Here is a 54,457-nt window from a genome sequence, read left to right on the forward strand (position 1 = left end):
ATCAGCTGAGCGCTGTCAGGGGCCCGTCGCCACCGGCAGGTCCGCGCGTTGGGACCACTGGGACCAGGACCCCGGGTAGAGCGCAGCCCGGAATCCGGCCAGCTCAAGTGCGGCGATCTCGTGGGCAGCGGTGATACCGGACCCGCAGTACACCGCGACGTCAGCCGTTTCGGTGATTCCGAGGGCAGCGAACCGCCGTCGCAGCTCGGCTGCTGGCAGGAAGGTTTTCTGCGCCGTCAGGTTACCGGCGGTGGGCGAGTTCAACGCACCGGGAATGTGTCCCGCCTTCGGATCAACGGGCTCGCTCTCCCCACTGAAACGCTCCGGCGCCCGGGCATCCAGCAGGACACCGCTCCGGGTGAGGGCGAGGACGTCCTCGGTCCGCACCACGGGCATATGCCCGAAGTCCAGGGTTACGTCGCCCAGGCAGTGCTGCTCCTCACCGCGCTCGGTCCCGTAACCCGCCGCCAGCCATGCCGCCAGTCCGCCGTCGAGCAGGTGGACACTGGTCAGGCCGGCGTTGCGGAGCAGCCACCATAGCCGCGCGGCCGCAAGATTGCCGGTGTCGTCATAGGCGACCACCACGTCGCCGTCGTTGATGCCCCACTGACGGGCCGCTTCCTCCAGCGCCGCCGGCTCGGGCAGCGGATGCCGGCCCTCGGCGGCGGAGGGGGGCGAACACAGTTGCGTCTCGAGGTCAACGTAGACGGCGCCGGGAATGTGAGCTGATCGGTACTGTTCGTGACCGTGGGGGTTACCCAGCGCCCAGCGAACATCCAGCAGGACGGTCTGCCGCCCGGAGGTCATCCGGTTCCGCAGTGCCTGCACGTCCATCAGAGTCTCCATGAAGATCTCCTTGTGAAAGTGTGACCGGTGGCACACCGGTCAGGGTGTGAGCCAAGTTCACCACAGCTTTGTTCCACCCTCCAACCCGGCCCGGCACGCGGTATTGCGGTCCTCTGGCCCTGCAGGCCGACAAGGGGTACAACAGGGTCATGACAGCTTCACTGGTGCTCGGTCCGATGCTCCGGTACGTTGACGAAACCTCGGCTGCCCTATGGGTGGAAACCAGCGAGGCCTGCACTGTGGAACTGCGCGCAGGACCGGACGCGTGGACCGCTTCCACTTTCGGCGCCCACGGTCATCACTACGCCCTGGTGGAGGCCGCCGGCCTCACGCCGGGCACCACCTCGGAGTACACCGTAACCATCGACGGGGAGCGCTGCTGGCCGGAGCCGGACTCGCCCTTTCCTGCCCCGTCCATCCGGACGCTGCACCCCGAACGGCGCCTGAGGCTCGCGTTCGGTTCCTGCCGGACCAGCGTTCCCCACGACACCATGGGCAACGCCACCCACGGCGTCGATGCCCTGCGCGCCTATGCGATGCACCGGGCACACACCGACGACGACGCCCGCCCGGACCTCGTCGCGTTCCTGGGCGATCAGGTCTATGCGGATTCCACGAGCAAGGAGATGAAGGAGTTCATCTCCTCCCGCCGGTCGCTGCATGAACCGCCGGGTGAGGAGCTGAAGGACTACGAGGAGTACGCCCACCTCTATAAGCTCGCCTGGTCCGACCCCGCGAACCGCTGGCTGCTGTCCACCCTTCCCAGCGCGATGATCTTTGATGACCACGACATCCGCGACGACTGGAACGCCTCGCTGTCCTGGCGGAAAAAGATGCACGGCACCACGTGGTGGCACGGCCGGATTGTCGCCGGGCTGGCCTCCTACTGGGTGTACCAGCATCTCGGCAATCTCTCCTCCGCGGCCCGCGCCGAGGACCCGCTGTGGCAGAAGATCGCCTCGCACCACGGGCCGGAGGAACTGGACCTCACCGCTGACCTTGACTCCTTCGCCGAGCGCGCGGACGCCGATCCCCTCAGCTACCGCTGGAGCTACTGCCGGGACGTCGGTGACGTAAGGATCATCACCGTGGATTCGAGGGCAGCCCGGGTCCTTGAACCCGCGCGGCGGTCTCTCCTGGACGAAACTGAACTCACCTGGCTGGATGAGCATTTCCGCGGCGGGGTGCGGCACCTGCTGATTGCGACTTCCCTGCCCTTCCTGCTCCCCCGGGGTCTTCACCATATTGAGTCGTGGGACGAGGCGCTTGCGGAAGGCGCCTGGGGCAGGCTGGGGTCGAGGATGGGCGAAGTGCTGCGGCAGGGCCTGGACCTTGAGCACTGGGGCGCGTTCCAGCGCAGCTTCAGGGCCGTTGCGGCGCTCGCCTGCGAGGTGGCGGACGGAAAACGCGGACCGGCACCTCAGACCGTCACCTTCCTCTCCGGCGATGTCCACTTCTCCTACATCGCCGAAGTCGACCGGTCCTCCGGCAGCCGGATCCTCCAGGCGGTCTGCTCACCCATCCGGAACCCCCTGCCGCGTGCCCTGAGGTTCGCGACGGTGGTGATGTCCTACGGCGTCGCCAGCCCGCTGGGGGCGCTGGTGGCCCGCTCCGCCAGGGTCCCGAAGCCGCCGTTCTCCTGGACGAGCATCAAGGGGCCGTGGTTCGACAACAACCTCGCGCTGCTCGAGGACACCGACAGCGGGCTGCAGCTGCGGTGGGCTACCGGCGTGGTCAATGACAACCCCGACTCGCCCGAGCTCCAGGAGGTGGCGCGCCATACCATTGCGCCCCGGAGAGCCGGTGCGCCCCGCAAGGAGCCGGTCTAGAGGGACACGCTCTCCCCGGGCGCCAGATGGCGGAAATCTGTCCCGTAGTGCTTCCCCAGCCGCGAAACGTGGCCCTCCACCATGGCCAGGCCCGTCTCATTCAGCAGCGCGTCATGGATCTGGTGAGCCCGCGGTGCCCGTATGGCGGTGACGAAATCAATCACCTCGGCGGTCTTGGACCAGGGTGCATGGACGGGCACCAGAAGCGTTTGCACCTGAACACCGTGCGGAACGATGAACGAATCCCCCGGATGGTAGAGGGTTCCTTCGATCAGGTAGCCGATGTTCTTCACCAGCGGGATGTGCGGATGGATGAGGGCGTGCTGGCCGCCGAAAGTTTGCACAGCAAATCCTGCGATGGTGTAGCTGCGCTCAGGTTCGACGGAGTGCACACGGACCGCTGCGCCGTCGTCCAGTTCCTCCCTCAGTTGCGCAGCCACACCCTCCGGGGCATGAACCGCCATTTCCGGGGCCGCCCGCAGCGCCGCTGCGATCCGGTCCTTGTCGAAGTGGTCCGCATGCTCATGGGTGATGAGGATGGCGGCTGCTCCGGAAACCGCCTCCTCAACCTCGGAAAAATTCCCCGGGTCCAGGACCAGGGCGGTTCCGTCCTTCTCCAGACGGACACAGGCATGGGTGAACTTGGTCAACAGCATGCGCCCACACTATCGCCGTGCTGCGTCCCTGTCTGCGGCACCCCGCCGGAGATTGGCGGGGGTGCCGGTGCTACCCTTGACGCGAGGTTCAACCCGGAACACCACCGGACTATCGAGAGCGAGGTGACCAGCCAGGCATGTCAGCTGGAGCAGGGCAGCCCACCCGCAAGGGGTCGGAGCAGCGTGTTACACGGCAACGCCGGGCGGTCAGTGCCACGCTTGATGAGCTGGACGACTTCGTGAGCACGCAGGAGCTGTACCGCACCATGCACGAGCGCGGCGAGTCTGTTTCACTGGCCACCGCGTACCGCATCCTGCAGTCAATGGCCGATGACGGCCTTGTCGATGTGCTGCGGAACGGCGAGGGGGAGGCGGTCTACCGCCGGTGCGCCGTCGAACACCACCATCATCACCTGCTCTGCCGCAAGTGCGGACGGGCTGTGGAGATCGAGGCGCCGGCAGTCGAGCAGTGGGCGGCCCGCATCGCCCGGGAACACGGGTACACCGAGGTGGCCCATACCGTGGAGATCTACGGGCTGTGCCCGGAGTGCAGCGCGCCTGGGGCCTAGATCGGCTGCACCGCGCGTGCTTCGGACCTGGTGGACCGCGTGGAACGGTGCCAGCTGATGATCCTGCACACCAGGTAGATCACAAAGGAGATGGTTGTCACGTAGGGGCTGATGGGGATCCGGCCGCCCAGTGCCAGGAGGATGCCGCCCACCACCGACGTGCAGGCGAACGCCACGCTGAGCAGGACCACCAGCCGCGGCGACGAAGTGACCTTGAGCGCAGCAGCAGCAGGCGTGATGAGCAGCGCAAGCACCAGGAGCGCACCGACCACCTGGATGGACAGCGCCACCGATACACCCAGCAGGAACATGAATACCAGCGACAGCCCACGCACCGGGACACCGCGCGCCTCCGCCAGCTCCGGGTCCACGCTGGCAAAGGTCAGCGGGCGCCAGATGGCGCCGAGGGCGGCCATGACGACGACGGCGCAGCCCGCCAAAAGCGTCAGCTGCACCTGGTCAACGGAGACAATCTGCCCGGTCAGCAGTCCGAACTTGTTGGCTGCCCTGCCCTCATAGAGCGCCAGGAACAGAATCCCAAGCCCCAGCCCGAACGGCATGATGACACCGATGATCGAGTTGCGGTCACGGGCCCGGATGCCCATCAAGCCCAGCAGGAGCGCGGCGATCACGGAGCCGACCAGCGAGCCGAACACCACGTTCGCCCCGATGAGCAGCGCAAACGCCGCACCGGCGAAGGACAGCTCGGCGATGCCATGCACCGCGAAGGCGAGATCCCGCATCATCACGAAGGTACCGATCAGGCCGCCCAGCAGCCCCAGCACCGCGCCGGCCCAGATGGAGTTCTGCACCAGCGGCAGCAGCTCGCTGTAGTTGTCGAACGTGAAGATCGCCCGGAGCATTTCGTCGAGGGTCATGGCTGCGCTGCCTCTGCATGATGATGGTGCGTGGTGGCGTCCGGTAGTCCCACCACAACAATGCGGCCGTTGTTGTGGATGACGTCCACCCGGCTGTTGTAGAGCTCGGACAGAACGTCGCTGGTCATCACGTCCTGCGGCCGGCCCACCCGGAACTGCCCGCCGGCCAGGTACAGGACGCGGTCAACGTAGTCGATGATCGGGTTGATTTCATGGGTCACGAAGACCACGGCGGTGTTGTGGTCACGGCACTGGTCATTGATCAGCCGGCTCACCGCCTGCTGGTGGTGCAGGTCCAGCGAAAGCAGCGGCTCATCGCACAGCAGCACCTGCGGGTCCGTGGCGAGGGCCTGCGCCGCACGGAGCCGCTGCTGCTCGCCGCCGGACAGCCGCCCCACCGGCGCATCCGCGTACGACGACGCGCCCACCTTCTCCAGGAGGGCATCCACAGTCCGGCGGTAGGTTGCTCCGCCGCCGCGGAACCCCCAGCGGTGGCCGTCCACGCCCAGGCCCACGAGGTCGCGTGCGCGCAGAGGCGTCTCAGCTGCAAATGACTTCTGCTGCGGGATATAGCCGAACGCGCGGCTGCCGCGGTGCAGTGCATGACCGTTGACGGTGGCCCGTCCCGAATCCAGCTCCTGCAGGCCGAGAAGCACCCTGAGCAGGCTCGTCTTGCCCGAGCCGTTAGGGCCGAGGACGGCCAGGAATTCTCCCGGCCGGATGTCCAGGTCAAGATCGTGCCAGAGCGTCCGGCGCCCAAACGAGAGGGAGGCAGAGCGAAGGCTCACCACAGGGCGAGCGGCAGCACCGCCGTCGTTGGCCACGCGGTCTCCTAGCTGAAGGGATGGGAGTGTCATGGCCAATTCTGTCAGGACTTCAGGGCTTCGGCGATGTTGTCGACGTTGGTGCTCATCCAGGACAGGTAGTCCGCACCGTCGGGAAGCGTTTCGGTGAAGTTGACGACGGGCACCGAGGCGGACTCCGCCGAACTGCGTACAGCCTGGGTCTGTGGACCCTCGGTTTGTTCGTTATACGCGAGGAACGCGACCGAGCCGTTCTTCACCAGCTCCTGCATCTCGTTCAGGGCGGCCACCGGAACGTCTGCGTCTTCCTCAATTGCCTCGGTGTAGTCGGCGGGGGTGACGTCCTCCAGGCCGACGGTTTCCAGCAGGTACGCGGGCACAGGTTCGGTGGCGGCGACGGCCTTGCCTGCGGCCTCCGGTGCAAGCGCCGCTGCCCGCTCCTCGATCGCGGCCAGTTCCTCGGCGAAGCCGGCGGCGTTCGCCTCATAGGTGTCCGCGTTGTCGGGGTCGAGCGCCCCGAGTTTATCCCCTATGGCGCCGGCGAGCTCCGCCATGGCCGCCAGGTTGTACCAGACGTGTTCGTTGAAGGAACCGTGCGCGTGTTCGTCCTCGGCGTGAGGCTCCTCCTCCGCGTGAGTGTCCTCGGCGTGAGGTTCCTCCTCCGCGTGAGTGTCCTCGGCGTGAGTGTCCTCGGCGTGGGGTCCCTCCTCCGCGTGAGTGTCCTCGGCGTGGGGTTCCTCCCCCGCGTCCAGCCCTGCGATGTCGACCGCACTGAGTACGTACTCGTGATCCATCTCGACGGAATCGGCAAGGGTATGGAGGAACGGGTCATAGCCGCCCCCGTTCTCCACCAGGAGGTCTGCCTTGGAGACTGCAAGCTTGTCCTGCACCGTAGCCTCGTAGGAGTGCGGATCCTGGCTCAGGCTGTCGACAATCGCGGTCACCTCGACATGTTCCCCGCCGACTGCCTCGACGATGTCCCCATAGACGTTGGTGGACGTCACCACCTGCAGCGCGCCTGATGCTGCGTCCCGTTCCGAACTGCCGCCCTCGGGGCCGCAGCCGGCTACCAGCAGTGGAAGAAGTGCCGAAGCGGCGAGTACCGTCGTCGTTCGCGCGGAAATACTGCGCATGAATGTTCCCTCGATCTGTGTACGCAAGTGGTGTGGTGCCCCGTGGACTTGTCTAACTCTAACCTAAACGCGAATCATTCGCATTTCTGTGCCTCGCAGCGGGACCAGCCAGAGCGCCTTGCAGCGGGACCAGCCAGAGCACAGATCAGGGCCCTCCGCCGACCGGCGAAGGACCCTGAAGCTGCGGCCCGGCGGGCTAGCGCGTCTCGAACCTGCCGAGTTCCGCGTCGCGCTGGAGCGACTCTCCGGTGCGCCGGTGCCCCTGGTTCTGGGTGGCATCCCGGATCTCGCCGATCAGCTGCTCAATGACGTCCTCGAGGAACAGGACACCGCGCGCCCGCCCGTCGCTGGTCATCACGCGGGCCAGGTGGGACCCGGTGCGCTGCATGATGGCAAGCGCGTCCTCGATCTCATCATCGACACTCAGATTGGCGAGAGCCCTCACCTTGTTCTCCGTGATGGGCCGCAGGTACCCCTCGACCGGCATCGACATGACGTCCTTGAGGTGCATGTAACCGGTGAGGTTGTCGTGCTCATCCACGAGTACGAAGCGGGAGAAACCGGTCCGTCCGACCGTCTTTTCGAACTCCTCGGGAGTGGAGTCTGTACGGAGCGTGACCAGTTCCTCCAGCGGCACCATGATGGTCCCCGCCGTCTGCCCCGAGAATTCGAGCGCGCTGCTGATCAGCCCGGCGTCGTCGTCCACCAGCCCGTGCCTCGTGGACTCCTGAACGATCGACTGCACCTCCTCCAGGGTGAAGGAAGACGTCACCTCGTCCTTCGGCTCGATCCGCATGGCCCTCAGAATGTGGTTGGCGGTCCAGTTCAGGCTGGAAATGACGGGATGCACCAGCTTGGCCACCATTACCAGCGGAGGCGCGAGAAACAGGGCGGCCTTGTCCGCCACGGATACCGAAATGTTCTTCGGCACCATTTCGCCGAAGGTCACGTGGAGGAAGGTGACCAGCGCAAGCGCGATACCGAACGCAATGCCGTCTGCCAGGCCTCCAGGGAGGCCGGCCGCTTCAAGCGGTACGACCATCAGGTGGTGAATGGCGGGCTCGGCCACCTGCAGAATCAGCAGGGAACATACCGTGATGCCCAACTGTGCGCAGGCCAGCATGAGGGACACGTGTTCCATGGCCCAGAGGGTGGTGCGCGCACGTTTCATGCCCTGGTCCGCGAGCGGCTCGATCTGGCTGCGGCGCGCGCTCATGATCGCGAACTCGGCGCCCACAAAGAACGCGTTGCCGATCAGCAGAATGACCAGCCAGAGGATCCCTGCCCAGTCGCTCATCGGGCACCGCCCGCGGCGGAGGAAGCTGCATCGGACTGTCCTGCTTCCGCAGGCTCCACGGGCAGGAAGCTGACGCGGTCGATCCGGCGTCCGTCCATGCGTTCCACCTCAAGGATCCCGCCGGGGACGTCCACCCGGTCGCCTGTTTCGGCAATCCTGCCCAAAACGGACATGATGTAGCCGCCCACTGTCTCGTAGCCCGGTTCGTCCGGCACAACCAGGTTGGGGATCTGTTCACTGACCTCGTCCGGGCGCATGATGCCCGGGAAGAACCAGTTGCCTGCAGCGCTTTGCAGGACGCCCGGCTTGAGCTTGTCATGTTCATCAGCCACCTCGCCCACAATCTCCTCGACGAGGTCCTCGAGTGTGACCACGCCGGCAGTTCCGCCGTACTCATCGAGCACCACAGCGAGCTGCAGGTTGGCCTCCTTCAGTTCGCTGAGCAGCGAGTCGAGGTGCACCGTCTCGGGGATCCGCAGGACCTCCGTCATGATGGTCCCGGCCGGGAGCTCCGCACGCCTGGACCGCGGCACTGCAACGGCCTTCTTCACGTGCACCACTCCACGGATGTCATCGGGCGAGTCCCCGAGGAGGGGAAAGCGTGAGTATCCGGTCTGCCGCGCGAGATCGACGACGTCGGCAACCGTCTGGTCGGATTCGATCGTTGCCATCCTGATTCGCGGCGTCATGACGTCTGCCGCCGTGCGCTCGGAGAAACTGAACGTCCTCGCAAGAAAGTTTGCGGTCCCCTGGTCAAGGGTTCCCAGCTCCGCGGACCGCCGCACCAGGGATGACAGCTCGGAGGGAGTCCGGGCCCCCGAGATTTCCTCTTTGGCTTCCAGCCCGAACAGATGCAGCACCCGGTTGGAGAAGCCGTTGAGAAGGACGATCGCCGGCTTGAAGATTGCGGTGAAGATGAGCTGCGGACGGGCCAGGGTCCTGCCGACTTTGAAGGGGAGGGCGATGGCCATGTTCTTGGGCACCAACTCCCCGATCAGCATGGAGAGAAGGGTGGCCAGCGTCATCGCAAGAATCAGGGAGACCGATGCCCGCAGTGTGTCCGGCACGCCCAGCGCCCCCAGCGGCGTCTCAAGCAGCCGCCCCACGGAAGGCTCCATGACGTAACCGGTCAGCAGCGTTGTCAGGGTGATGCCGAGCTGGCAGCTGGAGAGCTGCGTGGACAGGGACTTGAGACAGCGCAGCAGCGGTTCGGCGCGCTTGTCTCCCTCGTCCACCGCACGCTGGACATAGGTCTGGTCGAGTGCAACGAGGGAAAACTCGACAGCAACAAAGAACCCGGTGCCGAGAATCAGCAGCAGGCCGGCGATCAGGTAGAGCCACTCCATTACCGGACCACCGCCGCGGGTGCGCAGGAATTACCCCGCGCGGCGGGTTTCGGAGGTTCCCCAGGTTGAGACGGCTCGTCCGGCTGGGAAGGCTCCGTCGACGCGGAGTTTCCCAAGGCGCTGTCTCCCGAGGCGTCACCGTCGGCGCGCTGATCCGGCATGGATGAGCTGCCGGAAGCGTCGGAACGCGCGGAAGTCAGTGGGTGATGGGCATGTGAACGGGGATTGCCGGCACTGGATGGCTGCGCTGCACATCGGATCGATGCTGCCTGTCGCTGCGTGCGCGCCATGGGCCGGCCCCTAGAGGAACTGTCCATAAGGTCTCCAGTTTACAGCAAGGGCGCCGTCCACGGCGCGGACCGATGCCGTGGGCATCCTCTGCCACCGGGAGGTCCGCTGCCTCCAGGACGTTCGCGCGCTGGACCCCGTGGCACCGGACTCCGGACCACGGACTCCGGACTCCGGACTCCGTCGAACCGGAACCGCACCGCAGGTCTGCTACCAGCTCTGCTGGAGAGGACGGCCTTCCTCGTACCCGGCCGCGGACTGCACCCCGACAATTGCGCGCTCGCGGAATTCGGCGAGCGAGCGTGCACCCGCATAGGTCATCGAACTGCGCACACCGGCCGTGATCATGTCCAGCAGGTCCTCGACCCCCGGCCGGGCAGGGTCCAGGTACATCGTGGACGTTGAGATGCCTTCCTCGAACAGTCCCTTGCGTGCGCGCGCAAACACGTCATCGCGCTGCGTCCGGTTCTGGACGGCGCGCGCCGATGCCATGCCGAAGCTCTCCTTGTACAAGCGCCCCTGCCCATCAGTCTGGAGGTCCCCGGGGCTTTCGTAGGTACCCGCGAACCAGGACCCGATCATCACCTGGCTTGCTCCGGCCGCGAGCGCAAGGGCAACGTCCCGTGGGTATCGGACGCCGCCGTCTGCCCAGACATGGGCGCCGAGCTCCGCCGCCGCCTGGGCGCACTCGTGGACTGCAGAAAACTGCGGGCGACCCACTGCGGTCATCATTCGCGTGGTGCACATGGCACCGGGTCCCACGCCGACCTTGATGATCGAGGCGCCCGCCTCAACCAGGTCCCGTACCCCGTCGGCGCTGACAACGTTCCCGGCGACCACAGGAACGGACGGATCAAGCGCCGTGACGGCCTTGAGCGCGTCAAGCATTTTGCGCTGGTGCCCGTGGGCCGTGTCCACCACGAGGACGTCCACCCCGGCCTCAAGCAGCCCGGCCGCCTTGGCTGCTACGTCGCCATTGATGCCGACGGCGGCAGCAACCCGCAACCGGCCCCTGCCGTCAGTGGCCGGCTGGTAGATGGTGGAGCGCAGCGCGCCCTTGCGGGTGATGACGCCGGCGAGCTCACCATTCCGGGACACTGCTGCAAGCGAGGCACCCGCCGCATCGAGCTCCTCGAAGGCCTGCTGAAGCGCGGCATCGTGGTCCGCCGAGAATCGCTCCGCGTCCAGGGTAAGAGGCCGCGTTCGCATGACGGACTCGAGGGAGGCGAACCGGTCGACACCCTCGCAGTCTTCCGCCCGGACCACACCCACGCAGCGGTTGGCATCGTCGACCACCATCACGGCACCGTGCGCGCGCTTGTTGATCAGGTGCAGCGCATCAATCACGGTATTTCCGGGCTGAAGCTTCAGCGGCGTCTCAAAGATCAGGTCGCGCTGCTTGACCCACTGCGTCACCTCGCTGATGACGTGCACGGGAATGTCCTGCGGCAGTACGGCCAGTCCGCCCCGCCGCGCCACGGTCTCCACCATGCGGCGCCCGGTGACGGCAGTCATGTTGGCGACCACCAGCGGGATCGTTGTGCCGGTGCCGTCGTCGCTGGCAAGGTCGACGTCGAATCGGGAGATCACCTCGGATGCTGACGGCACGAGGAAAACGTCAGAGTAGGTGAGGTCGGTTGAGGGCGTGTTGATCAAACGCACGGGTGCTCCTGCAGTCGGTTACATATGGGAGTCTATGTCGAATCGACGCCCTGCCCGGGCACGCGTGGAGTGATCGGTTGTGCTACGCCGGGCACTGTGCCGAGATTGGCTTGTTGCCTGAAACTGTCATTAGACTGATGGGCAGGTCAACAGGGTCAGGCGAGCGCTGATGTGAACCTTTTTGGGCCAAGGGCAACTCATGGAAGAGGGCGTATAACAAGTGCCACAACAACCCAACCACCGTCTACCGGAAGAATTCGGCGGGAATGAATGGCTTGTGGATGAGCTCTACGAGCAATTCCGCCAGGACAGGAATTCGGTAGACAAGAAGTGGTGGAGCCTTTTCGAATCCTTTGAAGCAGAGAGCAGCGGCTCGGACAACGGGCGGCACGCTGCTTCGAGGCCTGCCGGCTCCGGGGACCCGAATCCCCCCACCCGGGAGCTGCCCGTCGTCTCGGCGGAGCAGAATGCTCCCAAGGCGTCCGGGGAATCACCCGCTGCAACGCAGGAGTCCGGCAAGCCGCCGGTCGCCAAGGAAGAGCCCGGGCAAGGCCGTGAGAAAGCAGCGGCGTCGAAGCCGGCGGCGGCCAAGGCCGAGCCCAAGCCGGAGCAGAAAACCGAAAAGGCTCCCATCCCGGCCCAGCTCCCGAAGTCGGATCTGAACCCGGAAATGGATGAAGACACCGTCACCGTCCTGCGCGGACCTGCCAAGGCCATCGCCACCAACATGGACGCGAGCCTCACGGTCCCGACGGCCACCAGCGTCCGGGCCATCCCGGCCAAGCTCCTGATCGACAACCGTGTGGTCATCAACAACCACCTGGAGCGGGCCCGTGGCGGCAAGGTTTCCTTCACCCACATCATTGGCTACGCGATCATCCGGGCACTCGCCCAGTTCCCTTCGCAGAACGTCTACTACGACGTCGTGGACGGCAAGCCCGCGGCGGTCCAGCCTGCCCATGTGAACTTCGGATTGGCGATCGACATGCCGCGGCCCGACGGTTCACGCCTGCTGGTGGTCCCCAACATCAAGAAGGCGGAAACGCTCAACTTCTCGGAGTTCTGGAACGCCTACGAGGACCTCGTCAAGCGTGCGCGTGCAGGCAAGCTCGGGGCGGACGACTACGCCGGCACCACCGTCTCGCTCACCAACCCCGGCGGCATCGGCACGGTCCACTCGGTTCCGAGGCTCTCCAAGGGTCAGGCCTGCATCATAGGGGCGGGCGCACTGGAGTACCCGGCCGCTTTCCAGGGCGCAAGCGAGAAGACGCTTGCCCAGCACGCAATCAGCAAGACCATCACCCTGACCTCCACGTATGACCACCGGGTCATCCAGGGCGCCGGAAGCGGCGAGTTCCTCAGGATTGTGCATCAGCTCCTGCTGGGCGAGCAGAACTTCTATGACGAGATCTTCGAGGCCCTGCGCATCCCGTATGAGCCGGTCCGGTGGAGCGCTGACATCCAGGTTGATCCCATGGATGAGATCAACAAGGTTGCCCGCATCCAGCAACTGATCCACGCCTACCGCGTCCGCGGCCACCTCATGGCGGATACCAACCCGCTCGAGTACGTCCAGCGCAAGCACGCGGACCTCGACGTCCGTACCCATGGCCTGACGCTGTGGGACCTCGACCGCGAGTGGCCGACCGGCGGATTCGGCGGGAAGCCCACCCTGAAGTTCCGCACTATCCTCGGTGTATTGCGGGACGCCTACTGCAGGACCACCGGCATCGAGTACATGCATATCCAGGACCCTGAGGAACGCCAGTGGTTCCAGGATGAGCTAGAGCACGCCTACTCGAAGCCGAGCCGTGAGGAGCAGTTCCGCATCCTGCACCGGCTCAATGCCGCTGAAGCGTTCGAGACCTTCCTGCAAACCAAGTTTGTGGGCCAGAAGCGGTTCTCGCTGGAAGGCGGCGAATCCCTGATTCCGCTGCTCGACTCGATCCTGTCCGACTCCGCCGACGACGGCCTGGACGAGGTGGCGATCGGCATGGCCCACCGCGGCCGCCTCAACGTCCTCACCAACATTGCCGGCAAGACCTACGCCCAGGTCTTCCGCGAGTTCGAGGGCACCCAGGATCCGCGTTCGGTGCAGGGCTCCGGTGACGTGAAGTACCACCTCGGTACCGAAGGCACCTACACCTCGGACAGCGGCAATGAAACCAAGGTGTACCTCGCGGCAAACCCCTCGCACCTTGAGGCCGTGGACTCTGTCCTTGAGGGAATCGTCCGGGCCAAGCAGGACCGCCTGGACCAGGGAGACACCTTCCCGGTCCTGCCGATCCTCGTCCACGGTGACGCCGCCTTCGCAGGTCAGGGCGTGGTCGCGGAAACCCTGAACCTCTCACAGCTGCGCGGATACCGCACAGGTGGAACCATCCACATCATCGTGAACAACCAGGTGGGCTTCACCACGTCGCCCACTGCGTCGCGGTCATCGGTGTACTCGACGGACGTCGCCAAGATGGTCCAGGCCCCTATCTTCCATGTGAACGGCGACGACCCGGAAGCCGTGGTCCGGGTGGCCCAGCTGGCGTACCAGTTCCGCCAGCGGTTCAACAAGGACGTCGTCATCGACATGGTGTGCTACCGCCGGCGCGGTCACAATGAGGGCGACGACCCGTCGATGACGCAGCCCATGATGTACAACCTCATCGAGGCCAAGCGCTCGGTGCGCAAGCTCTACACCGAGGCCCTGATCGGCCGGGGCGACATCAGCCAGGAGGAGGCCGAGCAGGCGCTGCGGGACTACCAGGAACGGCTGGAGCGCGTCTTCGCGGAGACGCATGCAGCGCAGACCTCCCCTATCCCGGTGGTCACCAAGGACGCCGCGGCTGTCTCCGACATCGAGCGCCCCATTGCACAGCGCACCGACAACGGTGTGGGAGCTCCGGCGAGCACGGCTATCACCGCCGAGACCCTCGCCCACATCGGCAAGGCGCACCTGGCGTTCCCCGAGGGCTTCACGGTTCACCCGAAGCTCAAGGCCCTGCTCGAGAAGCGCGAGCAGATGTCCCGGGAAGGCGGCATCGACTGGGGCTTCGGCGAAATCGCAGCATTCGGTTCGCTGCTGATGGAAGGCGTGCCCGTACGTCTTGCCGGCCAGGACTCCCGTCGTGGTACTTTCGTGCAGCGGCACGCAGTGTTCCACGACCGCGCAAACGGCACCGAGTGGGTTCCGCTGGGAGAGCTCAGCGAGGGCCAGGCCAAGTTCTGGATCTACGACTCGCTTCTCTCGGAATACGCCGCCATGGGCTTCGAGTACGGCTACTCGGTGGAACGCCCGGACGCCCTGGTGCTCTGGGAGGCCCAGTTCGGTGACTTCGTCAACGGCGCACAGACCATCATTGACGAGTTCATTTCCTCAGCGGAGCAGAAGTGGGGCCAGCGGTCCTCGCTGGTACTCATGCTCCCGCACGGCTATGAAGGTCAGGGACCGGACCACTCGTCCGCCCGCATTGAACGCTTCCTGCAGATGTGCGCAGAAGACAACATGGTTGTGGCCAATCCCACCACCGCGGCGTCGCATTTCCATCTGCTGCGCAGGCAGGCCTACAGCCGGCCGCGGAAACCGCTGGTCATCTTCACTCCGAAGCAGCTGCTGCGTCTGAAGGCGGCCGCGAGCAGTGTCGAGGACTTCACGCAGGGCAGCTTCAGGCCCGTCATCGAAGACACAGCCGGGCTCAATCCGGCGGATGTCACCCGTGTCCTGCTGGTGTCCGGACGGCTCTACTACGATCTGGCAGCGGCACGCCAGAAGGCCAACGACACCTCGACCGCGATTCTGCGCGTCGAGCAGCTTGCTCCGCTACCGGTCGAGGAAATCAGGGCCGCAATCGGTGCATACCCGGATGCGGAGATCGTCTGGGCACAGGATGAACCGGCAAACCAGGGACCGTGGCCATTCATCGGCCTGAACCTGCCGGAACACCTCGACCGCCCGCTCCGGCTGGTTTCCCGGCCTGCATCGGCCTCGACAGCCACAGGATCGGCGAAGCACCACGCGGTGGAGCAGGAAATCCTGATCAAGAAGGCTTTCGACCGGAAGTAACCTACCTGTGGCCCGAACGTACAATGGGCAGGGTCGTTGGGACCCTGCCCATTGGCGTTCCCCGCACGGACTGGTCGGCGCCTCCGTTGGGGCCTGACCGAAATCCAGCCCGACAAGTAACCAGAGGTGTGATCAGTGGAACATCGCAGGATAAGGCTCGCCGCAGTGGGAGACGAGCTTCTCGCAGGACTCGGTGACCCGCGTGCACTCGGTTGGCTCGGGAGAGTCCTGGCGCGCACCACGCCGGACAACGCCACCCTTGAGGCCTACAGCCTGGCGGCTCCCGGTGAAGGAACCGAGGCCCTGGCCGGGCGATGGGTGGAGGAAGCCGGGCGGCGCTTTTCCGAATCCACCGAGAACCGCCTGCTCATCGGGTTGTCGGACCGGGACCTCGATCTCGAAATCTCGACGGCACGCAGCCGGCTCAATCTCGCCAACATCCTCGACGGTGCAGCACAGATGAGCATCAAGGTCCTGGTAGTGGGACCGCCCCCAGGTCTGGACGCGGAACGCAACCGCAGACTCGCCGACCTCTCGGCGGCCTTCGCGGACGTGACCACACGCCGCAAGCACGTCTACGTAGACACCTTCACTCCCCTGCATGCCCACGAACAGTGGCGTTCGGATCTCGCCGCCAACGGAGGAAGCCCGGGCCAGGCAGGCTACGGCCTCATGGCATGGCTCGTACTGCACCGGGGATGGTTCCACTGGCTGGATATCCCCGCACCCGCCTGACCCGGCTGGCGAAGGCCGGCTCCGCCAGCGCATCAGCTTCCGTGGGTGAAGACCACCTTGCCGAAAACATCCCCCGTTTCCATCCGCTCGAACCCGCGCCGGGCGTCATCGAGCGCATGCACGGAATCAATCCTCGGACGGACGCCGCTCACGGTGAGGAATTGCGCCAGCCGCCCGAGTTCATCACGTGTTCCCATGGTGGAGCCCAGCACCCGCAACTGCAGGAAGAACACCCGGTTGAGGTCCGCAGACGGTGCGGGACCGCTTGTTGCACCGCAGGTGACGACGGCGCCGCCCGGTTTGAGCGCCTTGAGTGAGTGTGCCCAGGTGGCCTCGCCGACCGAATCAAAGACCACGTCCACCCGCTCGGGAAGCCGGGCACCGGCGTCGAACGCGTCCTGTGCCCCCAGTTCCAGCGCCTGCTCCCTTTTCTCCCCGCTGCGGCTGGTGACCCACACCCGGTAACCAGCAGCGGCAGCGAGCGAAATGAGAGCGGTGGCCACCCCGCCGCCGGCCCCCTGCACCAGGACCGTCGATCCTGGCGATGCAGTGGACGTGGTGAACAGCATCCGGTACGCCGTCAGCCAGGAAGTCGGCAGGCAGGCGGCCTCCTCGAACGTCAGGTCCGCCGGCTTCGGCACAAGATTGCGCGCAGGCACCCAGACGTAATCCGCCATGGTGCCCGGGTGGTGCTCCGACAGCAGCGAGCGGCGGGGGTCGAGGGTCTCATCCCCCTGCCAGCCGGGAGAGGAAATCACGCTGTGGATGATCACCTCGTTGCCGTCGTCGTCCAGTCCCGCCCCGTCACAGCCGAGGATCATCGGCAGCTTGTCCGGACCCAACCCGACACCGCGCAGCGACCACAGATCGTGATGGTTCAGCGCCGAGGCAAGCACGCGCACCCGGCGGAAGCCCTCCGGTGCGGGCTGCTCAGGAAGTTCATCGACCCGCAGTCCTTCCAGCGGACGCTCGGCGGACATCGACTCTGCAAATACTGCACGCACGCGGCACTCCTTTGTCGGGGATTCTTCCGCACTATCCTAGGCGGGCACCCGTCCCTCTGCCGCACCTGGCCTGCGGAGAGGCCCTGCCGCGTGCGTTTAGGTTCACCCCGCCTGCGTGTGGGAGACTGGAGGGCAGTCCGGACCCGAGCGGTCAACCGGTAAAGCCATACACAGGCAACGTAAGGAGGCAGCCATGAGCAAGCGTGCACGCAAGCGCCGTGATCGCAAGCGCGGCGGCGCTAACCACGGTAAGCGCCCCAACACCTGACATCACGGTCACACAGACAAAGGAACCCCCGTACCAGTACGGGGGTTCCTTTGCGTTGTGCCCTCCGGTGGGGCGCCTGTCTAGTGGTCGACAGTCTTGATCTGGCTGATGCGATCGAGGATGTTCGACTTGAGTGTTGCCGGTGCAACCTCCGTACAGGACCGCTTCACCACCGACCGGATCACGCACTCCAGATCATGTTCCTGGGTGCAGTCCGGGCAGTCCTCGAGGTGGTTCTTGATCTCCACCAGGTCAGCGTGGGAGAGAGCACCGTCGAGGTACTCGTACAGCCGCTCGATCCGTGAATCGTCGCAGTCGCCAAGGCTATGGCAGTCGCTCATTTTCCGTTCTCCTGTGTAGTTCCACCGTCAGCGGCGGATGCGCGTGCCGAATCACCCATGCCGCGCTCATGCGCGTATTCGGAGAGTAATTCCCGCAGGAGCTTGCGTCCGCGGTGCAGCCGCGACATCACCGTGCCGATCGGGGTATTCATGATTTCCGAGATTTCCTTGTAGGCAAAGCCCTCGACATCCGAGAAGTAGACCGCCAGCCGGAACTCTTCGGGAATGGCCTGCAGCGCCTGCTTGACATCGGAATCGGGAAGGTGGTCGAGTGCCTCCACCTCGGCCGAACGCAGTCCCGATGACGTGTGTTCGGCTGCCTTGGCGAGCTGCCAGTCCTCAATGGTGTCCGAGTGCGACTGCAGGGGCTCCCGCTGACGCTTGCGGTACAGGTTGATGTACGTGTTGGTGAGGATGCGGTACAGCCAGGCCTTCAGATTTGTACCCGGCTTGTACTGGTGGAATGCGGAGAACGCCTTGGTGTAGGCCTCCTGCACGAGGTCCTCTGCGTCAGCCGGATTGCGTGCCATCCTCATGGCTGCAGAATAGAGCTGGTCCACGTACTGCATGGCATCCCGCTCGAACCGGGCAGTCCGATCCGCAACGGATTCGGTGTCCAGGTCCAGTTCCTTGTCTTCGGTCGGCGTGGGCCCGGCCGCGGCTGTGGTATCCATTGCTGCAAAGTCTACGCGTCCACGGGTCTGCGGGCGCTGCGCCGGCCGGGCCGGGGCAGCCACCTGGAGGCGCGGAACCCGGTCCTGTACCGATGATGCTGTACCCATCTGCTCCTCGTATCCGTTCTCTGCGTGTTGTTCCTCTATCGACAACGGTCCCCGGGAAGCGGATATTCCTGCGCGGGCGCCGCAGCCGGATCGCCTCGCTGGAGCAAAAGTGTAAAACTAGACACATCCATTCCCAGCTGTAACTGACTTTGTCCGCATAAGTAGATCCGGTGCCGCCCGCGGTGCTGGAAACCAGGAGGCATTGTGACCCTTGTTCGCGTACTCGCCCGCCCATTGCTCGCCAGCAGCTTCGTCCTTACGGGCATTGACCGGCTTCGGAAAACGGACGCGACGGCCGCTGCGCTCCGACCCACGCTCGACCGGATCACCAAGGCAGTCCCCGCTGCCGCCTCCGCGACAGGCAACGAACAGGCTGTCGCCAAAGTGCTCGGGACCGCCCATCTGGGAGCCGCCGTCCTGCTCGGAATCGGCCGTTTCTCCCGGCTTTCGGCACTGGTGCTGGTTGTGACCTCCACGCTGAACGCCGTCGTCGAATTCAACAATGCGGATTCATCCACGTCGAAGGCGCGCAAGGAGCGGCGCAACCAGCTCATCAAGAACCTCTCCCTCCTCGGAGCTGTGCTGCTCGCAGCGGTGGACACCAATGGACGGCCGAGCTGGGCCTGGCGGGCCGAGCACTTCGCCGAGGACGCACGCCGCAACGCTCTCGCCCTGAGCCACGACACCCGGAAGAACATCCGGAAGGCCGAAAAAGCAGTACGCAAGACGGCGTCGGAAGTCACGGGTAGCTAAGGGACGTGAGTGCACTGCCCGCCGCGCCGTCCTCCACCTCCTTCTGGCCCGCGCCGCACACCCTGGGCCCTGTTGATGCAACAGTGGAGGTGCCCGGGTCAAAGTCACTGACCAACCGGTATCTTGTGCTCGCAGCCCTGGCGAACGGGCCCAGCAGGCTGCGCGCACCGCTGCACTCACGGGACTCGCGCCTGATGGTGGACGCCCTGCGCTCCCTCGGCGCGGGCGTGGAGGAAGTCGACGGCGACGGCAGATTCGGTCCCGACCTGCTGGTCACCCCCATCCCGGCGGATGCATCCGGAGACGCAAGCGTCGACTGCGGACTCGCCGGGACTGTCATGCGCTTTGTGCCCCCGCTGGCCGCCCTTCGGAACGGACGCACGTTCTTTGACGGCGACCCGCACGCCCGGCGGCGTCCCATGGGCACAGTCATCGGCGCCCTGCGCCGACTCGGTGTCCCGCTCGAAAACGACGACGACGCCCTGCCGTTCACGGTCGAGGGCTCCGGAGGTGTTGCGGGCGGGACACTGACGATCGATGCGAGCGCCTCGTCGCAGTTCGTCTCGGCGCTGCTGCTCGTCGGAGCCCGCTTCAGCGAAGGCCTGCGCCTCGAACACATCGGCCCCCCGGTGCCGAGCCTTGACCACATTTCCATGACCGTCCAGGTGCTGCGGGAGCTCGGCGTCGTCATCGATGACTCCGTGCCGAATGTCTGGCATGTGCAGCCGGGAACCATCAACGCCTTCGATGTCCGTATCGAACCGGATCTCTCCAACGCCGGCCCGTTCCTCGCGGCCGCGGTCGCCACCGGCGGCACGGTACGGATGCCGCACTGGCCCGCGGACACCACGCAGGTCGGCGCGAAGTGGCGGACCATCCTCCCCCGGCTCGGCGCCGCCGTCGAACTCACTGAGGATTCCACCCTGGTGGTCCGCGGAACCGGCACCATCACCGGTGCCGAACTGGCGGACACCAGCGAACTTGCGCCAACGGTAGCCGCGTTGTGCGCTCTCGCGCAGACCCCGTCGCTGCTCACCGGGATAGCGCACCTGCGCGGACACGAGACAGACCGGCTCGCGGCGCTGGTGGCCGAGATAAACCGGCTGGGCGGCGATGCGGAGGAGACCTCCGACGGCCTGATCATCCGCCCGGCTGCGCTTCACGGAGGACCGTTCCACACCTATGACGATCACCGCATGGCGACGGCGGGCGCCATCCTGGGCCTCGTGGTGGACGGCGTCGGGGTGGAGAACATCGCGACCACAGGCAAGACCATGCCGCAGTTCCCCGAGCTGTGGGAGGCCGTCGCAGCCACCGCTGAGCCGAGCGGCCCCAGGTGACCTCCGGCGGATCCCGGCGCGGGACCTCCTCCTGGGATGAGTCCGACGTCCGCATCAGGCCGAACAAGAAAGGTTCCCGCCCCCGGACAAAGGATCGCCCCGCCCATGAGGATGCGGTCACCGGGCGGATCATCACCGTGGATCGCGGGCGCTATACCGCCGTCGTCGATGAGGACCAGGCAACCGAGCGCGTGGTGATCGCCGCCCGCGCCCGGGAACTGCGCCGCTCCCCCGTCGTCGCCGGGGACCTCGTGGCGCTGGTGGGTGACGTGAGCGGCGAGCCGGACACCCTTGCCCGGCTGGTGCGGATCCAGGAACGCCGAACCCTGCTGCGCCGCAGCGCCGACGACACCGATCCGGTGGAGCGGGCTGTGGTAGCCAACGCCGATCAGCTGGTGATTGTTGTTGCTGCAGCGAACCCCGAGCCGCGGACCGGTTTCATCGACCGTGCGCTGGTGGCCGCGTACGACGCCGGCATCCAGCCGCTGCTGTGCGTCACCAAAGCGGACCTGCAGGATCCTGCAGACCTCCTCGCCAACTACGAGCACCTTGACCTGCACATCATCACCAGCCGCACGGCGTCCACCCCGGACGCGGTGCGGACAACCTCCGCCAGCGGCACTTCCGCACTTCTGGCGCCTGAGGCGGTCGCGCAGCTGAAGGGTCTGCTGGACGGCCGGGTGAGTGTACTCCTCGGGCATTCCGGCGTCGGGAAGTCCACCCTGGTGAATGCGCTCACGGGAGCCAACCGCGCCACTGGGGGCGTCAATGCTGTCACCGGGCGCGGACGCCACACCTCGTCCTCGGCCTACGCCCTCAAGGCAGCCGACTCCGCACCGGGCACGTGGATCATCGACACGCCCGGAATTCGTTCATTCGGCCTTGCCCATGTGGATGCTGACCGCATCCTCGCTGCTTTTCCCGACCTCGCGCCCGGCACCGACCAGTGCGAACGAGGGTGCAGGCATGATGACAGCGCGGTCAACTGCGGACTGGACGACTGGGTGGAATCCGGGCACGCCGGCGAGTCCGGGCCGGTGCGGCTTTCCTCCCTGCGACGGCTCCTTGGCGCAGGCATCGAAACGCCGCAGGGGTCGAAGGAATTGGGACAGCAGTAGCCGGTGCACCCGAACCGGCCCGCAGCCTGCTAGACTGAATCCAGTTGTTGTGTTGCGCACGAATATTTAGCCTTGATTTCTCTACGGAGTTCGAAAGCTTTTTTTGCAGGCGAGATGAACACCGCGACGGGAACCCCGAAGTACGGGGGGATCCTACACTCAAGGAATGAATAAAATGGCAACAGGTACAGTCAAGTGGTTTAACGCTGAAAAGGGCTTTGGATTCATCGCTCCTGATGACGGCGGCGCTGACGTCTTCGCTCACTTCTCCGCAATCAACTCCGGCGGCTTCCGCTCGCTCGAGGAGAACCAGAAGGTCAGCTTCGAGACCACCCAGGGACCCAAGGGTCCCCAGGCTGAGAACATCTCCGTTCTCTAACTCTTAGTTTTCAAGGAAAGGGACACCGGCTGACGGCCGGTGTCCCTTTCCTGCGTTAACGGTGAGGTCCCAAGGGCCAGCACGCACACATTGGGCACGTTCAGCCCGGGCCTCCCGCACCCGCGCGTGCAGAGGATATAGGTTGAAGAGTATGAACCTCCAGAGCTACAACGATGACCTGCGCCTTGCCCATGTGATGGCCGACTCCGTGGACGACCAGACCATGTCCAGGTTCAAGGCACTGGATCTGGCGGTTGAGACCAAGCCGGACTTCACGCCGGTCACGGACGCGGACAAGTCAGCCGAAGAGGCCATCCGCGGACAGCTCTCCCGCGCCCGTCCCAGGGACGCGGTGCTTGGCGAGGAGTTCGGCAGCAGCGGTGCGGGCTCCCGCCGCTGGATCATCGATCCGATTGACGGCACCAAGAACTTTGTCCGAGGCGTTCCCGTGTGGGCAACACTCATTGCGCTGGTCGATGAGGGGCGCCCCGTCGTCGGGGTGGTCAGTGCTCCCGCTCTCGGCAAGCGCTGGTGGGCGGCGACCGGCACCGGTGCGTTCATGGGCAAGTCGCTGGCCGCGGCAACCCGGCTGCGGGTCTCGAGCGTGTCCCGCCTGGAAGACGCCTCCCTCTCCTACTCGAGCCTCTCAGGGTGGAAGCAGCGCGGAAATCTCGACGAGTTCATGTCGCTGACCGAGTCAGTTTGGCGCACGCGGGCATACGGCGACTTCTGGTCCTACTGCCTGGTGGCCGAGGGTGCCGTGGACATTGCCTGCGAGCCGGAACTCAATCTGTATGACATGGCAGCGCTCGTCCCCATTGTCACCGAAGCCGGCGGCCGGTTCACCTCGCTTGAAGGTGCCGACGGACCGTTCGGCGGAAACGCGCTCGCCACCAACAGCATCCTGCACAGCGATGTGCTGAAGACGCTCAACCCCTCACTGGATGACCTGCTCCAGGAGGGTGCCGGCGCCTGAGCCGGCCGCGTAACAATGCGCGCGGATGCCTCCGGTCTGTCCTATTCTGGATTCCTAGGTCACGAGTGCCAGCGCTAAACCCCGGTTTGCTGGCCGGCAACCCTCCATCCGCGGTGGGGTGCCCCGGGTGACGACCAGGCCGGATCAGAATGTGGTTCGGCAAGCGCGGGACCTCCCTTTGCAGGTCCCTTGAGACCACTGTGGGGTTACATCCGTGAGCAATGCCATCCTGGAAACCGTTCAGAACCTTTCCGAATCGCCGTTGGCGGACGTTCTTGGCGCCGGCCTGCAGTCGCCGCTGATCGACGGCACACCGGTTCGGTACGTGAATCTGGACTACGCAGCATCGACGCCGGCGCTGGCACAGGTCAACGATTATGTGCAGAGCGTCCTGCCCTACTACGCAAGCGTCCACCGCGGCGCCGGGTATGCGTCACAGATCTCGACTTCCCTGTACGAGAACGCGCGGCGGATTGTCCGGGCCTTCGTCGGGGGCAGGGAGGATGACGCGGTCATCTTCACCCGCAACACCACCGATTCCCTCAACCTCCTGGCCGGCTGCCTGCCGGAGGACGGCGAGGTGCTCTACCTCGACCTGGAGCACCACGCCAACCTGCTGCCCTGGCTTGACCGCCCCCACCGCGGGCTCGTCGCAGCAGACACCGTCGAGGCCACCCTTGCCGCCGTGGAGGAGGAACTCGCCTCCGGGGGGATCAGCCTGCTCGCGGTCACCGGTGCCTCGAATGTGACAGGCGAGGTGCTGCCGATCGCACGGTTCGCCTCCGCCGCCCATGCCCACGGTGCACGGATCGTCGTCGACGCTGCCCAGCTGGCGCCGCACCGGCGGCTTGACCTCGTGCGGGACGGCATTGACTACGTCGCCTTCTCCGGGCACAAGCTGTATGCGCCGTTCGGCGCGGGCGTACTGGTGGGAAGGCCGGACTGGCTCGACGAGGGCACCCCGCATCTCGCAGGCGGCGGTGCGGTGAAGACGGTGAAGGTTGATTCGGTGTCCTGGGCCACCGGTCCGGCACGCCATGAGGGCGGCTCGCCGAACGTCCTGGGTGCCGCTGCGCTGGCGCACGCGACGGAAGTCCTTGCTGCTTTGGACGCAAAGGACTGGCTGGAGCACGAATCACTACTGCGCACCTCCCTCGTCGAGGGGCTCGCGGCGCTTCCAGGTGTCACCGTCCACCGCATCTTCACGGACAGCACCGACGCGATCGGTGTGGTGAACTTCTCGGTCCACGGTTACGACGCCGGCCTCGTCGCTGCGTATCTGTCCGCCGAGCATGGCGTGGGACTCAGAGACGGGAAGTTCTGCGCCCACCCGCTGTTGAAGCGCCTGGGACTGCCCTCCGGATCGCTGCGGGCGAGTTTGGGTCTCGGTTCGCGCCAGGACGACGTCGACCGGCTGCTGACCGGCCTCACCTCCCTCCTCCGGAACGGTCTGGGAACCGATTATGTGGTGGACGCAGGGCGCTGGGTCCCCGCCGTCGAGACCCGTTCCTTCCCGGAATGGGCTCCACCCACTCCGGGCACCGCGGGGGCCGCTCCGTGCGTCACCGACTGACAGCCCCGGCCGGCCGGCCGTCAGCGCTGCGGGCGGCGCTGCCGGCGGCGCTGCCGGCGGCGCTGCGGTGGGAAAACGGATGATTTAATTGACGGGTTCCTATTAGTCCGGCCAGGAGTTGTGCCATGGGTCCCGGAGGTCCCCGCCTCGCAGAGCACCGCCGTCGTGAGTTGGCGCGGGGCTACCTGCAGGAGAGCGAGCGCTACGAGCGGGTCCGCCCGGGGTACCCTGCGAAAAGCGTGGGCTGGCTGGTGCCGGCAGGTGCGCAGCGCGCGGCCGACATCGGCGCGGGCACCGGGAAATTCACCCGCGAACTTGCCCGCCGCTGCCCCGAGGTGACGGCCGTCGACCCGTCGGAGGACATGCTGTCGGTGCTCGGATACCATCTTCCGCAGGTGCGGCGGGTGCAGGGTACGGCTGAGGCATCCGGGCTCGGCACCTCGAGCGTCGATGTGGTCACCATCGCCCAGGCATGGCACTGGTGTGACCCGGTATCGGCGAGCGCTGAAGCTGCGCGTATTCTCCGACCCGACGGTGTTTTCGGTCTGATCTGGAACCAGCTGGACGTGAGCGTGCCGTGGGTGCACCGGTTGTCACGCATCATGCACGCCGGGGACGTCTTCCGGCCGTCCTACCGCCCGGAGTTCGGTCCCTGCTTTTCGACTCCGGAGTCCTCGGTAGTCGCCTGGACACAGACCCTCCCGGTCGGGGATGTCATTGAGCTCGCCCGTTCTCGAAGCTACTACCAGAACGCTTCCGCCCGCGTGCGCGCGAAGGTGGAGGCAAACCTGTCCTGGTATCTCCACGACCACCTCGGACACGCGGAGGACGCGATTCTCCAGCTGCCCTATCTCACCTATTCATGGCGTGCCGTCAGAGCCGGTGGTGGGTGCCCGGTGGGCGCCTGACCTTCCGCTTTCCCTGCCCGAAGCAGATTCAGATCGGGAGTCTGACTACAGCCGGAGCCTGACTACCCGGACGAGGAACCTCCGGAGGACCCTGCGTCCACGTCGGAGCCCTCGGCCGGATCCTGGGAGTGCGTCCCGGTATCCGAGGGATCCTGCGACCTGTCACCTTCGGCAGGCTGTTCCGAGTGCTCGCGCGGCTCTTCCTCGGCCTGGGCGTTCTCGCTCATGGTGAATCCTCCTGTTGATCGTTCCCAGATCCAACCATGCACGCCACGGCACGCTGTGTCGAGGGCGTCGTTGGAATCCCGGTGCGGTATGGGTTAGATTTAGGCATGCCGAAATTTTGGGTTCCGGTTTACCTCATCTGCCTGTCCATGCTGACCGGGTGCGGTATCCAGACAGATCGCACAGCAGCCGAGGCGGATCCCCGCCCGGTTGTCCTCACCACGTTCTCGGTCCTTGCGGACCTCACCCGTTCCGTGGCCGGGGAACACATCCGCGTCGAGTCCATCACCAAGGTCGGGACGGAAATCCACGGCTATGAGCCGACGCCCTCCGACCTCATCAACGCACAGGACGCAGACCTGATCCTTGACAACGGGCTGGGCCTGGAACGCTGGTTTGAGCGGTTTGTGCTCTCTGTGGACGCTCCCCACGTTGTGCTCTCGGAGGGCGTCGAACCGGTCGACATCAGGTCCGGAAGCTATGCGGGACTCCCCAACCCGCACGCGTGGATGTCGCCCAAGGCGGCACAGATCTATGTGGAGAACATCGTGGTGGCGCTATCGGACCTTGATCCGGAACACGCAGGTGATTACGCAGCGAACGGGAAGGCACTGAAGCAGGAACTCGAAGCCCTGCTGACTGATCTGCAGGCCGCTTTCGAGGCAGACGCGGCTACCCCGGCGCTCGTAACGTGCGAGGGAGCCTTTTCCTACCTCGCCCGCGATGCCGGACTGGAGGAAGCGTTCATCTGGCCGGTCAACTCCGACAGTGAGGGCACACCCCGGCAGATCCTGGACGTGATCGCGTTCGTCGAGGAACACGACGTGCCCACCGTGTTCTGTGAATCGACCGTGAACCCATCGGCGCAGGAACAGGTGGCGCGCAGCACCGGTGCGGCGCTGGCCGGTCCGCTCTACGTGGACTCCCTGTCGGAGGCTGACGGACCGGTCCCCACCTTCCTCGATCTCCTGCGGCACGACATCAACCTCATCGTCGAAGGATTGACACCATGAACCAGACCTCCCTGAACCCTACCGAGCCGGCGATCGTCGTCGACCGGCTCAGCGTGCACTACGGCGATGTGACCGCGCTGGACAGTGTGAGCGTCACGGTCAACCGCGGACAGATCTGCGGGCTGATCGGTGTGAACGGGTCCGGCAAGTCAACGCTCTTCAAGTGCCTCATGGGGCTGGTTAATGCCCAGCAGGGCTCCCTTGCGCTCTTCGGGCGGAGCTCGACGGCCGCGAGGAAAGGCCGGCTGGTGGCGTACGTGCCGCAGTCCGAGGACGTGGACTGGAACTTTCCGGTGTCCGTCGGGGACGTCGTCCTGATGGGACGGTACGCGCACATGGGGCCGCTGCGGCATCCGTCACGGGCTGACCGGGCTGCCGTGGACCATGCGCTGGAGCGGGTGGGCCTCACCGGGCTGCGTAACCGGCCGATCGGGGAGCTGTCCGGCGGACAGAAGAAACGCACCTTCGTTGCCCGCGGCATCGCGCAGGAAGCCCAGCTCCTGCTCCTGGATGAACCGTTTGCGGGCGTGGACAAGGTCAGCGAAGCCACCATCGTCGAGCTGCTCCACGATCTGAAGGGCGAGGGCCGCACCGTCCTGGTTTCCACCCATGACCTCGCCGGCCTTCCCCAGCTCTGCGACAGCGCCATCCTCCTGCACCAGCGCATCCTCGCCGAGGGAACACCGGCGAAGGTCCTGACCCACGAAAACCTGGCGCGGGCCTTCGGTCCCGGAAGCCCGCCCGTGCCTGCCGCCACACCCTCCGCCACTCCGATCGCACCGGGAGCGTAAATGGACCCCGCAGCATTCCTCCTCGAACCACTGCAGTACGGCTTCCTGACCCGGGCGCTGTTGGTCACCCTGGCGGCCGCCGTCGTCGCCTCCGTCCTGTCCTGCTGGCTCATCCTGATGGGCTGGTCGCTCATGGGAGATGCCGTCTCCCATGCAGTGCTGCCGGGGGTTGCGCTCGCCTACATTGTGGGAGTTCCGTTCTCGATCGGTGCCTTCATCTTCGGCGCCGGAGCGGTGGCCCTGATCGGCGCGGTGAAGTCGACCACCAAGCTCAAGTCCGACACCGTGATCGGAGTGGTTTTCACGGCCCTCTTCGCTGTGGGCCTGGCCATCATCTCGCGAACCCCCTCCCAGGTGGACCTGATGCATATCCTCTTCGGCAACGTCCTGGGCGTCACGGACGGCGAGCTCTGGCAGGTGCTGACCCTCGGCGCGCTTACACTCGGAATCGTGCTGTTCAAGCGACGCGACCTCACCCTGCTGGCTTTCGACCGCACCCACGCCCACGTAATCGGGCTGAACACACGTTTCCTCGGTGCCCTCCTGCTGGGGCTGCTCGCCCTGAGCGTGGTGGTGGGGCTGCAGGCAGTGGGCATCATCCTCGTGGTGGCCATGCTGATCACTCCGGGCGCCACGGCCTTCCTGCTGACCCGCAGTTTCGACCGCATGGTTGTCCTCGCCGTCGCCATCACCACCACGGCCGCAGTATCCGGCGTCTATGCCAGCTACTACCTCGACATCTCCACGGGCGCCTCCGTGGTACTCGCCCAGGCGCTCGCTTTCACCGCCGCCTACGTCGCGGCGCCTCGCACCGGCTTGCTGTCCCAGTTCAGACAACGACGGCGGCAGGCCGGCTCCCCTGCCGGACAGGCAGTCTGAGATGGCGGCCAGGCCCAACCCCGCGGGAAATGACTCATCGAGCGTCCAAGACTACGTGAAGACCATCTACGCGCTGACGGAGTGGCACGATGAGCCGGTCACTTCATCACGGCTGGCTGCCCGGCTGTCCGTCGCCAATTCGTCGGTCTCCGAAATGATCAGGAAACTCTCCGAGCTGGGACTCGTCAACCACAAGCCCTACCGCCCCGTCGAGCTCACCGCCGACGGACGGCGCCTCGCCCTGGCCATGGTCCGGCGGCACCGCCTGATCGAAACGTTCCTGGTACAGGATCTCGGGTACCGGTGGGATGAGGTGCATGATGAGGCCGAGCTTCTCGAGCACACCGTCTCCGACATGTTCATCGACCGGCTCGATGCCAGGCTGGGCTTCCCTCCCGCCGACCCGCACGGCGATCCGATTCCGACGGCGGCGGGCTCCATCACGCTGCCGGATGCCCTCCCGCTGTACCGCTTCGATGACGGACACTCGGGCCGGGTCGCCAGAATCAGCGACGAAAACCCACAACTCCTGAGGTTCCTCGCCTCCGAGGAAGTGGGGATCGGCGCGGCCATGACCGTACTGGGGCGGGCACCCTTCGGCGGATCCCTGGAGGCGAGGGTCGGCAGGGGCGCGGGGGCGCGGAACCTCAGCTTCGGCGATGAGCTCACCCGGGCCATCTGGCTCGAATCGGTGGGAGAACACGCCGGCTGTAGCTTGGTCCCATGACCTCACGGCCACATGTTCCCCCCGATCACCTCAGCTGGAAGGTATGGGCCGCCGTCGCCGTCGGCGGTTTCACCGGCACGGAGGTTCGTTACCTGCTCGGCGTTGTCTTTCCGGAGCCGCCCGGGGCCTATCCGTGGACCACTCTCGCGATCAATGTCGCCGGCAGCCTCCTGCTCGGCTGGCTCACGGCATCCTGGGCCGCGGGCGCGCGCACCCCCCGGTGGCTTCAGGCCGGCCTGGGCCCGGGGCTCATCGGGTCCTTCACCACCTTCTCGGCAGTCGCGCTCGCAACCCTCGCCGAGCCTGCCCTGCTGGTGCCCTACCTGGGCTTGTCGCTCGTGCTCGGTCTTGCGGCCGCTGCGGCGGGGATCGCGCTGGCCCGGAGGACAGCGGCATGATGCTCGCGGCGCTCGTGGGCCTGGGCGGTATGGCCGGCGCGCTGGCGCGTTTCGCCGTCGACAAGGCACTCGAGGTGCTCCGCGCACGACGGCGCCACTCAGTACCGCCGAAGCCGCCCTTTCCGGGCGGCACCCTGGTGGTGAATATCCTCGGGTCCGGCGGTATCGGGGTCCTTTGGGGGCTACTGCTGAATTCGACGCTGGACGCCGACCGATATGCGGTGTGGGCGGCAGGGCTGGCCGGCGGGCTGACAACGTTCAGCACCTTCACTGTTGCCGCCGTCTCGCTCTGGGCAGGCAGACGGCAGCTGGCCGCCGTCGTGCATGTGGTCTCCAACATCGGGTGCGGGCTTGCAGCCGGGTGGCTGGGACTGCTCGCAACCGGCGCTGTGTGACAGGCCCGGGCGCGCATCGCGGAGTCTGATGCCTACACTGGGGACATTCCGTCGCTCCATCGAAAGGCGCCCTATGGCCACGCTGGGAATTGAAGAAGAATACCTCCTGCTGCATCCGGAATCGGGACTGCCGGTCTTCAACGCAGCTGATGTGCAGGCTCTTCTGGTAACCGGCGGATCCGTCAAGGACGAGGACATCCAGCGCGAGCTGCTGAGCTGTCAGATCGAAACAGCAACGCCGGTGTGTTCCACGCTCACTGAGGCAGAGGAATCGCTGCTGAACTTCCGGCGGCAGCTTTCGGCGGCAGCGCGGAAATCCGGCGTGCGGGCCAGCGGATCAGCAACCGCTCCGCGCATCGAGGACAGCTATCCGGAGCTCACAGACAAGCAGCGCTATTACAAGCTGAAGTCGAGCGCCCCCGGCATCGTCGGAGACCAGTTTGTGAACGGGCTCCATGTCCACGTGTCGATTCCGGACAAGGAAACCGGAGTGCAGGCGCTCAACCGGATCCGCCCCTGGCTTCCCATCATCACCGCACTCAGCACCAACTCACCGTTTTGGCTGGACCGGGACAGCGGGTTCGCCAGCTGGCGCACGGTGCACTACCGGCGGTGGCCGGTGCAGGGCTGCCCGCCCGTTTTCACGGACGCCGCCGAGTATGAACGCCGGATCCAGCGACTGGTGGACACCGGCGTGATCATTGACCGCGGCGTACTTACCTGGGTGGCCAGGCTCTCCGACCACTACCCCACCCTTGAGGTGCGGACGGCTGATTCCCAGCTCGAGGCGCAGGATTCAGTCCTGATCGGCGGCCTGGTCCGGGGCCTCGTCTCAACAGCAGTCCGGGACGCACTCGAGGGCACGCCGTTTCCGGATCCGGATGCGGAGCTGCTGGATGCCGCGCAGTGGCAGGCCGCGCGCCAGGGTCTGACCGGCGCCGTCGTCAATCCGCTGACCGGCACGCTGGTGCCTGCCCGGGAACAGATGGACCGCCTGCTTGAGCATGTGGGCGACGCACTGGACGATGCCGGGGATACCCACTGGATCCTCGCCGGGCTCACAACGGTATGGGAGCGCGGCACCGGCGCCGTCCGGCAGCGTCAGGCGATGGAACGCAGCGGCATGACCGGGCTCGTCGATCTGTACACGGAGACGCTGATCGCCGAACGCTGAGCCGTCATTTGGCAGGACACACCCCGTCTGGCGCGGGGAAAGCGGCGTGTCCTGACAAATCAACGGTCGGGAAAAGCGGTTTCAGGTGAGGCGGAGGATCCGTACCTCCCAGGGCCGCAGATCGGCAGCCGGCTCACCATCGTAATTCCCCAGGACGAGGGTTCCCTTGCGCGCTGAATCGGCCAGGGACTCGTCCTCCGGAAGCGACAACGCTGCCCCTGAGACGTTGCCGATGACCAGGAGGGACCCGCCTGCACCTGTGCGGGTGAATGCATAGAGCGTGGGGTGGTCCTCCGCGAGCATGGCGAATTCGCCAAGGCGGACTGTCTCATCCCTGTGGCGCAGCTCAATGAGCTGCTGGTAGAACCGGAACACGGACTTCTCGGCTGCGCGGTCGGTGTCGGCGTTGACCAGCGGGTAGTTCGGGTTGACGCCGATCCACGGAGTGCCGCTGGTGAATCCAGCCTGCTCGCCCGCGGTCCACTGCACCGGCGTGCGGGCGTTGTCGCGGCTCATGATGCGCAGGTTGCGCAGCACCTCCCCCGGCTCGTGTCCCAGCGGTCCCGTGGCCTCGTAGAAGTGGTTGATCGACTCGATGTCCCGGAAGTCGCCCACCGTTTCGAACGGCGCGTTGGTCATGCCGATCTCTTCGCCCTGGTAGACGTACGGCGTCCCCCGGTGCAGGTGGAGCAGGGCGGCCCAGCAGGTGGCGGACTCGTACCGGAATACCCCGTCGTTGCCGAACCGGGAGACCAGGCGCGGCTGGTCATGGTTGTTCAGGTACAGGCTGTTCCAGCCGGTACGGGCCAGGCCCTTCTGCCAACGGTTCCACGAAGTCTTGAGATCACGCAGGTCCAGTCCCTTGTAGTCCCATTTTCCGCCCGGCCCATGATCCAGCCCGACGTGCTCGAACTGGAAGACCATGTCCACCTCCCGGCGGGCAGGATCAGTGAAGAGCTTCGCCTCATCGATGGTCACGCCGGGCATCTCCCCGACTGTGATCAGCTCCGCGTCGCGGTCGTCGAACACCTCGCGGTGCATCTCCTGCAGGTAGTCGTGGATGCGCGGCCCGGACACGTAGTACTGGGACCCGTCGCCCCAGAGCTTTCCCGGCGGGACCGGACCGTCCGGCAGCGCGGGATCCTTGGAGATGAAGTTGATGACGTCCATGCGGAAACCGTCCACGCCGCGGTCCAGCCACCAGTTCATCATCTCGTAGACGGCACTGCGCACCTCCAGGTTTTCCCAGTTCAGGTCCGGCTGCTCGGGGGCGAAGAGGTGGAGGTAGTACTGGTTGGTGGCCGGATCCAGGGTCCAGCTCGGTCCGCTGAACGCTGAGCCCCAGTTGCTCGGCTCCGCGCCTTTTTCTCCGGCCTCGAAGCCCTCCCGTGCATCGCGCCACCAGTACCAGTCCCGTTTCGGGTTGTCGGTGGAGGACGCTGATTCGATGAACCAGGGGTGTTCGCTGGATGTGTGGTTCACCACGAGGTCCATGACGAGTTTCATCCCACGGCTGTGCACGCCCTTGAGTAGTTCATCGAACTGCTCAAGAGTGCCGAACGTGGGATCGATCCGGCGGTAGTCGCTGATGTCATAGCCGTTGTCATGCTGCGGCGAGGAATAGATCGGGGAAAGCCACACCACGTCCACCCCGAGCTCCTCAAGGTGGTCGAGCTTGCTGATGATCCCTCCGAGGTCGCCGATTCCGTCACCGTTCGAGTCGGCAAAGCTGCGCGGGTAGACCTGGTAGACGACGGCGCCTGTCCACCAGGCGGGTTCGGTTGCTGTAATTTCGGTGGCCGGGTTCATTTGGTTGATCCTCTCATCACTCCGGAGATTACCCATCGTTGTGCGAAAAGGTACACCAGGAGCAGCGGTGCCATCGCCATCAGGTAGGACGCGAACGCCACCGGATAGTTGGTATTGAACTGGCCCTGGAAAATGAACTGGGCCAGCGGCAGGGTCTGCGCGGACGGGTCGGACAGGATGACCAGCGGCAGCATGAAGTCGTTCCAGGCCCACAGGCAGGTGAGGATGCCGACGGTGGCGTTCATGGGACCGAGGAGGGGGAAGATGACTTTCCAGAAAACGGTCCAGGTGCTGGCGCCGTCGGTGATGGCTGCCTCTTCGAGCTCCATCGGGATGGACCGGATGTACGCCACGTAGACAAAGATGTTGAACGAGAGCCCGTACACCGTGTAAAGCAGGATGAGGCCCAGCTGGTTGTCGAGGCCGAAGAGCGCCGTCTCCTTCACGACCGGGAGCATGATGATCGGGAACGGCACAAAGAGCGCCGCAATGAAGTAGAAGTAGAGGCCCTTGAACAGCTTCCGGTGCATGTTCCGCGCGATCGCGTACGCCACCATGGAGTTCGTCAGCAGGGTCAGCAGCACGGCCCCCACGGTGATCATCGCGCTGTTCAGAAGCGCCCGGGGAAAGTCCGTCAGGGTCCAGGCCTCGGCAAAGTTGCCCCAGGCGGGGGCGCCGGGCAGGCCGAACCCGGATCCGCCCAGCTCGTCGGGGGTCTTCAGCGCCGTCACTACGGTGAAGTAGAGCGGGATGAAGATCGTGAGGGAAAGCACCGCCACCAGCGCGGTGAGCCACCAGTTGATCTGCCGCCTGTCGGGGCGGTGGGCGCTGTGGTCGCGTCCGCCGTCGTTCAGTACCCGGCGTTCGGATGATTGGGCTGTTGCAGTCATTAGAACGAGGCCTCCCTGCGCTGCAGGATGCGCAGCTGGATGAACGAGATAGCGATGATCACGAACAGGTAGATCACGGCATTGGCCGTCTGGTAACCGTATTCGCCGCCCTGGAACCCACCGCGGTAGATGAGCACGGAGATCGACTCCGTCGATGTGCCCGGCCCGCCTCCGGTGAGTGAGATGATCTGGTCGAAGACCTGAAGGAAATTCTTCAGCGACAGGACCATGTTGATGGTGAAGAACGCCCCGATGAGCGGGAAGGTGATGGTGCTGAACTGCTTCCAGGCCGAGGCTCCGTCCAGCGACGCCGCCTCGTAGAGTTCACCCGGAATGGTCTGCAGGCCGGCCAGGTAGATGATGATGTTGAACGCCGCCGCCTGCCACACGGACAGGATGACGACGCCGATCCACGCGGTATCCTCACCGGCGAGGATGCTGCTGGTCAGGGCGTTGATTCCTAGCGCTTCGGCGATCGCCGGCACCGAGTTGGAGAACAGGTAGTTGAAGACGTACCCGACGATCAGGATCGACAGGATGTTGGGGATGAAGAAGATCCCGCGGAAGCCGGTCTTGAACTTGATCCTGCTGTTGAGGGCCATGGCGACCGACAGCGCGATGATGTTGACGGCGATGGTCGAGACGATCGCGAACAGGAAGGTGAAGCCGTACGCGTTCAGGATCCGCTCGTCACGGAACAGGTTGATGTAGTTGCTCAGCCCGATGAAGGACCATTCACCATAGCCGGCGTAGTTGGTGAAGCTGTAATAGATGCCGGTGAGCACCGGGACCGTATGGAAGACGAGGAACAGCGCAAAGGCGGGCAGAACCATGAGGTAAAACGCGCGGGGCAGCTTTTTCGCCGGTCGCGCCAGGGTGGGAACGCTCATGAGCGTGCCTCCTCTCGGGTGATGGTGCGTTCGGCGATCTTGTCCCACTCGTTGTCCATCTTGGCGAGGAAACTTTCGGTGTTGCCGCTGAGGATGAATTCCTGCAGGTAGGCCGGAAGCGGAAGGCTGGGCGGGATCTGGTGGTCAATGAAGCCGATGATGCGGCCGCTCTCAAAGTACGGGGCGAGGCCTTCCAACGCGGGGTCTGCGTTGGGCGGGCTGTCCGCGATCGGTGAGAAGGTGCTCTGCGCTTCCGAGTACCGCTGGACAATCTCGGGCGACATCATGAACTCCACGAAGCGGCGGGCCTCCTCGGGATGTTCGGTATCCCGGCCGATGGAGATTCCCACGTCCACGCCCGAGACCACTACCGTGTCCTGCGGGTTGTTGGTGGCCGGGTACGGGAACGTGCCGATGTTGACGTCCGGGTTCGCCGCACGGATGGGTGGAATAGCGTAGCTGCCCTGCAGGTACATGGCGGATTCACCGTTGGCGAAGGCTGCGTTTCCCGCGTTGTAGTCGCGGCTGGGGGAGTTCTCCTGGCCGTAGGAGAACAGCTTGGCGACCTTCTCCATGGCTTCGGGGTATTCGGCCGAGAAGGAGGTCTCCTCCTGGCGCAGGGAGTCATAGAAGCCGTCCGGCTGCAGCGCGCCTGCGAGGTTGACGAACGCGGGACTCACCGTCCACCCGTCCTTCAGCGTCGTGTAGAACGGTGTCACTCCGTTGGCCTTGAACATGTCCGCGAGTGCAATCAGCTCGTCCCAGGTGCCGGGCACTTCGGCCCCGTACTCCTCGAAGAGGTCCTTGTTATAGAGGATCCCGCTCGCGTTGTTGGCGAAGGGCAGCGCATTGATCTCCGAGCCGTTGCAGCTTCCAAGTTCCTGCACAATGTCCTGCACCGCGGGAATGACCGTCTGCGTGGTGGGCATGTCAGTGAGGTCCGCGAACACGCAGGCCTCCGCGAGCAGCCCATAGTTGCCGTTGGCGTTCAGGGTCAGCACATCCGGGGTCTTGTTCTTGACCAAGAGCGTGCGGATCGCGGTGTCAGCGTCAGGGACGTGGTTCTGGACCACGTTGATATCAGGGTTGGCAGCCTCGAAATCAGCGATGATCTCCTCGAAGTTGCCCACCGCCTCAGGTTTGAACTGAAAGAAATCGAGGGTGACGACGTCGTCGCTTCCGCTGGCGGGCGCGCAGCCGGACAGCGTCAACGCCGCCAGCGCCGCGGCAGAGGCCGCCGCAAATTTCCTTCGTGTAGCGGGGTGCTTCACGAATATCTCCTTATGTGGTGGGTGCCGAAATGTGAAGTGTGCCGGATGTGAAGTGTGCCGGATCAGGTGGTGTGGTGTGCCGGATCAGGTGGTGTGGTGTGCCGGATCAGGTGGTGCGAGCCAGGACTTCGATCAGAAGGGACTGCTCGGGGAACAGGACCGGCGCCTGGACGCCGAGGGCGCCCAGCAGCCTGCCGCTGAGGACAAGGGGTGTACCGTCGCGGGCGGCTTCGATCCAGGGAAGGCCGGACTGGCCCTGATCCGCATAGTCGTAGGAGGCCGGGGCGATGGTGTAGGCGGCAGCAGGGTCCAACCCCGGGAACGTGATCCTGCCCGGAGGGTAGGACGCGCTGGACCCGGTGAGCGAGTAGCCGTACAGCGCGCTCTGCCGGTCGCCGGCGACGACGCCGCGCAGGTCCATGGCCGGGTCCGCCAGGTCTGCATGCACCGTGGTTCCGCTGTGGAGGACCTCCCGCCACTGCCTGTGCAGTTCGATCCAGTCCGCCAGCCGGGCAAGCTCCTCCTCCGACAGCCCGGAGATATCCCACTCGACGCCGAAATGACCGAAGATCGCGGTCGCGGCCCGGAAGGAAAGATCATGAGTGCGCCCCGTGGAGTGGGACCTGGGACCGCCCACGTGCATGCCCATGAGTTCCGGCGGGACCAGCAGCCCGGTGTGTTTCTGGTTGACCAGGCGCTCGATGGGATCGATGCAGTCGCTCGTCCAGATGCGGTCGGTATGGCGCAGGATTCCCATGTCCACCCGCGCGCCCCCGGAGGCACAGGACTCGATCTCCAGCCCCGGGTGGCGGTCCTTCAGCTCTGCCATGAGGCGATACACTGCCTCGACATTGGAATGCACGACGGCGGCGCCGCTCGTTGCGTCGCTGGCTTCCAGGAGATCCCGGTTGTGGTCCCACTTGATGTACGCGATGTCATTCGCGGAAAGCACGTTATCGATGCAGGTCAGGATGTAGTCATAGGCTTCCGGAATCGCCAGGTTCAGCACCTGCTGCTGGCGTGCGGCGACCGGCAGCCGCCCACGAGGGGAGATGATCCACTCCGGATGGTTGCGCGCGAGTTTCGAGTCGGGGTTCACCATTTCCGGTTCGAACCACAGCCCGAACTCCATTCCCAGCGCGCGCACGTGGTCGATGAGCGGGGTCAGGCCCTGCGGCCAGACCTCCCCATCCACGAACCAGTCCCCCAGCCCGGCCGTGTCATCGCGACGGCCGGTGAACCAGCCGTCGTCGAGCACGTAGCGCTCGATTCCTGCCTGTGCCGCCCTGTCTGCCAGCGCTTTCAGCGTGGTGAGGTTGTGGTCGAAGTAGACGGCTTCCCAGGTGTTGAGGGTGACCGGTCGGGGGCGTACGGGGTGTTCGGGACGGTTACGGAACTCGGCATGGAAGCGGGCCGCCAACTGGTTCAGCCCGTCGCCCCAGGAACCGATAGCGTCCGGGGCGGTGTAGGTGGCGCCGGGCGCGAGTGCCATCTCCCCGGGCAGCAGCAGTTCCCCGCATGCCAGGAACTTTTCCCCGGTGGGGGTCTGCTCGGCGATGTACTGGTGATTTCCGCTCCAGGCCGTGTGCACGGCGTGCACCAGGCCCCGCTCGAAACTGAAGGCCGGTTCACCCGCCGCCACAAGCACTGTCGCATCAGCTCCGGGGCGGCCCCTCCGGCTTTCGCGGTGATAGGACCCGGCGGTGAGGTTGTGACGCTGCGGTGAGCGCTCCCGCAGGTGGCGGCCGGAGTGGTCCAGCACTTCCTGTGCACCCGCGGGCAGGGGGAAGGACGCCAGAAGGGAACGCACTTCGTACACGTCCGGACCGGTGTTCGTCACGGCCAGCTGCTGGCGAAGCAGACCTGCGGCCGTGATGGTGAGCTGCAGGGTGAGCCCCAGGCCGGCGTCGTCGTCGTTTGCTGTCACCGTCAGCTCATGGCCACCGGCGTCCAGCTCCACCGTGCGGAAGGCGGGCGTAAGGAAACTTCCTCCACGGTGGCCGCTGAATCCCGGCGTGCCCTGCCACCCGAAGGCTTCCTGCGGAACCAGGGACAGCCGGGCGGGAACGTCCAGACCTCCGGATACCCGCTGGGGGCGAGCGGCGTCGGCGAGGGCGTCGAGTTCATCCCCGGAAAGCTCTCCCAGCGCAGCTCCCCAGTACAGGATGGTCGGCAGGCCCGGGGTACCGGTGTCGAGTACAACGCTGGTGCCGCCGCGGGTGAGGTGAAGGGTGCCTGATTGGTGCATGCAATAATTTTTACCGTAGAACTAAATGGGTGTCAACCATCACATTACTCCCGATTTGATGCAGGCAATTCAGCCGGCCTTCAACCGCCCAGCTGCCCGTTGTAGCCATAGCCGGACAGATCGATGCTGAATGACACGCTCCCTCCGGTGCGCTATATTTTCACAATAAAATCTATTGGGCTGAAAGGTACGCTAATGAATGTGGTCGCGTCCCTCTCTCCAGACAGTCCTTCCCGCCTGCTCGCGCGCGAGGTGCTCATCGGCGGCCCGCTGTCCAGAGGGGAACTGTCGCGGCGTCTCGGGCTTTCCGTCGCGAGCCTGACCCGGCTGAGCAAACCCCTGATCGAGGCCGGCATCCTGCAGGAGGGCCGCGAGGTCCTCGAAGGCGGCGTTGGCCGCCCCACGCGGCCCCTCGAGGTTCCCGGAGGAACCCACCGGTTTGTGGGCATCAAACTGACCGGCGAGACGGCCTCCGGCGTGGCAACCGACCTGCGGTGCCAGACCCTCGCCACCGCGCAGGAGCAGCTCGGCAGTGAATCAGTGACCGACGTCGTCGACGCTATAGCCGCTGTAGTCGACAGACTGGCTGACGGCCAGCCGGTGGACGGCATCGGGATCAGCATCGGCGGCAAGGTTGACGGCGACGGCACAGTGCTGCGCGCGCCATTCCTGCACTGGCGCACGGTGCCGCTGGGTGACCTGGTACAGGAACGCACCGGCATCCCCGTCACGGTGGAGAACGACGTCGTTGCGCTCACCGTAGGCGAGCAGTGGTTCGGCGCAGGCAGGGGCATCAGCAACTTCGCCGTGCTCACGGTCGGCGCGGGCGTGGGCTACGGTCTCGTCATCAACGACCGCGTCATTGCTCCGGTTGACGCGGGGCTCGGCCTCGTGGGGCACTATCCCGTGGACTCCGCCGGGCCGTTCTGCCAGGAAGGGCACCGCGGGTGCGCGGGCGCCGTCCTCACCATGGCTGCCATCCGCGGGCAGTTCCGGATGGCCACCCAGGAAGACTGCAGCTATGAGGAAATCCTCGAGCGGGCACGGAAGGGGGACAAGATCGCTTCCCTGCTGGTGGGAAACGCCGGCGCCGCGCTGGGCACCCTGATTGCCGCCGTCGCCAACCTGACGATGGTCAACCTCGTGGTCCTGTCCGGCGAGGGAGTAGCGCTGGCTGAAGTCGCCTCCGAAGAAATCAGCGCATCCATCCGGGAACACCGCGACCCCGAGGCAGCCCCCGTGCAGCTGGAGCGTGAGCCGACGGACTTCGGACAGTGGGCGCGCGGCGCTGCGGCCGTCGCCATCCAGAACTCGATTCTGGGTCCCACCCGCTGAGCTAGCGGTCCTCGTTCTGCCTCGTGAGGCCCACAATGAGGCAGATCAGGCCGGTTGCGAGCGGCACCAGCGTGAGGAGGGTATGGGTGCCGCCCAGATAACCCATCACGAAGATGTAGATGAACGTTGCGATGACGAGTACCAGACCCACCCTGATCAACGCCCGGCCGCGGTGCGGAGGCGGTAGCGGCGGCAGCCAGGACGGCCGGTCATTCGCGGTGCTCACCCGGACAGTCTACGTTTCCGCACCCTTGCATGGACCCGTTACGGCCGCCCTCAGCGGAAGAGGTTGTACCCGCCCCAGCCGGATCCCGCGATGGTCCGCGCTCCCCAGACGCCGTTGGCAAACGGGTAGTACGCCAGCCTGCCGTCCGTGAGCCTTGTCATGATGCCCTGCTGGTTCATCCCGTTGAACCCGGGAAGGTCCGTCATGGAATCGATGATGCCCCACCCGGTGCCGATCGTCGTCCGGCTTTCCGAAAGGAATCGGCCCGCGCCGTCCGAGCGGTACTGGATGAGCTTGCCGTCGGCCTTCTTCGCGAGGATGTCCATCCGGGAATCGCCGTCGAAATCGGTCATGGTGAGGTAGAGACCCTTCCAGCCCGTACCGATTGCGGTCCTGCCGCTCAACGCGCCGCCGGAACCGTTCCCGTAGAACCAGAGAGCGCCATTGGGGTCCGTCGCCACGATGCCGGGGAACCGGTCTCCCGAACGCCACTGTCCCACGGTCACGAAGTAGTCTCTCCAGCCGGTGCCGATGGCCTGCGCCGCGCCGAAGCCTCCCGCATACTTGCCGGGGTAGACCGTGAGGCGCCCGTCTTTCCACTGGGCAACCATGTCCAGCACGCCGTCCTGGTTCCAGTCCGTGACAAAGCCGCTCTTCAGTGAGGACCAGCCGCTCCCGATCTTGACGCGGTTGGAGAAGCCGCCCGCGCCGTTCGAGGGATAGTTCCAGAGGGTGCCGGCGCTGTCTGCCGCGACGACGTCCGCCTCGCTGCGCAGCGACGGCGAGAACGCTTCACTTGCCACACGGGCAACAGCCGCATCCGCGTCGACGATTCCTGTGCCGCAGCCGCCCGTGCAGGTGCCGGGCAGCGAACGTGCAGTATCGCGGAGGGTCTGCTCGATCTGTGCCGGGCTCAACAAGGGATTGACCGAGAGCATCAGTGCCGCGACGCCGGCCACGTGCGGCGCAGCCATCGAGGTGCCCTGCATGTAGCCGTACGTTGCGCCGGCCGGCGCGCTGGTGCCGCTGTTGACCGTGGAAAGGATATTTTCGGCACCTGTGTTACCGTCTCCGCCGGGTGCGCTGACGTCCAGTTCCGGACCGTAGTTGCTGTAGCTGGCGCTGTCTCCGGCCCGGCTGGTCGCGCCCACCGTGACCACGTTCCGGCAGTTTGCCGGGGAGACGTTTGCTGCCGGCTGGCTTTCGTTGCCTGCCGCGGCGATGACCACCGAGCCCCGCTGCACAGCAAAGTCGATGGCTGACTGCATGCTTGCCTGGCATACGGCTTCCGCGCCGAGGCTCATGTTGATGACACGCGCCGGTGTGAGATTCAGGGGCGCTCCGCTCACGATTCCGCCCACTGCCCATCTCACGGCGTCCACGGTGTCGCTCAACCGGCCGCCGCAGGCGCCGATCACCCGAAGCGGCAGAAGCTTTGCTCCATAGGCGACACCCACCACACCCTTTGAGTTGTTTCCCACTGCTCCCGCGGTCCCTGCCACATGCGTGCCGTGCCAGGAGGACCGCGAACCGTCGCTCGCACAGGCGTCACCGGGGTCGCTGGGGTTGGGATCCCGTCCGTTGCCGTCCGCGGCCAGCGCCGGATCGCCGATGAAGTCGTAGCCGGGAAGGACGTTGGCCGCCAGGTCGCTGTGCTCGGTGATGCCGGTATCCAGGATGGCGATGGTCTGGCCCAGGCCCGTTGAGCGGTCCCAGGCGCCCGGGGTCCGCAGCCCGGCCGTGTCTTCGTGCAGGTTCCACTGGTGCTGGTAGTACTGGTCGTTCGGCGTTGCCAACGGATGGAGGAGCACATCGATCTCCGCGTACTCAACGTCGGGATGTGCATTAAGTACCCCGACGACGGCGTCGGCAGCCTGCGAAGACACGTCGCCGGTCGCTTCAACGACCACCGCACCGCCCGCAGTTTCTTTCAGTTCCCTGACCGGGATGCCGAGTTCTTTCGCCACCCGGCCATAGGCGTTGCCCCTGCTTCCTGGGGCTGCCGCCGGATCCTGCCGGAACTTCACAATGAACCGGTCGGCGGGCTGGGTTCCGCCCGCGTCTGCGCGCGAAGGGGCGGCGACGGATTCGTCGATCGGAACCTGTGCAGGCTCAGACAGGGCACCGGCGGCCGGTGCGGCAAGCAGGGAGGCGCCGATCGCCGTCGTCATGGCGAGCGGGAGGAGAACGCGGGAACCGGAGCGCAGAGAGGGCATACAGAGAGTCCTGAGGATTGCGGTAGGGGGTCACATCAACCGTACCGAACCACGCGCACTGGAGCGACCGACCTTGGCCAATCCTTCGGCTCTCCGCGGGACAAACACAGCACAACCTGCGGCAGGCACAGAAAAAGCCCCGGCGAACCGGGGCTTTTGTCAGTGGAGATGGCGGGAATTGAACCCGCGTCCGATGCAGTGTAGTCAGGGCTTCTCCGGGCGCAGTTTGCGTCGGTTTTTCTCAGCTCCAGCCATCATGCAAACAAGTAGCTGCCGAGCTCAGTTGCATAAGTGTCCCCTTGGTTCCTGCAACGAAAACCAAGAGCAGTGGCCCTCTAAATGACGCCAGGAACCGGGTCGAGAGCATACCCGGGCTGACGGACTAGCTCTGCTGCTTAGGCAGCGAGAGCGAAGTCAGTGCGCTTCTGTTCGGCACTTATTGTTTTACAGAGAGCGTTTACGAGATAACTCTGTATCCTCGGCCCGCTTCCCCTGTCGCGACTAACATCGTCGAAACCTGTCATCCCCATATTCAGTTTTCAACCAACCGTTGCCAGTTGTCTCAACCGTATCCCGGATTGCTCCGGGCTATCTATTCTAACGCACCGTTCCGGAAATTCATTCCCGGGTGCGCCTTTTCCGGTGCGCTGAGGCACCTAGAACCTGATCCCAAGAATGATGATCTGGGACTGCCACAGCATCAGCACCACGAATGACACCGCAACAAAGGCCAGTCCCAAAGCGGCCAGCGCCGTTGTCGCCGCCTGCTTCCGCCGGAAGCTCCACCAGAACACCGCTATGTTGAGCAGGATCAGGACAGGCGAAATCCAGACCAGGATCTGCGCGAAGTACACGTAGATCAGGAAAAAGAAGGGAATCAGCGCCAGGAATCCAGCCGGTACCACGGCGAACAGCAGCAGCAGGTTCACTATTGCGCCGACCGTCACCCACCACGGCCGCTTGTACCGGAGTTCTGATTCCTCAACCTCGTCGTCGGAATCCTGGGCGTCCCAGAAGACGTCGCTCATGCTCCGAGGTTCCGCTCTCGCATGGCGCGCAGCGCCTCACGGTTGTCCTGCTGTTCGCGCAGGGTCTGACGCTTGTCGTAGTCCCGCTTGCCGCGGGCGATGGCGATTTCCACCTTGGCGCGTCCGTTGAGGAAGTACAGCTGCAGCGGGACGATGGTGAAGCCGCTCTCGCGGATCTTATGGGAAATCCTGGTCAACTCCTCGCGGTGCAGGAGCAGTTTACGACGACGCCGGGCCGCATGGTTGGTCCAGCTTCCCTGGGAGTACTCCGGAATGTGAATGCCTTCGAGCCAGAGCTCGTCGTTGTAGAAAATTGCGAACCCGTCCACCAGGGACGCGCGTCCGGCCCGGAGCGATTTCACTTCGGTACCCTGCAGTGCGATGCCGGCCTCGTAGGTGTCCAGCACCTGATAGTCATGCCGGGCCTTCCGATTGGTGGCCACCACCTGACGGCCACTTTCCCTGGGCACGGTGGACTCCTTCACTAGTGCGGTGCGCATTGCGAATGCTTGCGGACAGTGCATCCCAGTCTACGGCGTCCGGGCGGAACCGGCGTCGGAGGCTGTGGAGAACGGCCGTCCGCTACATCAGCCCCATCGGATCAACCAGGCTACCGTTGAGCACAGTCTCGAAGTGCAGGTGGCAGCCGTTGGAGTTGCCCGTGGTACCTGTGTAGCCGATCAGCTGCCCGGCGCTCACGCGCTGTCCCGGGCCCACCACGTAGCTTGCCAGGTGGTAGAAGTTGGTCGCCAAAGCGTTACCGCCGACCACGCCGTGGTTGAGCACGATCCGGTTGCCGGCACCCGGCAGAGCGTTGGAATCCGCGTACCAGACTTCGCCTGCCGCCGGAGCGTACAGCGGTGTTCCGCAGTTGACCCCATAGTCGATTCCGGTGTGGGTGTAGCCGCCGGACCCGTTGAAATCGATGGTCCCGAGCGGTGTGGGGCGCCAGCCGTAGCCGGAAGTGATCGGTCCGCTGACCGGAGCGCGCAGTCCGAACGCTGACGGACTGGATGCCGGTGGCGGAACGATGACCGGAGCCACCGGCTCCGGCACGATCGGGGCAGGAACCACCGGCGCGGGCTTGGGGCGATTTGCCTCAGCGGCAGCCTGCGCGGCTCTGCGATTGGCCTCGGCAGCCTCCGCAGCCGCGCGGCGGTTCGCTTCCGCGGCCGCTGCGGCGCGGCGCTCGTTCTCGATCCTGGCCCGTTCCTCGGCCTCGGCCTTGAGCCGGGCTTCCTCACGCTTCCGGGCCTCTTCGATCAGGCGGCGCTGGCGTTCGGCAATATCGACGACGACCTGCTGGTGCGCTTCCTCGACCTTGGCAAGCTTTGCCTCGATAACCGGCTTCTGCTTCTGCAGCTTGTCGGAAAGCTTCGACGTGTCCGAGATGAGCTTGTCCACCTTGGCCTTTTCGGCCGCCGCCTCATCCCGGGCCACCTGTTCAGCGGCAAGGGCGGCGTCGGCCTTCGACTTCAGGTCGACGATCTCCTCTTCGACTGCGACCAGCCGCGCCTGCGAATTGACGTTGGTTGCGTTCTGCTGTGCCAGGCGTTCCAGGGCCGAGTTCTGGTTGCGCAGTGCCTGCTGCACCAGCTCCATGGAGGCGAAACCGTCCGAGCCCTTGCTGCCGAGCATCATCGAGAGACCGGTGGGAACCCCCCCGCTCTTGTACGCCTGGGTTGCGATCTGGCCGATCACCTCGCGGGTCTCGGCCATCTCGGCTTCGTCCTGCTTGAGCTGTTCGGTGATCTTGTTCTTGGTCTCCTGCGCCAGCTGCACCCGCTGGGCGAGCGCATTGACTTCCGCTGTGGCCGCCTCCACGCGACCCTGCGCATCGGCAAGGGACTGCTGTGCTCCGGGCAGCTGCCCCTGGTAGACCTTCAGCTGCGCGATGGTCTCCGCGATGTCCGAGTCGAGATATTCGATCGACTGCTGGACTTCCTCGATCTGCTGCTCCAGGGCTGACTTGCGGTCGGCCAGTTCATCCGCGTGGACGGGCCCGCTGAGTGTCAGCGTGAACGCGGCGGCTGTGACCAGCGACAAGGCAGTCAGGGTCCTGATTGTTCCCGGCCGGCGGACGGAAAGGAGTTGGCAGGGCATCATGCCGTGCATACGGTCTTTTCTCACAAGTACCTACCCTAAACCTTCAAGTAGCGTCTGAGGGTTAGGAGGGACGACGCGCCCGCCAGGAGTGCCCCCAGAAGGAACAGCGCGGGGACTACCAGCAGGAGTTCCTGCGTCGAGATGAATCCCATCTGCGGGTACTCCCGGGAGAGCCACTGCCCGCCGTAACGCAGGACGGCCCAGAGCGTTCCAGACGCGATGGCCGCACCCAGGATGGCCGCAATGACTCCTTCAAGAACGAAGGGCAGCTGGATGATCGCCTTGCTGGCACCGACCAGCCGCATGATGCCGGTCTCCCGCCTCCGGCTGAATGCGGAGAGCCGGATGGTGGTTGCGATCAGCAGGATGGCCCCTACGCTCATGACGACGGCGATGCCCAGGGCAACGAGGGAGGCGATGTTGATATATCCGAAAATTTCTTCAAGGTACTCTCGCTGGTCGCTCACGATGTCAACACCAGGCTGTGAGGAGAATGCTTCGCTGATGACCTCGTACTTCTCCGGATCCACGAGCCCCACCCGGAACGACTCCGGGAGCTGTTCGGCAGTGACCGCTTCCACGATCGGTGAGTTGGCAAGCTGCTCGCGGAAGTGGACCAGCGCCTGGTCCTGCGACTCGTACTGAACTGTGTCCACATAGGCGCTCAACTCCGGCGACTTCAGTTTCGCCTCGATTGCGGTGCGCTGCTCGTCGGTGACCGGCCCTGAGGCACAGCTTTCCGAGGTGGAGTTTTCGACGCAGAGGAAGACCGCTACCTGCACGCGGTCATACCAGTACCCCTTCATCTGGTCTATCTGGAGCTGCAGCAGTCCGGCTGCTCCAACGAAGGTCAGTGAAATGAAGGTCACCAGAACAACCGAGACCACCATCACCAGGTTGCGGCGCATGCCTGAGGCGATCTCCCCGAGAACGAAAGCAAACCTCATCCGGCAGCCGCCGTCGTCGTGCCGATGTAGATGCCCTGTGCGTCGTCACGGACCACAGATCCGTCCCGGAGTTCGACCACGCGCTTGCGCATGGTGTTCACGATGTCGTCGTCGTGGGTTGCCATCACCACGGTGGTGCCGTTCTGGTTGATCCTGTCGAGGACTTTCATGATGCCCATGGAGGTGGTCGGGTCCAGGTTTCCGGTGGGCTCATCGGCGAGGAGGATGCCCGGCTTGTTCACAATGGCGCGGGCGATTGCCACGCGCTGCTGCTCGCCGCCCGAAAGTTCGTGCGGCATGCGGTTGTTCTTGCCCTCGAGTCCGACGGTCTTCAGCACCTCGGGAACGGTTTCCCGGATGACTGCCCTGCTCTTTCCGATGACCTGCATCGCGAACGCGACGTTGGCGAAGACGGACTTGTTCGGCAGGAGCCGGAAATCCTGGAAGACGACGCCGATACCGCGCCTCAGTTTCGGGACGCGCCAGCTGGGGATATTGGCGACGTTCTGTCCTGCGACGTATACGGCGCCGCGGGTTGCGCGGTCTTCCTTGAGCACCAGGCGGATGAAGGTTGACTTGCCGGAGCCGGACGCGCCGACCAGGAAGAGGAACTCGCCGCGGTCGACGTCAAGGCTGACACCGTCAAGGGCGGGCTTCGATTTCTGATCGTAGACTTTTGTGACGTGCTCGAATCTGATCATGGCTATTCTGCGCCCACGTAACACCGCCAGTGCACGGGCAGGGGTGGGGGAAGGGAGCACCGGCCCCTTGACTATAGGCAGCGGATCGGCGGGACACCGGGCATTTTCGCGGTGTGTCGCGAATCCATAACGAACCGGCGCTGCCTGGGGATTCAGTCCTCGCTGTTGCGGTTGTTGGCCCGCCAGCGGATTCCCGCATCGATGAAGTCGTCGATCTCGCCGTCGAACACCGCGGAGGTGTTGCCCACCTCGTGTTCGGTACGAAGGTCCTTCACCATCTGATAGGGATTCAGCACGTAGGAGCGCATCTGGTCACCCCAGGAGGCCTTGACGTCACCGGCGTGCGCCTTTTTCTCCGCGTCTTCCTGCTCCTTCTTGAGCAGCAGCAGGCGGGATTGCAGGACCCGGAGCGCGGCGGCCCGGTTCTGGATCTGCGACTTCTCATTCTGCATGGAGACGACGACGCCGGTGGGAATGTGGGTCAGCCGGACGGCGGAGTCCGTGGTGTTGACCGATTGGCCGCCCGGTCCGGAGGAACGGAAAACGTCGACGCGGATCTCGTTGTCGGGTATCTCGATCGAATCTGTCTGTTCGATCAGCGGGATGACCTCGACCGCCGCGAAGGACGTCTGTCGCCGGCCCTGGTTGTCGAAGGGACTGATGCGCACCAGACGGTGGGTGCCCGCTTCGACGGACAGTGTGCCGAACGCGTAGGGTGCCTTGACCTCGAAGGTTGCCGATTTGAGGCCCGCTTCCTCAGCGTACGAGGTGTCGAGGACCTGCGTGGGGTAGCCGCGGCGTTCGGCCCAGCGCAGGTACATGCGCAGGAGCATTTCGGCGAAGTCCGCCGCATCCACTCCCCCGGCGCCGGAGCGGATGGTGACCACGGCTTCTCGCTCGTCCCATTCGCCGGCGAGCAGCGTGACGACTTCGAGTTCGTCGAGCGCCTTGCTGAGCGAGGTCAGTTCCCTGACCGCTTCCAGGCGCGAGTCTTCATCGTCCTCGTCCTGGGCGAGCTCCACGAGGACTTCCATGTCATCGATGCGCGACGCGAGCCGGGCGAGCCGGTCAAGCTCGGTCTGCTTGTGGGAGAGCCTGGAGGTGATCTGCTGGGCTGCGGCGGGATCATCCCACAGGTTGGGTTCACCTGCCTGTTCGGTGAGATCGGCGATTTCTGCACGGATCGCTTCGACGTCCGTCACTGCCTCAATGGAGTCGTATTTCGCTCGGAGGGCGCGGATTTCTGCGGAAAAATCAATATCTGCCATGGTGTTTCAAGACTACGTCATGGTGCTCCGGCCGCGGCTACCGCGTCAGGTCCGCCCGCGCATCGGCGGTGGCGATGATGGGAATCCCGGCGGGGACCAGGTAGTTCACGATCGGCGGCTGGACGACGGCGGTAAGCACCACGCGCGCGGTGCGGGAGTCGGGAGCGCCGGTCGACGGGTCCAGGGCGAGGTTGTTGAACCGCGCAGGCGCTCCGGCCCGCTCGACGTAGGCGGCGGCCGACTGTGACACGGATTCCGAATCGAGAACGGGAGCCGGCTCACCGCCGGCTGCGTCGATCGAGGCGATCTCGAACGTGTCGGCCGCGCTCAGCGCCGCACCGTCAGCGACGGAGAGAAGTTTCTTGTGCTCGATGTACACGGCGGATACCGCGGTGACGACTGCGATGACCAGGAGGGACAGCAGAATGTACCCGATGATCAGCACGGTGACCTGGCCTTCCTCGCCGATATCCTGCCCTGCACCAGGCTCGGGCGTAGCCGTCATCCGAACCGCTCCACGAGTTGGGTTGACCGGGAATCCACCGTGGCTGCGGAGGTGTTCAGCCCCGGCATTGTGGGGATGAGCGGGAGCGGAACCTTCAGGGTGACGTCAACCGTCACGCTTGAGCCGGGCTCAAGGCAGGTGCCTCCGCAGGTGATGGTGACCGCGGCGTCCTGGGGTGGGAAACCGAAATCGTTCACCGTCAGGTTCACGGCCTCCTGTGCACGGGTATGGGCCTCCGCCGGATCGTCGGAATCGACGAACACTTTCGCTGCCTGATCAGCTGCGCCGACAACAGCGAACGACGCCCCCTGCACTGCTCCCACCGTGAGGACCAGATAGACCACGGGCACCAGGAGGAGCAGCCCAAGGAAAGTGAACTCAAGGACCGCGCTGCCGGCGTCGTCGTTCTGGAGTGCCGCCCGTGCGCGCTCATGACGGGAGGGCAGCATGCCCGGTCACCTCCAGGGTGCCCGCGGGGCCGATGAGGCCGAGCACGGGAATCGGTGCCCGGACAGTGACCTGCAGGACGACTGACCCTCCGCGGTTGACCTGGCTTACGGATACGTCCTGCGCGTAGGTGCTGCTGATGGCGCCGGAGATGAGGGCGCTTGTGCGGGCTGCGGCGTCGGCGGGTGAACGATCGGCGAGCGTGCCGTACCGTGCGCCCGATGACGCTGCATCGATCAGGGTGTTGCGCACATGGAGGACCAGCGTGAGCTGCACGATGGCGATGAAAATGACCGTCAGGAGGCCACCGATGAGGGCGAAATCGACTGTTGCGGCGCCGCGTTCACCTGCGTGCCGGTGCTCACGGGCCGGGCTTGTGCACCCTGCAGCTGTGAACACTGCGCTATCGGCTCACACGGTTGATCGCCTCATTGAACAGTCCCTCCAGTGCCGGTGAGGCGATAGCGAGGAGACCGGCAACGAGGACAGCCGACATCAGCGTGATCATGACCCACCCGGGCACGTCACCGCGCTCGGGGTGGTCCTCCGGGGACATGGCGTGTATGCCCGATGAGAACAGGGTGGTGACGTACAGGAAGCGTGCGATGAGGCGGTGACGCATGCTGGAATTCCTCTCTTTCTGTGGGTTTGATCTGCTTCAGTGGGTTTGATTCGCGAATCAGAATCCGAGGTTGATCAGGGCAATGCCCGGGTAGACAGCGAACAGAACGGTCAAGGGCAGAACGCCGAAAACAAGCGGCACCATCATGGCAATTTCCTTGCGCCCAGCGGACTCCATCAGTTCCCGTTTTGAGAGATCCCGGACATCCTGGGCCTGGGCGCGAAGCACGTCCGCCAGCGGTGTTCCGCGTTCTACTGCCACGCTGATACCGTCGACGAACCGCACCAGCGGTGCCAGCTGCGTGCGGTTGGAAAAATTCTGGAGGGACTCCATCAAGGGTGTCCCTGCCCGGGTTTCGGCAAGCACCCGGCTGAATTCCTTTGCCAGTTCGCCGTTTCCTGTTCTGCAGATTCGTTCGAGCGCTCCCGTAGCGCTCTCCCCCGCGCTGACAGCCAGCGCCATCAATTCGGCGAGGCTGGGGAATTCTGCCAGGATGCGGCTCTCCCGCTTCCTGATTTCCGTACCCAGCAGGTAGTCGCGAAACAGGTACCCGCCCGCGGCGCTGCCGAAAATGATGAGCACAGCAAGGAACGGATTGAAGCTGCCCGAGGTTGCGAGGCTCAGGATAACCATCGTCGACAGAGCCAACCCTGCGCTTCCCCACATGATCTGCTCAGCCCGGAAATCGAGGACGGACTGATTTCGCCCTGCCTGGTCGAGCCGTCGCGCAAGGATCGAGGACGCCGGACTGTAGCGGTTGAGCCAGGTCACGGCATCGCGCGCGACCGGGCGAACAATTCGTTCCAGCGGACCGAAGGGTGTGACGGACTGGGAACCCAGAAGTCTGGAGCCGACGTCGACGGATTTGAGCTGGGGAGCGATTCGCTCAACGAAACGTGGTTGGCGCATGATTGGCAGCCGCACGAAAGTGAGCCACAGCCCGGACCCGAGACATGCACCGGCAAGGACGGCCAGAGACAGTGTGCCCATCAGCGAAGCACCCGCTCGTCGTCAGGGAGGGCGCCGATGCGGAGCATGATCCAGTAACAGAATGCCGATACAACAAGCCCGCCGATCAGCACCGCTGCCCCGCCCGCGGTGTTGTACGCGGCGACTGCCTCCGGGCGGGTGGACAGGAGTGCAAGCACAATCCACGGTGCCGCGACAGCCAGTCTGGCAGCGTTGACCGTCCATGATTGCCGTGCTTCGAGTTCGCTCCGGGTCCGTGCACTGTCCCGGAGGAATTCTGCGAGCGTGCCGAGGAGCCGGCCAAGATCCGTGCCGCCGACCTCACGGGTGAGGCGCAGCGCCTCCACGATCCTGTCGGCCACCGGGTCAGCCAGCCGGTCCTTCAGCCGGTCGAGGGAAGAATCGAACTGTCCACCGGAGCGGTAATCGCCGGCGAACTCCCGGAAAGCCGGACGCAATTCCTCCGGACCCTTCACGCCCAGCTGCATCAGCGCCTCGGGCAGTGAAAGACCGGCCCTGATGGCGGAGCGCAGATGATCTACCACGTCCGGCCATAGCTCGCGCAGTGATGCCGTACGTTTGTTTGCCCGCCACCGCACAACCATGAGGGGTGCGAGGCCGCCGAAAATCGCGAAACAGGCAGCGATCGCCGGGGTCCCGGTGAATACGAACGCAACAAGGAAGACGAACAACCCGACAATGGCAGAGGCCGCGACCAGCCCTCCGGCGGATACCCGTTCGATTCCCGCCCTGATCAACAACTGTTCCACCTTGCCCGTACGGCGTTTCGACGCCTGGGGACGCGGCGGTACCGCCCACGTCGACCACCAGATGAGGAACAGGCCCGCTCCCAGTGCGGCGCCGATCGCGACTGTCATGACGGATTGAGGAGGGAGGCAACAGAATAGCCCGCGGAGGCGAACTTCTCTTCCGCCGGCATGGTGGACGCGGTGAGCCTCAGCTCTCCCTCCATGCGCCTGAAGACAGTGGAGGTTTCAATCACTCCGTTTTCAACCCGGCGGCCCAGCGCAACGATCTCCGTGACGCGCCGGGCACCTGAGCGCTCGCGGACGCAGTGCACCACGAGGTCGATGCAGGAGGCGACGGTGGGCACAACGAAGGCGCTGGAGATGTTGTTTCCCGCCAACAGAGGCAGCGTGCATATCTTCGTGATTGCGTCGTGGGCACTGTTGGCGTGGACGCTGCACATACCGGGAAGGCCTGAGTTCAGCGCAATCAGCATGTCGAGGCTCTCGGCCTCCCGAACCTCTCCGACAATCAACCTGTCAGGCCGCATCCGGAGGGCTTCCTTGACGAGGCGCCGCAGCGGTATTTCGCCGTGCCCTTCGAGATTCGGCTGCCGGCATTGCAGGCCCACGACGTCGCGCAGGGGGAACTGGAGCTCGAAAATCTCCTCTACGGTCACCACCCGCTCACGCGGGCCGATGCTGGCGCCGAGGCAATTGAGCATTGTTGTCTTGCCTGCCTGGGTAGCTCCGGAAACGAGGATATTCAATCCGCTCGCCACCGCCGCGCTGAGGAAACGTGCCGCCTGCGGTGACAGCGTTCCAAGCTCGACGAGGTGGTCCAGCCGGGTTGCGCGGGAGACGAATTTCCTGATGTTCACTGCCCAATGGCGGCGTGTGACGTCGGGAATCACCACATGCAGCCTGGAGCCGTCCGGGAGGGAAGCATCGACGAAGGGTGACGACAAGTCAAGGCGGCGGCCCGAGGACTTCAGCATTTTTTCCACAAGCTCGCGAACCTGCTGCTCGCTGAGACTCAGGGACGTGAGCTCCGACTCTCCAGCCCGCGCCACGTATATCTCGGAAGGCGAGTTGATCCAGATTTCTTCAATGGCGGGATCATCCAGGAGCGGCTGCAAGGCGCCGTAGCCCGCAACCGCGGCAAAGACGTAGCGGCTTGCCTGCTCACGGTGGCCAAGCGGCGGAAGTGAACCCACCAGTGAGCGTTCGTCATAGTCATTGACAGCAGCTTCAACAAGACGCCGCACTTCTCCACTCTGCAGCGCCGGATCAAGGCCCCGACGCCGGATGAGCTCTCTTACCTCATCCTCAACAATGCGCACTGCATCCATAGTTTTCCCCAAGGATTCGGCATGCAGGAGGAAAGAGCACGCCGGAGACTGTCAGACTGGTGAGGAACTTTCGAACCCGGTTCCCTGCCTCAAAGCGTAGGCCACAGCAAATCAACTTACCTAGCCCGATGAAGGACCTGTGGAGAACTATGCGGCGGGCCCTGTAACACCAGTCCCACCCGTCACACCAGCAACACGCAAGTATCGGATGCCGGTCAGGCTCCTTCCGGAACTTGCACAACTTGGAGACCTTCCCCCGTGATAGCTTCCCGTGCAGCCAAGACCGTCGCCCTCTCATCGGTGGTTACCCTCAGCCTCCTCACCGGCCTGACCCCAGCGATCGCAACTGAACCGGTCCCGACGCAGCCGACGGTACCCGCGGAGGTGACCGCCACCGCCACGGAACCAGCTGCTCCGGCTGAACCAGCGACGCCGATGGAGGAGGCATCTCCCCAGCCGTCGCCGTCGTCGGCCCCATCCGCATCGGCCGAGGAAACGCTGACCGCAGCCGACTACCGGAACGATCCCGCACTGCTGGCGGATCTCATCGGGAACCACGGCGCAAGCATGGGACAAGGTCTGGAGCGGCTCGAAGTGACGGGCGACCCGCAGGAGCCGGCACCCGACGAGACACGCAGCCTCTCCCTGGGCGCAGAAAGCACGTCCGATGCAGACTCAGGCGCCGCAATGGCGCCTCTTGCGACCAACTACTGGCAGCCGTCGTCGGGAGTTCTCGGCGTTGATGTGAGCAGCCATCAGGGTGTTGTGAACTGGAACGGCGCCTGGAATTACGGCTCCCGCTGGGCCTACGTCAAGGCAACGGAAGCACTCGTCTACAAGAACCCCGAATTCGGCCACCAGTACGCCGGCTCGGCTAACCGCGGGATGCTGCGCGGTGCCTACCACTTCGCCATTCCCAACGTTTCCAGCGGCGCGGCCCAGGCTGACTATTTCGTAGCGAACGGTGGTGGTTGGAGCGCCGACGGCAAGACCCTTCCGCCGCTGCTCGATGTCGAGTACAACCCTTATCCGTCACTGGGAAACACCTGCTACGACATGAGCGCGTCCCAGATGGTCAATTGGATGAGGGACTTCTCGAACCGCATGGTCACTCTCACCGGACGCAAGCCGATGATCTACACGACCACTGACTGGTGGTACCGCTGCACCGGGAACAGCGCTGCTTTCTCGGACCACGCTCTCCACATCGCTTCGTACAACAATTCCGGCGCCGGAACCCTGCCCGCGAGCTGGAACTTCTACAGCGTCTGGCAGTACACCAGCGAGGGCCCCGTTGTCGGGGACTGGAACCAGTGGAACGGGTCCATGACGAGCCTGCAGTCATTCGCGCGCGGCGGGAGCGTTCCTGCTCCGGCTCCGCAGCAGCCCTCGATCCGTGCGTTGGCGGATATGGTGGCGACCGATTCCTCCGGTCGGCTCTGGAACTACCCGGCCAACGGCAAGGGCGGCTTCGGCACACGGTTCCAGATCGGCTCCGGATGGACCGGAATCAAGTCCATCAACCCCGTGGACTGGAACGCCGACGGCACCATCGACCTCCTCACCCAGTGGAACAACGGAACCCTGAGCTACTACCCCGGCCTGCCCGGCGGCGGCTTCAGCTCCCCCGTCCAGATCGGCTCCTCCGGCTGGCAGAACTTCAGCCTCGCCGTCGGCCCCTGGGTCAAGGGACAGGGAATCACCATCGTCGGCACCCACACCGACGGCGCCCTCTACTACT

53 protein-coding genes, 1 other RNA gene and 1 riboswitch are annotated in these 54,457 nt (G+C 65.0%); of the genes, 21 read left to right on the forward strand and 33 right to left on the reverse strand.

The genetic code is table 11. The annotated features are described in order from the left end of the window. Positions 1 to 15: 15 nt before the first annotated feature. Entirely contained in the window at positions 16 to 846 is an 831-nt protein-coding gene (locus BLS52_RS05945) for a sulfurtransferase (protein ID WP_090585109.1), read from the reverse strand. Positions 847 to 995: 149 nt separating this feature from the next. Here BLS52_RS05945 and BLS52_RS05950 point away from each other — a divergent pair, with 149 nt between their 5' ends. Next, positions 996 to 2,675, forward strand: a complete 1,680-nt coding sequence (locus BLS52_RS05950; RefSeq protein ID WP_245702710.1) for an alkaline phosphatase D family protein — start codon at positions 996 to 998, stop codon at positions 2,673 to 2,675. Here the strand turns inward: BLS52_RS05950 and BLS52_RS05955 are convergent. Then, the gene (locus BLS52_RS05955; protein ID WP_090585110.1) at positions 2,672 to 3,331 is read right to left on the reverse strand and encodes an MBL fold metallo-hydrolase; all 660 of its coding nucleotides are present in this window, start codon (positions 3,329 to 3,331) and stop codon (positions 2,672 to 2,674) included. The genes BLS52_RS05950 and BLS52_RS05955 overlap by 4 nt on opposite strands. Positions 3,332 to 3,468: 137 nt before the next feature. Here BLS52_RS05955 and BLS52_RS05960 point away from each other — a divergent pair, with 137 nt between their 5' ends. After that, on the forward strand, positions 3,469 to 3,900 hold the full coding sequence (locus BLS52_RS05960; RefSeq protein WP_090585111.1) for a Fur family transcriptional regulator: 432 nt from the start codon (positions 3,469 to 3,471) through the stop codon (positions 3,898 to 3,900). Here BLS52_RS05960 and BLS52_RS05965 read toward each other — a convergent pair. The 6 genes from BLS52_RS05965 to guaB1 form a co-directional block, all read right to left on the reverse strand. Further along, positions 3,897 to 4,778 carry a metal ABC transporter permease gene (locus BLS52_RS05965; protein ID WP_026545900.1) on the reverse strand — a complete coding sequence of 294 codons (882 nt, stop codon included), beginning with the start codon at positions 4,776 to 4,778 and terminating at the stop codon, positions 3,897 to 3,899. The two genes, BLS52_RS05960 and BLS52_RS05965, sit on opposite strands and share 4 nt — an antisense overlap. Continuing rightward, positions 4,775 to 5,566, reverse strand: a complete 792-nt coding sequence (locus BLS52_RS05970) for a metal ABC transporter ATP-binding protein (protein ID WP_090585216.1) — start codon at positions 5,564 to 5,566, stop codon at positions 4,775 to 4,777. Before BLS52_RS05970 ends, BLS52_RS05965 begins: the two co-directional genes overlap by 4 nt. Before the next feature lie 80 nt (positions 5,567 to 5,646). Continuing rightward, on the reverse strand, positions 5,647 to 6,714 hold the full coding sequence (locus tag BLS52_RS05975; RefSeq protein WP_090585113.1) for a metal ABC transporter solute-binding protein, Zn/Mn family: 1,068 nt from the start codon (positions 6,712 to 6,714) through the stop codon (positions 5,647 to 5,649). Positions 6,715 to 6,910: 196 nt separating this feature from the next. Further along, complete coding sequence (locus tag BLS52_RS05980; protein ID WP_090585115.1) at positions 6,911 to 8,011, reverse strand: hemolysin family protein; 1,101 nt, start codon at positions 8,009 to 8,011, stop codon at positions 6,911 to 6,913. Further along, positions 8,008 to 9,357: a hemolysin family protein gene (locus BLS52_RS05985; RefSeq protein WP_090585117.1), complete on the reverse strand. Its 1,350-nt coding sequence runs from the start codon at positions 9,355 to 9,357 to the stop codon at positions 8,008 to 8,010. The genes BLS52_RS05980 and BLS52_RS05985 overlap by 4 nt, the downstream gene beginning before the upstream one ends. Positions 9,358 to 9,855: 498 nt before the next feature. Further along, positions 9,856 to 11,307: a GMP reductase gene (guaB1, locus tag BLS52_RS05990; RefSeq protein ID WP_090585119.1), complete on the reverse strand. Its 1,452-nt coding sequence runs from the start codon at positions 11,305 to 11,307 to the stop codon at positions 9,856 to 9,858. 220 nt (positions 11,308 to 11,527) lie between these two features. Between guaB1 and BLS52_RS05995 the strand changes: the two genes are divergently transcribed. Next, a complete protein-coding gene (locus BLS52_RS05995; RefSeq protein ID WP_090585121.1) occupies positions 11,528 to 15,361 on the forward strand; it encodes a multifunctional oxoglutarate decarboxylase/oxoglutarate dehydrogenase thiamine pyrophosphate-binding subunit/dihydrolipoyllysine-residue succinyltransferase subunit in 3,834 nt (1,277 codons plus the stop codon). Positions 15,362 to 15,496: 135 nt separating this feature from the next. Then, complete coding sequence (locus tag BLS52_RS06000; protein WP_090585123.1) at positions 15,497 to 16,096, forward strand: GDSL-type esterase/lipase family protein; 600 nt, start codon at positions 15,497 to 15,499, stop codon at positions 16,094 to 16,096. A 32-nt stretch (positions 16,097 to 16,128) separates the two neighbouring features. Here BLS52_RS06000 and BLS52_RS06005 read toward each other — a convergent pair whose 3' ends face one another. Beyond that, on the reverse strand, positions 16,129 to 17,100 hold the full coding sequence (locus BLS52_RS06005) for a zinc-binding dehydrogenase (RefSeq protein WP_245702711.1): 972 nt from the start codon (positions 17,098 to 17,100) through the stop codon (positions 16,129 to 16,131). A 193-nt stretch (positions 17,101 to 17,293) separates the two neighbouring features. Between BLS52_RS06005 and BLS52_RS19120 the strand changes: the two genes are divergently transcribed. Next, positions 17,294 to 17,368 (forward strand): 50S ribosomal protein bL37, encoded by a 75-nt coding sequence (locus BLS52_RS19120; RefSeq protein ID WP_369299106.1) that lies wholly within the window; start codon positions 17,294 to 17,296, stop codon positions 17,366 to 17,368. Positions 17,369 to 17,448: 80 nt separating this feature from the next. Here the strand turns inward: BLS52_RS19120 and rsrA are convergent, their stop codons facing one another. Both rsrA and BLS52_RS06015 read right to left on the reverse strand, forming a co-directional pair. Then, entirely contained in the window at positions 17,449 to 17,709 is a 261-nt protein-coding gene (rsrA, locus tag BLS52_RS06010; protein WP_026545908.1) for a mycothiol system anti-sigma-R factor, read from the reverse strand. Next, a complete protein-coding gene (locus BLS52_RS06015) occupies positions 17,706 to 18,491 on the reverse strand; it encodes a sigma-70 family RNA polymerase sigma factor (RefSeq protein WP_425425028.1) in 786 nt (261 codons plus the stop codon). Before BLS52_RS06015 ends, rsrA begins: the two co-directional genes overlap by 4 nt. Positions 18,492 to 18,695: 204 nt before the next feature. Here BLS52_RS06015 and BLS52_RS06020 point away from each other — a divergent pair, with 204 nt between their 5' ends. The 7 genes from BLS52_RS06020 (at position 18,696) to BLS52_RS06050 (ending at position 25,538) form a co-directional block, all read left to right on the forward strand. Next, positions 18,696 to 19,244, forward strand: a complete 549-nt coding sequence (locus tag BLS52_RS06020; protein ID WP_090585127.1) for a DoxX family protein — start codon at positions 18,696 to 18,698, stop codon at positions 19,242 to 19,244. A 5-nt stretch (positions 19,245 to 19,249) separates the two neighbouring features. Then, positions 19,250 to 20,584, forward strand: a complete 1,335-nt coding sequence (gene aroA / locus BLS52_RS06025) for a 3-phosphoshikimate 1-carboxyvinyltransferase (protein WP_090585129.1) — start codon at positions 19,250 to 19,252, stop codon at positions 20,582 to 20,584. After that, entirely contained in the window at positions 20,581 to 21,702 is a 1,122-nt protein-coding gene (gene rsgA, locus BLS52_RS06030) for a ribosome small subunit-dependent GTPase A (RefSeq protein ID WP_090585131.1), read from the forward strand. Before aroA ends, rsgA begins: the two co-directional genes overlap by 4 nt. 175 nt (positions 21,703 to 21,877) lie before the next feature. After that, on the forward strand, positions 21,878 to 22,081 hold the full coding sequence (locus BLS52_RS06035) for a cold-shock protein (RefSeq protein WP_026545912.1): 204 nt from the start codon (positions 21,878 to 21,880) through the stop codon (positions 22,079 to 22,081). 151 nt (positions 22,082 to 22,232) lie between these two features. After that, positions 22,233 to 23,057, forward strand: a complete 825-nt coding sequence (gene hisN, locus BLS52_RS06040; RefSeq protein WP_035779443.1) for a histidinol-phosphatase — start codon at positions 22,233 to 22,235, stop codon at positions 23,055 to 23,057. A 57-nt stretch (positions 23,058 to 23,114) separates the two neighbouring features. Further along, positions 23,115 to 23,229: riboswitch (SAM riboswitch) on the forward strand. Positions 23,230 to 23,271: 42 nt separating this feature from the next. Further along, positions 23,272 to 24,630: an aminotransferase class V-fold PLP-dependent enzyme gene (locus tag BLS52_RS06045; RefSeq protein WP_090585133.1), complete on the forward strand. Its 1,359-nt coding sequence runs from the start codon at positions 23,272 to 23,274 to the stop codon at positions 24,628 to 24,630. A gap of 125 nt (positions 24,631 to 24,755) precedes the next feature. Next, positions 24,756 to 25,538 (forward strand): class I SAM-dependent methyltransferase, encoded by a 783-nt coding sequence (locus tag BLS52_RS06050; protein ID WP_090585135.1) that lies wholly within the window; start codon positions 24,756 to 24,758, stop codon positions 25,536 to 25,538. Positions 25,539 to 25,600: 62 nt separating this feature from the next. Here BLS52_RS06050 and BLS52_RS18455 read toward each other — a convergent pair whose 3' ends face one another. After that, complete coding sequence (locus BLS52_RS18455; RefSeq protein ID WP_175460100.1) at positions 25,601 to 25,765, reverse strand: hypothetical protein; 165 nt, start codon at positions 25,763 to 25,765, stop codon at positions 25,601 to 25,603. Between the two features lie 105 nt (positions 25,766 to 25,870). Between BLS52_RS18455 and BLS52_RS06055 the strand changes: the two genes are divergently transcribed. The 7 genes from BLS52_RS06055 to BLS52_RS06085 all read left to right on the forward strand — a co-directional run bounded on the left by BLS52_RS06055 (position 25,871) and on the right by BLS52_RS06085 (position 31,140). Beyond that, positions 25,871 to 26,776: a metal ABC transporter substrate-binding protein gene (locus BLS52_RS06055; RefSeq protein WP_090585137.1), complete on the forward strand. Its 906-nt coding sequence runs from the start codon at positions 25,871 to 25,873 to the stop codon at positions 26,774 to 26,776. Continuing rightward, on the forward strand, positions 26,773 to 27,567 hold the full coding sequence (locus tag BLS52_RS06060) for a metal ABC transporter ATP-binding protein (protein WP_090585139.1): 795 nt from the start codon (positions 26,773 to 26,775) through the stop codon (positions 27,565 to 27,567). Before BLS52_RS06055 ends, BLS52_RS06060 begins: the two co-directional genes overlap by 4 nt. Then, complete coding sequence (locus BLS52_RS06065) at positions 27,568 to 28,446, forward strand: metal ABC transporter permease (RefSeq protein ID WP_090585141.1); 879 nt, start codon at positions 27,568 to 27,570, stop codon at positions 28,444 to 28,446. A 1-nt stretch (position 28,447) separates the two neighbouring features. Beyond that, positions 28,448 to 29,173 carry a metal-dependent transcriptional regulator gene (locus BLS52_RS06070; RefSeq protein WP_090585143.1) on the forward strand — a complete coding sequence of 242 codons (726 nt, stop codon included), beginning with the start codon at positions 28,448 to 28,450 and terminating at the stop codon, positions 29,171 to 29,173. Then, positions 29,170 to 29,571 carry a fluoride efflux transporter FluC gene (locus tag BLS52_RS06075; protein WP_090585145.1) on the forward strand — a complete coding sequence of 134 codons (402 nt, stop codon included), beginning with the start codon at positions 29,170 to 29,172 and terminating at the stop codon, positions 29,569 to 29,571. The genes BLS52_RS06070 and BLS52_RS06075 overlap by 4 nt, the downstream gene beginning before the upstream one ends. Beyond that, positions 29,568 to 29,966 carry a fluoride efflux transporter FluC gene (locus BLS52_RS06080; RefSeq protein ID WP_245702713.1) on the forward strand — a complete coding sequence of 133 codons (399 nt, stop codon included), beginning with the start codon at positions 29,568 to 29,570 and terminating at the stop codon, positions 29,964 to 29,966. Before BLS52_RS06075 ends, BLS52_RS06080 begins: the two co-directional genes overlap by 4 nt. A 73-nt stretch (positions 29,967 to 30,039) precedes the next feature. Further along, positions 30,040 to 31,140: a carboxylate-amine ligase gene (locus tag BLS52_RS06085; RefSeq protein WP_090585147.1), complete on the forward strand. Its 1,101-nt coding sequence runs from the start codon at positions 30,040 to 30,042 to the stop codon at positions 31,138 to 31,140. Between the two features lie 81 nt (positions 31,141 to 31,221). On the opposite strand, the gene BLS52_RS06090 is transcribed toward BLS52_RS06085, so the two are convergent. The 5 genes from BLS52_RS06090 to BLS52_RS06110 all read right to left on the reverse strand — a co-directional run bounded on the left by BLS52_RS06090 (position 31,222) and on the right by BLS52_RS06110 (position 38,248). Further along, positions 31,222 to 32,949, reverse strand: coding sequence for an alpha-glucosidase (locus BLS52_RS06090; RefSeq protein WP_090585149.1), 1,728 nt, complete (start codon positions 32,947 to 32,949; stop codon positions 31,222 to 31,224). After that, on the reverse strand, positions 32,946 to 33,839 hold the full coding sequence (locus BLS52_RS06095) for a carbohydrate ABC transporter permease (RefSeq protein WP_090585151.1): 894 nt from the start codon (positions 33,837 to 33,839) through the stop codon (positions 32,946 to 32,948). The genes BLS52_RS06090 and BLS52_RS06095 overlap by 4 nt, the downstream gene beginning before the upstream one ends. Further along, positions 33,839 to 34,729, reverse strand: coding sequence for a carbohydrate ABC transporter permease (locus BLS52_RS06100; RefSeq protein WP_051470836.1), 891 nt, complete (start codon positions 34,727 to 34,729; stop codon positions 33,839 to 33,841). Before BLS52_RS06100 ends, BLS52_RS06095 begins: the two co-directional genes overlap by 1 nt. Beyond that, positions 34,726 to 36,000, reverse strand: a complete 1,275-nt coding sequence (locus BLS52_RS06105; RefSeq protein WP_026545924.1) for an ABC transporter substrate-binding protein — start codon at positions 35,998 to 36,000, stop codon at positions 34,726 to 34,728. Before BLS52_RS06105 ends, BLS52_RS06100 begins: the two co-directional genes overlap by 4 nt. 106 nt (positions 36,001 to 36,106) lie before the next feature. Beyond that, on the reverse strand, positions 36,107 to 38,248 hold the full coding sequence (locus BLS52_RS06110; RefSeq protein ID WP_090585155.1) for an alpha-galactosidase: 2,142 nt from the start codon (positions 38,246 to 38,248) through the stop codon (positions 36,107 to 36,109). A 195-nt stretch (positions 38,249 to 38,443) separates the two neighbouring features. Here BLS52_RS06110 and BLS52_RS06115 point away from each other — a divergent pair, with 195 nt between their 5' ends. Beyond that, on the forward strand, positions 38,444 to 39,583 hold the full coding sequence (locus BLS52_RS06115; protein ID WP_090585157.1) for an ROK family transcriptional regulator: 1,140 nt from the start codon (positions 38,444 to 38,446) through the stop codon (positions 39,581 to 39,583). A gap of 1 nt (position 39,584) precedes the next feature. Here the strand turns inward: BLS52_RS06115 and BLS52_RS06120 are convergent, their stop codons facing one another. From BLS52_RS06120 to BLS52_RS06195, 16 genes are all read right to left on the reverse strand, one after another. Beyond that, positions 39,585 to 39,809 (reverse strand): hypothetical protein, encoded by a 225-nt coding sequence (locus BLS52_RS06120; RefSeq protein WP_090585159.1) that lies wholly within the window; start codon positions 39,807 to 39,809, stop codon positions 39,585 to 39,587. Between the two features lie 50 nt (positions 39,810 to 39,859). Continuing rightward, positions 39,860 to 42,025, reverse strand: a complete 2,166-nt coding sequence (locus tag BLS52_RS06125) for a S8 family serine peptidase (RefSeq protein WP_090585161.1) — start codon at positions 42,023 to 42,025, stop codon at positions 39,860 to 39,862. 160 nt (positions 42,026 to 42,185) lie between these two features. After that, positions 42,186 to 42,553, reverse strand: a transfer-messenger RNA (tmRNA) gene (ssrA, locus tag BLS52_RS06130). Positions 42,554 to 42,681: 128 nt separating this feature from the next. After that, entirely contained in the window at positions 42,682 to 43,053 is a 372-nt protein-coding gene (locus BLS52_RS06135) for a hypothetical protein (RefSeq protein ID WP_026545927.1), read from the reverse strand. Continuing rightward, a complete protein-coding gene (gene smpB / locus BLS52_RS06140; protein ID WP_090585164.1) occupies positions 43,050 to 43,523 on the reverse strand; it encodes an SsrA-binding protein SmpB in 474 nt (157 codons plus the stop codon). The genes BLS52_RS06135 and smpB overlap by 4 nt, the downstream gene beginning before the upstream one ends. A 112-nt stretch (positions 43,524 to 43,635) precedes the next feature. Then, positions 43,636 to 45,099: a peptidoglycan DD-metalloendopeptidase family protein gene (locus tag BLS52_RS06145; RefSeq protein WP_425425029.1), complete on the reverse strand. Its 1,464-nt coding sequence runs from the start codon at positions 45,097 to 45,099 to the stop codon at positions 43,636 to 43,638. Between the two features lie 95 nt (positions 45,100 to 45,194). After that, on the reverse strand, positions 45,195 to 46,106 hold the full coding sequence (ftsX, locus tag BLS52_RS06150; protein WP_090585168.1) for a permease-like cell division protein FtsX: 912 nt from the start codon (positions 46,104 to 46,106) through the stop codon (positions 45,195 to 45,197). Continuing rightward, complete coding sequence (gene ftsE / locus BLS52_RS06155; RefSeq protein ID WP_090585170.1) at positions 46,103 to 46,807, reverse strand: cell division ATP-binding protein FtsE; 705 nt, start codon at positions 46,805 to 46,807, stop codon at positions 46,103 to 46,105. The genes ftsX and ftsE overlap by 4 nt, the downstream gene beginning before the upstream one ends. A 152-nt stretch (positions 46,808 to 46,959) precedes the next feature. Then, positions 46,960 to 48,075 (reverse strand): peptide chain release factor 2, encoded by a 1,116-nt coding sequence (gene prfB, locus BLS52_RS06160; RefSeq protein WP_090585171.1) that lies wholly within the window; start codon positions 48,073 to 48,075, stop codon positions 46,960 to 46,962. A 37-nt stretch (positions 48,076 to 48,112) separates the two neighbouring features. After that, entirely contained in the window at positions 48,113 to 48,580 is a 468-nt protein-coding gene (locus tag BLS52_RS06165; protein WP_090585173.1) for a pilus assembly protein TadG-related protein, read from the reverse strand. Beyond that, on the reverse strand, positions 48,577 to 49,029 hold the full coding sequence (locus BLS52_RS06170; RefSeq protein ID WP_090585175.1) for a hypothetical protein: 453 nt from the start codon (positions 49,027 to 49,029) through the stop codon (positions 48,577 to 48,579). The genes BLS52_RS06165 and BLS52_RS06170 overlap by 4 nt, the downstream gene beginning before the upstream one ends. Then, positions 49,010 to 49,426, reverse strand: a complete 417-nt coding sequence (locus BLS52_RS06175; RefSeq protein ID WP_090585177.1) for a TadE/TadG family type IV pilus assembly protein — start codon at positions 49,424 to 49,426, stop codon at positions 49,010 to 49,012. Before BLS52_RS06175 ends, BLS52_RS06170 begins: the two co-directional genes overlap by 20 nt. A gap of 4 nt (positions 49,427 to 49,430) precedes the next feature. Continuing rightward, a complete protein-coding gene (locus BLS52_RS06180) occupies positions 49,431 to 49,649 on the reverse strand; it encodes a hypothetical protein (protein WP_090585179.1) in 219 nt (72 codons plus the stop codon). Positions 49,650 to 49,706: 57 nt separating this feature from the next. Next, the gene (locus BLS52_RS06185; protein ID WP_090585181.1) at positions 49,707 to 50,639 is read right to left on the reverse strand and encodes a type II secretion system F family protein; all 933 of its coding nucleotides are present in this window, start codon (positions 50,637 to 50,639) and stop codon (positions 49,707 to 49,709) included. Next, a complete protein-coding gene (locus BLS52_RS06190) occupies positions 50,639 to 51,496 on the reverse strand; it encodes a type II secretion system F family protein (RefSeq protein WP_090585183.1) in 858 nt (285 codons plus the stop codon). The genes BLS52_RS06185 and BLS52_RS06190 overlap by 1 nt, the downstream gene beginning before the upstream one ends. Then, a complete protein-coding gene (locus tag BLS52_RS06195; protein WP_090585185.1) occupies positions 51,493 to 52,716 on the reverse strand; it encodes a TadA family conjugal transfer-associated ATPase in 1,224 nt (407 codons plus the stop codon). Before BLS52_RS06195 ends, BLS52_RS06190 begins: the two co-directional genes overlap by 4 nt. A 258-nt stretch (positions 52,717 to 52,974) precedes the next feature. Between BLS52_RS06195 and BLS52_RS06200 the strand changes: the two genes are divergently transcribed. After that, the coding region (locus BLS52_RS06200; protein WP_281241682.1) for a GH25 family lysozyme at positions 52,975 to 54,457 on the forward strand (1,483 nt) is incomplete at its 3' end.

The sequence above is a fragment of the Arthrobacter subterraneus genome, from assembly GCF_900099735.1.
Taxonomy (GTDB): Bacteria; Actinomycetota; Actinomycetes; order Actinomycetales; family Micrococcaceae; genus Arthrobacter_D; species Arthrobacter_D subterraneus.

What these genes read in the sequence shown, in the direction of transcription:
- BLS52_RS05945 (WP_090585109.1), bottom strand. Translation starts at nt 846, where the DNA reads ATGGAGACTCTGATGGACGTGCAGGCACTGCGGAACCGGATGACCTCC.
- BLS52_RS05950 (WP_245702710.1), top strand. Translation starts at nt 996, where the DNA reads ATGACAGCTTCACTGGTGCTCGGTCCGATGCTCCGGTACGTTGACGAA.
- BLS52_RS05955 (WP_090585110.1), bottom strand. Translation starts at nt 3,331, where the DNA reads ATGCTGTTGACCAAGTTCACCCATGCCTGTGTCCGTCTGGAGAAGGAC.
- BLS52_RS05960 (WP_090585111.1), top strand. Translation starts at nt 3,469, where the DNA reads ATGTCAGCTGGAGCAGGGCAGCCCACCCGCAAGGGGTCGGAGCAGCGT.
- BLS52_RS05965 (WP_026545900.1), bottom strand. Translation starts at nt 4,778, where the DNA reads ATGACCCTCGACGAAATGCTCCGGGCGATCTTCACGTTCGACAACTAC.
- BLS52_RS05975 (WP_090585113.1), bottom strand. Translation starts at nt 6,714, where the DNA reads ATGCGCAGTATTTCCGCGCGAACGACGACGGTACTCGCCGCTTCGGCA.
- BLS52_RS05980 (WP_090585115.1), bottom strand. Translation starts at nt 8,011, where the DNA reads ATGAGCGACTGGGCAGGGATCCTCTGGCTGGTCATTCTGCTGATCGGC.
- BLS52_RS05985 (WP_090585117.1), bottom strand. Translation starts at nt 9,357, where the DNA reads ATGGAGTGGCTCTACCTGATCGCCGGCCTGCTGCTGATTCTCGGCACC.
- rsrA (WP_026545908.1), bottom strand. Translation starts at nt 17,709, where the DNA reads ATGAGCGACTGCCATAGCCTTGGCGACTGCGACGATTCACGGATCGAG.
- BLS52_RS06015 (WP_425425028.1), bottom strand. Translation starts at nt 18,491, where the DNA reads ATGGGTACAGCATCATCGGTACAGGACCGGGTTCCGCGCCTCCAGGTG.
- BLS52_RS06035 (WP_026545912.1), top strand. Translation starts at nt 21,878, where the DNA reads ATGGCAACAGGTACAGTCAAGTGGTTTAACGCTGAAAAGGGCTTTGGA.
- hisN (WP_035779443.1), top strand. Translation starts at nt 22,233, where the DNA reads ATGAACCTCCAGAGCTACAACGATGACCTGCGCCTTGCCCATGTGATG.
- BLS52_RS06050 (WP_090585135.1), top strand. Translation starts at nt 24,756, where the DNA reads ATGGGTCCCGGAGGTCCCCGCCTCGCAGAGCACCGCCGTCGTGAGTTG.
- BLS52_RS18455 (WP_175460100.1), bottom strand. Translation starts at nt 25,765, where the DNA reads ATGAGCGAGAACGCCCAGGCCGAGGAAGAGCCGCGCGAGCACTCGGAA.
- BLS52_RS06055 (WP_090585137.1), top strand. Translation starts at nt 25,871, where the DNA reads ATGCCGAAATTTTGGGTTCCGGTTTACCTCATCTGCCTGTCCATGCTG.
- BLS52_RS06060 (WP_090585139.1), top strand. Translation starts at nt 26,773, where the DNA reads ATGAACCAGACCTCCCTGAACCCTACCGAGCCGGCGATCGTCGTCGAC.
- BLS52_RS06065 (WP_090585141.1), top strand. Translation starts at nt 27,568, where the DNA reads ATGGACCCCGCAGCATTCCTCCTCGAACCACTGCAGTACGGCTTCCTG.
- BLS52_RS06070 (WP_090585143.1), top strand. Translation starts at nt 28,448, where the DNA reads ATGGCGGCCAGGCCCAACCCCGCGGGAAATGACTCATCGAGCGTCCAA.
- BLS52_RS06075 (WP_090585145.1), top strand. Translation starts at nt 29,170, where the DNA reads ATGACCTCACGGCCACATGTTCCCCCCGATCACCTCAGCTGGAAGGTA.
- BLS52_RS06080 (WP_245702713.1), top strand. Translation starts at nt 29,568, where the DNA reads ATGATGCTCGCGGCGCTCGTGGGCCTGGGCGGTATGGCCGGCGCGCTG.
- BLS52_RS06085 (WP_090585147.1), top strand. Translation starts at nt 30,040, where the DNA reads ATGGCCACGCTGGGAATTGAAGAAGAATACCTCCTGCTGCATCCGGAA.
- BLS52_RS06090 (WP_090585149.1), bottom strand. Translation starts at nt 32,949, where the DNA reads ATGAACCCGGCCACCGAAATTACAGCAACCGAACCCGCCTGGTGGACA.
- BLS52_RS06095 (WP_090585151.1), bottom strand. Translation starts at nt 33,839, where the DNA reads ATGACTGCAACAGCCCAATCATCCGAACGCCGGGTACTGAACGACGGC.
- BLS52_RS06100 (WP_051470836.1), bottom strand. Translation starts at nt 34,729, where the DNA reads ATGAGCGTTCCCACCCTGGCGCGACCGGCGAAAAAGCTGCCCCGCGCG.
- BLS52_RS06110 (WP_090585155.1), bottom strand. Translation starts at nt 38,248, where the DNA reads ATGCACCAATCAGGCACCCTTCACCTCACCCGCGGCGGCACCAGCGTT.
- BLS52_RS06115 (WP_090585157.1), top strand. Translation starts at nt 38,444, where the DNA reads ATGAATGTGGTCGCGTCCCTCTCTCCAGACAGTCCTTCCCGCCTGCTC.
- BLS52_RS06125 (WP_090585161.1), bottom strand. Translation starts at nt 42,025, where the DNA reads ATGCCCTCTCTGCGCTCCGGTTCCCGCGTTCTCCTCCCGCTCGCCATG.
- BLS52_RS06135 (WP_026545927.1), bottom strand. Translation starts at nt 43,053, where the DNA reads ATGAGCGACGTCTTCTGGGACGCCCAGGATTCCGACGACGAGGTTGAG.
- ftsX (WP_090585168.1), bottom strand. Translation starts at nt 46,106, where the DNA reads ATGAGGTTTGCTTTCGTTCTCGGGGAGATCGCCTCAGGCATGCGCCGC.
- ftsE (WP_090585170.1), bottom strand. Translation starts at nt 46,807, where the DNA reads ATGATCAGATTCGAGCACGTCACAAAAGTCTACGATCAGAAATCGAAG.
- prfB (WP_090585171.1), bottom strand. Translation starts at nt 48,075, where the DNA reads ATGGCAGATATTGATTTTTCCGCAGAAATCCGCGCCCTCCGAGCGAAA.
- BLS52_RS06165 (WP_090585173.1), bottom strand. Translation starts at nt 48,580, where the DNA reads ATGACGGCTACGCCCGAGCCTGGTGCAGGGCAGGATATCGGCGAGGAA.
- BLS52_RS06170 (WP_090585175.1), bottom strand. Translation starts at nt 49,029, where the DNA reads ATGCTGCCCTCCCGTCATGAGCGCGCACGGGCGGCACTCCAGAACGAC.
- BLS52_RS06180 (WP_090585179.1), bottom strand. Translation starts at nt 49,649, where the DNA reads ATGCGTCACCGCCTCATCGCACGCTTCCTGTACGTCACCACCCTGTTC.
- BLS52_RS06185 (WP_090585181.1), bottom strand. Translation starts at nt 50,639, where the DNA reads ATGGGCACACTGTCTCTGGCCGTCCTTGCCGGTGCATGTCTCGGGTCC.
- BLS52_RS06190 (WP_090585183.1), bottom strand. Translation starts at nt 51,496, where the DNA reads ATGACAGTCGCGATCGGCGCCGCACTGGGAGCGGGCCTGTTCCTCATC.
- BLS52_RS06195 (WP_090585185.1), bottom strand. Translation starts at nt 52,716, where the DNA reads ATGGATGCAGTGCGCATTGTTGAGGATGAGGTAAGAGAGCTCATCCGG.